This window comes from Actinoallomurus oryzae (assembly GCF_039541955.1).
Taxonomy (GTDB): Bacteria; Actinomycetota; Actinomycetes; order Streptosporangiales; family Streptosporangiaceae; genus Actinoallomurus; species Actinoallomurus oryzae.
Genome location: NZ_BAABHF010000025.1, coordinates 104048 through 160520, shown reverse-complemented (window position 1 = coordinate 160520; position 56473 = coordinate 104048). Strand labels below are relative to the sequence as shown.

At 72.7% G+C, this 56473-nt stretch carries 54 protein-coding genes, 1 pseudogene and 1 riboswitch (1 of these 56 only partly in view); of the genes and pseudogenes, 19 read left to right on the top strand and 36 right to left on the bottom strand.

Annotated elements, in window-relative coordinates; genetic code table 11:
* From ABEA10_RS24390 to ABEA10_RS24375, 4 genes are all read right to left on the bottom strand, one after another.
* A protein-coding gene (locus ABEA10_RS24390) for a (2Fe-2S)-binding protein (protein WP_329258165.1) crosses the window boundary here: on the bottom strand, positions 1-303 show its 5' portion. The gene continues 183 nt to the left of window position 1, outside the view; 303 of the gene's 486 nt are visible here — the first part of the coding sequence; its start codon is at positions 301-303; its stop codon lies beyond the left edge, outside the window.
* A 132-nt stretch (positions 304-435) separates the two neighbouring features.
* Positions 436-1299, bottom strand: a complete 864-nt coding sequence (locus ABEA10_RS24385; protein WP_345467740.1) for an FAD binding domain-containing protein — start codon at positions 1297-1299, stop codon at positions 436-438.
* A 7-nt stretch (positions 1300-1306) separates the two neighbouring features.
* Positions 1307-2707 carry a uracil-xanthine permease family protein gene (locus tag ABEA10_RS24380; RefSeq protein ID WP_345467738.1) on the bottom strand — a complete coding sequence of 467 codons (1401 nt, stop codon included), beginning with the start codon at positions 2705-2707 and terminating at the stop codon, positions 1307-1309.
* Positions 2708-2848: 141 nt separating this feature from the next.
* Complete coding sequence (locus ABEA10_RS24375) at positions 2849-4456, bottom strand: PucR family transcriptional regulator (protein ID WP_345467737.1); 1608 nt, start codon at positions 4454-4456, stop codon at positions 2849-2851.
* 156 nt (positions 4457-4612) lie between these two features.
* On the opposite strand from ABEA10_RS24375, the gene ABEA10_RS24370 reads away from it, so the two are divergent.
* The 5 genes from ABEA10_RS24370 (at position 4613) to ABEA10_RS24350 (ending at position 10693) form a co-directional block, all read left to right on the top strand.
* Positions 4613-5542: an oxamate carbamoyltransferase subunit AllH family protein gene (locus ABEA10_RS24370; RefSeq protein ID WP_345467735.1), complete on the top strand. Its 930-nt coding sequence runs from the start codon at positions 4613-4615 to the stop codon at positions 5540-5542.
* Positions 5543-5661: 119 nt separating this feature from the next.
* Positions 5662-7092, top strand: coding sequence for an AllF/FdrA family protein (locus ABEA10_RS24365; RefSeq protein WP_345467732.1), 1431 nt, complete (start codon positions 5662-5664; stop codon positions 7090-7092).
* 2 nt (positions 7093-7094) lie between these two features.
* Positions 7095-8504, top strand: coding sequence for a YlbE family protein (locus tag ABEA10_RS24360; protein ID WP_345467729.1), 1410 nt, complete (start codon positions 7095-7097; stop codon positions 8502-8504).
* Positions 8501-9406, top strand: a complete 906-nt coding sequence (locus ABEA10_RS24355; protein WP_345467727.1) for an aldose 1-epimerase family protein — start codon at positions 8501-8503, stop codon at positions 9404-9406. Before ABEA10_RS24360 ends, ABEA10_RS24355 begins: the two co-directional genes overlap by 4 nt.
* A gap of 78 nt (positions 9407-9484) precedes the next feature.
* The gene (locus ABEA10_RS24350; protein WP_345467724.1) at positions 9485-10693 is read left to right on the top strand and encodes a DUF6986 family protein; all 1209 of its coding nucleotides are present in this window, start codon (positions 9485-9487) and stop codon (positions 10691-10693) included.
* On the opposite strand, the gene ABEA10_RS24345 is transcribed toward ABEA10_RS24350, so the two are convergent.
* Positions 10677-11003, bottom strand: a complete 327-nt coding sequence (locus ABEA10_RS24345) for a hypothetical protein (RefSeq protein ID WP_345467721.1) — start codon at positions 11001-11003, stop codon at positions 10677-10679. The two genes, ABEA10_RS24350 and ABEA10_RS24345, sit on opposite strands and share 17 nt — an antisense overlap.
* Before the next feature lie 97 nt (positions 11004-11100).
* Entirely contained in the window at positions 11101-11688 is a 588-nt protein-coding gene (locus tag ABEA10_RS24340) for a nucleotidyltransferase family protein (protein WP_345467719.1), read from the bottom strand.
* Positions 11689-11847: 159 nt separating this feature from the next.
* Here ABEA10_RS24340 and ABEA10_RS24335 point away from each other — a divergent pair, with 159 nt between their 5' ends.
* Positions 11848-12081 carry a hypothetical protein gene (locus tag ABEA10_RS24335; RefSeq protein WP_329258133.1) on the top strand — a complete coding sequence of 78 codons (234 nt, stop codon included), beginning with the start codon at positions 11848-11850 and terminating at the stop codon, positions 12079-12081.
* 83 nt (positions 12082-12164) lie between these two features.
* Here ABEA10_RS24335 and ABEA10_RS24330 read toward each other — a convergent pair whose 3' ends face one another.
* From ABEA10_RS24330 to ABEA10_RS24305, 6 genes are all read right to left on the bottom strand, one after another.
* Entirely contained in the window at positions 12165-13268 is a 1104-nt protein-coding gene (locus tag ABEA10_RS24330) for an XdhC family protein (RefSeq protein WP_345467717.1), read from the bottom strand.
* On the bottom strand, positions 13261-14358 hold the full coding sequence (locus tag ABEA10_RS24325) for a vWA domain-containing protein (protein WP_345467715.1): 1098 nt from the start codon (positions 14356-14358) through the stop codon (positions 13261-13263). The genes ABEA10_RS24330 and ABEA10_RS24325 overlap by 8 nt, the downstream gene beginning before the upstream one ends.
* Positions 14359-14360: 2 nt before the next feature.
* Entirely contained in the window at positions 14361-15275 is a 915-nt protein-coding gene (locus ABEA10_RS24320) for an AAA family ATPase (RefSeq protein WP_345467713.1), read from the bottom strand.
* 35 nt (positions 15276-15310) lie between these two features.
* Positions 15311-15823: an NUDIX domain-containing protein gene (locus tag ABEA10_RS24315; RefSeq protein WP_345467711.1), complete on the bottom strand. Its 513-nt coding sequence runs from the start codon at positions 15821-15823 to the stop codon at positions 15311-15313.
* 49 nt (positions 15824-15872) lie between these two features.
* Positions 15873-16166, bottom strand: a complete 294-nt coding sequence (locus ABEA10_RS24310; RefSeq protein WP_345467709.1) for a hypothetical protein — start codon at positions 16164-16166, stop codon at positions 15873-15875.
* Between the two features lie 61 nt (positions 16167-16227).
* Positions 16228-17187, bottom strand: a complete 960-nt coding sequence (locus tag ABEA10_RS24305; RefSeq protein ID WP_345467706.1) for a sigma-70 family RNA polymerase sigma factor — start codon at positions 17185-17187, stop codon at positions 16228-16230.
* 192 nt (positions 17188-17379) lie between these two features.
* Here ABEA10_RS24305 and ABEA10_RS24300 point away from each other — a divergent pair, with 192 nt between their 5' ends.
* From ABEA10_RS24300 to ABEA10_RS24275, 6 genes are read left to right on the top strand one after another with little or no spacing between them, the layout of a single operon-like run.
* A complete protein-coding gene (locus ABEA10_RS24300; RefSeq protein WP_329258109.1) occupies positions 17380-17871 on the top strand; it encodes a hypothetical protein in 492 nt (163 codons plus the stop codon).
* Entirely contained in the window at positions 17871-19373 is a 1503-nt protein-coding gene (locus ABEA10_RS24295; RefSeq protein WP_345468197.1) for a hypothetical protein, read from the top strand. The genes ABEA10_RS24300 and ABEA10_RS24295 overlap by 1 nt, the downstream gene beginning before the upstream one ends.
* The gene (locus ABEA10_RS24290; RefSeq protein WP_345467701.1) at positions 19370-20659 is read left to right on the top strand and encodes a vWA domain-containing protein; all 1290 of its coding nucleotides are present in this window, start codon (positions 19370-19372) and stop codon (positions 20657-20659) included. The genes ABEA10_RS24295 and ABEA10_RS24290 overlap by 4 nt, the downstream gene beginning before the upstream one ends.
* Before the next feature lie 14 nt (positions 20660-20673).
* Positions 20674-21792 carry an ATP-binding protein gene (locus ABEA10_RS24285; RefSeq protein ID WP_345467699.1) on the top strand — a complete coding sequence of 373 codons (1119 nt, stop codon included), beginning with the start codon at positions 20674-20676 and terminating at the stop codon, positions 21790-21792.
* The gene (locus ABEA10_RS24280; RefSeq protein WP_345467697.1) at positions 21789-24614 is read left to right on the top strand and encodes a DUF5682 family protein; all 2826 of its coding nucleotides are present in this window, start codon (positions 21789-21791) and stop codon (positions 24612-24614) included. The genes ABEA10_RS24285 and ABEA10_RS24280 overlap by 4 nt, the downstream gene beginning before the upstream one ends.
* Before the next feature lie 51 nt (positions 24615-24665).
* Positions 24666-24869, top strand: coding sequence for a MerR family DNA-binding transcriptional regulator (locus tag ABEA10_RS24275; RefSeq protein WP_345467695.1), 204 nt, complete (start codon positions 24666-24668; stop codon positions 24867-24869).
* A gap of 395 nt (positions 24870-25264) precedes the next feature.
* Here the strand turns inward: ABEA10_RS24275 and secY are convergent, their stop codons facing one another.
* The 6 genes from secY to ABEA10_RS24245 form a co-directional block, all read right to left on the bottom strand.
* Positions 25265-26563: a preprotein translocase subunit SecY gene (secY, locus tag ABEA10_RS24270; RefSeq protein WP_345467692.1), complete on the bottom strand. Its 1299-nt coding sequence runs from the start codon at positions 26561-26563 to the stop codon at positions 25265-25267.
* Positions 26564-26724: 161 nt separating this feature from the next.
* Complete coding sequence (locus ABEA10_RS24265) at positions 26725-27252, bottom strand: hypothetical protein (RefSeq protein ID WP_345467689.1); 528 nt, start codon at positions 27250-27252, stop codon at positions 26725-26727.
* 211 nt (positions 27253-27463) lie between these two features.
* Positions 27464-28207: an amino acid ABC transporter ATP-binding protein gene (locus ABEA10_RS24260; RefSeq protein WP_345468195.1), complete on the bottom strand. Its 744-nt coding sequence runs from the start codon at positions 28205-28207 to the stop codon at positions 27464-27466.
* A gap of 29 nt (positions 28208-28236) precedes the next feature.
* Entirely contained in the window at positions 28237-29145 is a 909-nt protein-coding gene (locus ABEA10_RS24255) for an amino acid ABC transporter permease (protein WP_345467687.1), read from the bottom strand.
* Positions 29146-29147: 2 nt separating this feature from the next.
* The gene (locus ABEA10_RS24250; protein ID WP_345467685.1) at positions 29148-30098 is read right to left on the bottom strand and encodes an ABC transporter substrate-binding protein; all 951 of its coding nucleotides are present in this window, start codon (positions 30096-30098) and stop codon (positions 29148-29150) included.
* A 13-nt stretch (positions 30099-30111) separates the two neighbouring features.
* Positions 30112-31680, bottom strand: a complete 1569-nt coding sequence (locus ABEA10_RS24245) for an amidohydrolase (protein WP_345467683.1) — start codon at positions 31678-31680, stop codon at positions 30112-30114.
* Between the two features lie 111 nt (positions 31681-31791).
* Here ABEA10_RS24245 and ABEA10_RS24240 point away from each other — a divergent pair, with 111 nt between their 5' ends.
* The 3 genes and pseudogenes from ABEA10_RS24240 (at position 31792) to ABEA10_RS24235 (ending at position 33317) form a co-directional block, all read left to right on the top strand.
* A complete protein-coding gene (locus ABEA10_RS24240; RefSeq protein ID WP_345467680.1) occupies positions 31792-32667 on the top strand; it encodes a LysR family transcriptional regulator in 876 nt (291 codons plus the stop codon).
* Between the two features lie 85 nt (positions 32668-32752).
* Positions 32753-32863, top strand: a pseudogene (locus ABEA10_RS51245) (hypothetical protein); the annotation flags it as partial.
* Positions 32850-33317, top strand: coding sequence for an amidase family protein (locus ABEA10_RS24235; RefSeq protein WP_345467678.1), 468 nt, complete (start codon positions 32850-32852; stop codon positions 33315-33317). The pseudogene ABEA10_RS51245 and the gene ABEA10_RS24235, both read left to right, overlap by 14 nt.
* 3 nt (positions 33318-33320) lie before the next feature.
* Here ABEA10_RS24235 and ABEA10_RS24230 read toward each other — a convergent pair whose 3' ends face one another.
* A complete protein-coding gene (locus ABEA10_RS24230) occupies positions 33321-33935 on the bottom strand; it encodes an Lrp/AsnC ligand binding domain-containing protein (RefSeq protein ID WP_345467676.1) in 615 nt (204 codons plus the stop codon).
* 59 nt (positions 33936-33994) lie between these two features.
* Between ABEA10_RS24230 and ABEA10_RS24225 the strand changes: the two genes are divergently transcribed.
* A complete protein-coding gene (locus ABEA10_RS24225) occupies positions 33995-34399 on the top strand; it encodes an aspartate/glutamate racemase family protein (RefSeq protein ID WP_345467674.1) in 405 nt (134 codons plus the stop codon).
* 113 nt (positions 34400-34512) lie between these two features.
* Here the strand turns inward: ABEA10_RS24225 and ABEA10_RS24220 are convergent, their stop codons facing one another.
* The 8 genes from ABEA10_RS24220 to ABEA10_RS24185 all read right to left on the bottom strand — a co-directional run bounded on the left by ABEA10_RS24220 (position 34513) and on the right by ABEA10_RS24185 (position 41125).
* Positions 34513-34941: a PH domain-containing protein gene (locus ABEA10_RS24220; protein ID WP_345467672.1), complete on the bottom strand. Its 429-nt coding sequence runs from the start codon at positions 34939-34941 to the stop codon at positions 34513-34515.
* Position 34942: 1 nt separating this feature from the next.
* Entirely contained in the window at positions 34943-35818 is an 876-nt protein-coding gene (hisG, locus tag ABEA10_RS24215) for an ATP phosphoribosyltransferase (RefSeq protein WP_329258057.1), read from the bottom strand.
* A 51-nt stretch (positions 35819-35869) separates the two neighbouring features.
* Complete coding sequence (gene ribH / locus ABEA10_RS24210; RefSeq protein ID WP_345467669.1) at positions 35870-36382, bottom strand: 6,7-dimethyl-8-ribityllumazine synthase; 513 nt, start codon at positions 36380-36382, stop codon at positions 35870-35872.
* Positions 36379-37587 (bottom strand): bifunctional 3,4-dihydroxy-2-butanone-4-phosphate synthase/GTP cyclohydrolase II, encoded by a 1209-nt coding sequence (locus ABEA10_RS24205; protein WP_345467666.1) that lies wholly within the window; start codon positions 37585-37587, stop codon positions 36379-36381. Before ABEA10_RS24205 ends, ribH begins: the two co-directional genes overlap by 4 nt.
* Positions 37584-38231, bottom strand: a complete 648-nt coding sequence (locus ABEA10_RS24200) for a nicotinamide mononucleotide transporter family protein (protein ID WP_345467664.1) — start codon at positions 38229-38231, stop codon at positions 37584-37586. The genes ABEA10_RS24205 and ABEA10_RS24200 overlap by 4 nt, the downstream gene beginning before the upstream one ends.
* Positions 38232-38352: 121 nt before the next feature.
* Positions 38353-38952, bottom strand: a complete 600-nt coding sequence (locus ABEA10_RS24195; protein ID WP_345467661.1) for a riboflavin synthase — start codon at positions 38950-38952, stop codon at positions 38353-38355.
* Position 38953: 1 nt separating this feature from the next.
* Complete coding sequence (ribD, locus tag ABEA10_RS24190; protein WP_345467658.1) at positions 38954-40087, bottom strand: bifunctional diaminohydroxyphosphoribosylaminopyrimidine deaminase/5-amino-6-(5-phosphoribosylamino)uracil reductase RibD; 1134 nt, start codon at positions 40085-40087, stop codon at positions 38954-38956.
* An 80-nt stretch (positions 40088-40167) separates the two neighbouring features.
* Positions 40168-40298, bottom strand: a riboswitch (FMN riboswitch).
* A gap of 104 nt (positions 40299-40402) precedes the next feature.
* The gene (locus ABEA10_RS24185; protein WP_345467656.1) at positions 40403-41125 is read right to left on the bottom strand and encodes a TSUP family transporter; all 723 of its coding nucleotides are present in this window, start codon (positions 41123-41125) and stop codon (positions 40403-40405) included.
* Positions 41126-41373: 248 nt separating this feature from the next.
* Between ABEA10_RS24185 and ABEA10_RS24180 the strand changes: the two genes are divergently transcribed.
* Positions 41374-42393: an MBL fold metallo-hydrolase gene (locus ABEA10_RS24180; RefSeq protein ID WP_345467654.1), complete on the top strand. Its 1020-nt coding sequence runs from the start codon at positions 41374-41376 to the stop codon at positions 42391-42393.
* A 40-nt stretch (positions 42394-42433) separates the two neighbouring features.
* Here the strand turns inward: ABEA10_RS24180 and ABEA10_RS24175 are convergent, their stop codons facing one another.
* The 4 genes from ABEA10_RS24175 to ABEA10_RS24160 all read right to left on the bottom strand — a co-directional run bounded on the left by ABEA10_RS24175 (position 42434) and on the right by ABEA10_RS24160 (position 47073).
* Entirely contained in the window at positions 42434-44470 is a 2037-nt protein-coding gene (locus ABEA10_RS24175; RefSeq protein ID WP_345467652.1) for a tetratricopeptide repeat protein, read from the bottom strand.
* A 107-nt stretch (positions 44471-44577) separates the two neighbouring features.
* Complete coding sequence (gene rpe, locus ABEA10_RS24170; RefSeq protein WP_345467650.1) at positions 44578-45240, bottom strand: ribulose-phosphate 3-epimerase; 663 nt, start codon at positions 45238-45240, stop codon at positions 44578-44580.
* Between the two features lie 132 nt (positions 45241-45372).
* Positions 45373-46041: a class I SAM-dependent methyltransferase gene (locus tag ABEA10_RS24165; protein WP_345467647.1), complete on the bottom strand. Its 669-nt coding sequence runs from the start codon at positions 46039-46041 to the stop codon at positions 45373-45375.
* Positions 46042-46125: 84 nt separating this feature from the next.
* Entirely contained in the window at positions 46126-47073 is a 948-nt protein-coding gene (locus tag ABEA10_RS24160) for a LysR family transcriptional regulator (RefSeq protein WP_345467645.1), read from the bottom strand.
* Between the two features lie 123 nt (positions 47074-47196).
* On the opposite strand from ABEA10_RS24160, the gene ABEA10_RS24155 reads away from it, so the two are divergent.
* The gene (locus ABEA10_RS24155) at positions 47197-48465 is read left to right on the top strand and encodes a pyridoxal phosphate-dependent aminotransferase (protein ID WP_345467643.1); all 1269 of its coding nucleotides are present in this window, start codon (positions 47197-47199) and stop codon (positions 48463-48465) included.
* Positions 48466-48518: 53 nt separating this feature from the next.
* The gene (locus ABEA10_RS24150; RefSeq protein ID WP_345467641.1) at positions 48519-49337 is read left to right on the top strand and encodes a class I SAM-dependent methyltransferase; all 819 of its coding nucleotides are present in this window, start codon (positions 48519-48521) and stop codon (positions 49335-49337) included.
* Positions 49338-49460: 123 nt separating this feature from the next.
* On the opposite strand, the gene ABEA10_RS24145 is transcribed toward ABEA10_RS24150, so the two are convergent.
* The 5 genes from ABEA10_RS24145 to ABEA10_RS24125 all read right to left on the bottom strand — a co-directional run bounded on the left by ABEA10_RS24145 (position 49461) and on the right by ABEA10_RS24125 (position 56431).
* Positions 49461-50870 carry an RsmB/NOP family class I SAM-dependent RNA methyltransferase gene (locus ABEA10_RS24145; protein ID WP_345467639.1) on the bottom strand — a complete coding sequence of 470 codons (1410 nt, stop codon included), beginning with the start codon at positions 50868-50870 and terminating at the stop codon, positions 49461-49463.
* Positions 50870-51796: a methionyl-tRNA formyltransferase gene (gene fmt, locus ABEA10_RS24140; RefSeq protein ID WP_329258015.1), complete on the bottom strand. Its 927-nt coding sequence runs from the start codon at positions 51794-51796 to the stop codon at positions 50870-50872. Before fmt ends, ABEA10_RS24145 begins: the two co-directional genes overlap by 1 nt.
* On the bottom strand, positions 51796-52341 hold the full coding sequence (def, locus tag ABEA10_RS24135; RefSeq protein WP_345467637.1) for a peptide deformylase: 546 nt from the start codon (positions 52339-52341) through the stop codon (positions 51796-51798). Before def ends, fmt begins: the two co-directional genes overlap by 1 nt.
* Before the next feature lie 47 nt (positions 52342-52388).
* On the bottom strand, positions 52389-55325 hold the full coding sequence (locus ABEA10_RS24130; RefSeq protein ID WP_345467635.1) for a primosomal protein N' family DNA-binding protein: 2937 nt from the start codon (positions 55323-55325) through the stop codon (positions 52389-52391).
* A 734-nt stretch (positions 55326-56059) separates the two neighbouring features.
* Positions 56060-56431 (bottom strand): MmcQ/YjbR family DNA-binding protein, encoded by a 372-nt coding sequence (locus tag ABEA10_RS24125; RefSeq protein ID WP_345467632.1) that lies wholly within the window; start codon positions 56429-56431, stop codon positions 56060-56062.
* Positions 56432-56473 lie beyond the last annotated feature (42 nt).

The window sequence follows — 56473 nt, the reverse complement described above, 5'->3', positions numbered from 1 at the left end:
GCCGCACTGCAGGCCGTGGCATTCGGTGAAGGCCCGCTGCACCGGCGACATGCCGCCGCCCGCGCCGAGGCCCTCCACCGTGGTGATCTCGTGCCCGGCCGCGGTGACGGCGAACATCAGGCACGAGCGGACCGGCTCACCGTCGAACAGCACCGTGCAGCAGCCGCAGACGCCGTGCTCGCAGCCCACGTGGGTGCCGGTCAGGCCGAGGTCGTGGCGGAGGAAGTCCGACAGCAGCCGCCGCGGCTCCGCCGACGCCGTCCGCGGCACCCCGTTCACGTTAAGGCTGATCTCCCTGGTCATGAGTCCTCCTGCGTCGGGGAGGGTGACCACAGGGGCGCGCCTTCGGTTCCCTCGCTCCGCTCGGTCATGGGCCCTCCTGCGTCGGAGAGGGTGACCACAGGGGCGCGTCCCTGATTCCCTCGCTTCGCTCGGTCATAGGGCCTCCTGGGCGGCGGCGCGCAGGGTGCGCTCGGTGAGGACGCCCGCGAGGTGGCGGCGGTAGTCCGCGCTCGCGTGGATGTCCTCGTCGGTGTCGAGGTGCTCCCGCGCGTACGCGGCGGCGGTGGCCCAGTCGCAGGTGACCGGCGGCCGGTGGCCGAGCGGTTCGGTCAGGTCCAGGAAGAGCGGGGTGGCCGCCACGCTGAGGTAGGCCACTCTGGCCGCGGTCACTCGCTGGTCCTCGTCCAGCGTGACCAGCGCGGCGGCGCCGGCCACGGCGTAGTCGCCGTGCCGCCGCGCCACCTCCGCGAACGCGGTGCCGCTCCGGACGGGCGGCGCCGGGAAGAACGCCGCCGTGGCCAGTTCGCCCGGCCGCAGCGACGACTCGAGCGGCCCGGCGAAGAACTCCGCGGCCGGGATCGTCCGCCGTCCACCGGCCGACAGCGCTTCGACGGTGCCTCCCAGCAGCACGAGGACGGCGGGCAGTTCGGCGGCCGGGTCGGCGTGCGCGAGGCTGCCGACGACGGTGCCGCGGTTGCGGATGACGGGATGGGCGACGTGCCGCAGCGCCGCGCGCAGCAGCGGGAGTACGCCGGCCGCCTCCTCCGACCGTTCGACGCGCGCGTGCCGGGCGAGCGCCCCGGCCCGTACCCCCTCCGCGGTGACCTCCAGGGTGTCCAGCGCGGTGACGCGGTTGATGTCGACGAGGTGGGCCGGGGCGGCCAGCCGCATGTTGAGCAGCGGGATCAGGCTCTGCCCGCCGGCCAGGACCTTCGCGTCCTCCCCCGTACGGGCGAGGACGTCCAGGGCCTCCTCCAGCGTCTCCGGAGCGTGGTGGTCGAACGGGGGCGGCTTCACGGGAGGCTCACTCCGCTCCCTCCGCGGCCGGCCGGGCGGGCGTGTCCGTGACGCCGTCGCGCTCGCCCGGCGCGATGACGCCGCCGCCCGCGTCGCGCGGCGAGCGCGGAGCGGCGGACAGGAGGTGGTAGCCGACCAGGACCGCGATGGTGCCGAGCGCGATGCCCTGGAGCGGGAAGTCCTTGGTGATCTTGAGCGTGACGTCGCCCACGGCGAGAATGATGCCCGCCGCGACGGGCACGAGGTTGACCGGATCGCCGAAGTCCACCCGGTTCTCGATCCAGATTTTGGCTCCGAGCAGACCGATCATGCCGTACAGCACGACGGTGATGCCGCCGAGGACACCGCCCGGGGTCGCCGCCACGAGCGCGCCGAACTTCGGGCACAGGCCGAACAGGATGGCCACGATCGCGGCCACGTAGTAGGCGGCGGTCGAGTAGATCCGCGTGGCGGCCATGACGCCGATGTTCTCGGCGTACGTGGTCGTCGGCGAGCCGCCGACGGCGCTCGCCAGGAACGTCCCCACGCCGTCGGCGGCCAGCGCGCGGCCAAGGTAGGGGTCCAGGTTGGTCTCGGTCATCGCGGCGACCGCCTTGACGTGCCCGGTGTTCTCGGCGATCAGCGCGATGACCGCGGGCAGCGCGACCAGGATGGCCGAGGTCTTGAAGCCGGGCCCGTGCAGGTGCGGGAGGCCGAACCAGTCGGCCGCCCGCACGCCGTCGAAGTTCACCCTGTAATGAGTGCCCATCTTTCCGGCGCCGTCCACCGCGGTGATCTGGCCGGCGAGCCGGTCGAGGACCCACGACAGCACGTACCCGAAGATCAGGCCGAGCAGGATGGCGATGCGGGACCAGAAGCCGCGCAGCACCACCGCGCAGAACACCACGAACGCGAGCGTCGCGAGCGCGACCCACTGGTCCTGCGGCCAGTAGACGTTCGCGACGACCGGCGCGAGGTTGAAGCCGATCAGCATGACGACCGCGCCGGTGACGACCGGCGGGAAGATCCGGTGGATGACCTCGGCACCCAGGAAGTGGATGATGACGCCGACCGCGGCGAGCACGAGGCCGGCGACCAGGATCGCGCCGGTGACGTCGGCGGTCGAGCCGCCCGCCCCGCGAATGGAGGCGACCGCGCCGACGAACGACGCGCTGGTGCCCAGGTAGCTCGGCACCTTCCCGTTCACGATCAGCAGGAACAGGATCGTCATGATGCCCGACATCATGATCGCCAGGTTGGGGTCCAGGCCCATCACGACCGGGAAGACGAACGTCGCGCCGAACATCGCCACGACGTGCTGGGCGCCGATGCCGATGGTGCGGTCCCACGAGAGCCGCTCGCCGGGCGCGACCACCTCGCCCGGCCCGAGCCCGCGGCCGTCACCGTGCAGTTTCCATCCGATCGCCATGGCGGCCCTCCAGGATGCAGTTGCGGGCACGCTAGAACCGTGTCTCCTCGCGGACATCGTCGAGAACTGCCAAACCGGGACATCGGGGGTTGTGACCAGGGCGGGTTTCATGATCCCCGGTCGCGGGGTAGACCGCCGGCCTCAGATACCCCGCATGCGCAGTACGTGGAGCGCGAGGGTCAGGTTGAGGCGGAGGTGTGCGTCCTCGGTGAACGGCCCGAGGAGCCGTTCGAGCTTGCCGATCCGGTAGCGCAACGTGTTGTAGTGGAAGTGCAGCCGCCGCGCGGTCTCGGCCACGTTGAGGTTCGTCTCCAGCAGCACCTGAAGCGTGCGCCGCAGGTCGACGGCCTCCGGGTCGCCGTCGCCGGCGAGCTCGCCGAGGGTCTCCTCGACGAAGGCGTGCAGCTCGGCGGTGTCGCCCACCAGGCTCAGCAGCCGGAAGACGCCGAGCTGGTCGAAGTGCGCGACCGCGCCGTCGCCGTGGAGCTGGCGGCCCACGCGCACGGCCTTCACCGCCTGATCGTAGGCGGCCGGCAGCTCGCCCGGCACCGCGGCCGTACGGCTGACGCCGACCGAGAACGTCCGGCCTGCGTCACCGAACACGGCGGCGGCGTCCCGGGCGAGCGTCGTGACGTCGCAGGCGTCCACGCCGAGGACGGCGACGACCTCGTGGCTGAAACCGGCCACGGCGCCCTTGCGGTCGCGGCGGCGCACGGCCGAGGTCAGCGCCGAGGTCAGCCGGTCCTGGAGCATCCGCTCGTCCGTCACGCCCGCCGGACCGCGGTCCAGCTCGGCCACGACCACCATGACCGGGCGGCCGAGGTCCCAGCCGAAGCTCGCGCTGTGCGCGACGACGTGCTCGTCACCGCCGCCCGGCCGGCCGGTGAGCACGTCGCGCAGGAAGTCGGCGCGGTACTTGCTCTCCACCGCGGAGACGGCCTGCTGTTTGGTGATGACCAGCGCGGCGACCGTGGCGGCGCGTTCCAGCATGCCGACCTCGGGCGCCGTCTCACCGACCGCCGTCATCCGGCCGTAGGTGTAGCCGCCGGCCACGACCGGCACCACCGTACGGTCGCCGTGCGCTCCGTACTCCCCGGACCCGGGGCCGCCCTCGCGCAGCGCCGCCAGGTAACGCTCGTCACCGGAGGCGACCAGCTCGTGTCCGTCGCCGTCGATGACCGCGACGGCCGCGCCGAGCAGCGTGGCGACCTCGTCGGTGATCTCCTGCAGCCCGCCGCCGCACAGCACGATCTGCACCAGCGCGCGGTGCACCTCCTCGGTGCGCGCGAGGATCGCGGCCTGCCGGTTGAGGATGTCGGTCAGCACCTGGTTGAGCACGTCGTCGAAGCCGACGTCATTCGCGAGCAGGATCAGCGGGAAGCCCAGCCGGTCGGCCTGCTCCAGCATCTCGTCCGGAAGGCCGTCGAGGTAGCGGCCGAGCTTGATCGCGATCGCCGCGAGGCCGCGCTCGTCGAGGTCGGCGACCAGGTGGCCGAGCGACTGCGGCGTGTTGCGCAGCGGGTATCCCGTCGTGAGGAGCAGCTCGTGCGGCTTCACCCAGCCGAGGATGTCCGGCACCTCCATCACGTTGAGGCGCTGCACCACCCGGCCGAGCCCGCTCTCACCGGCGATCACGCGTGCCCCGGAGAGCGCGGGAACGCCGAGCACCTCGCCGACGGACAGCCCGTACGTGAGGGTTCCGGTGCTCGCGAGACGCAGTGTGGGAGGGAGGGGCTCGGTGAAGGACATGGGTGCCCGATCTGCCGCAGTTGACCACCTATGCGCGAACAACCATGACAACAGACACGAACGATGGCAACCATCCTTGGCAGAATTCTCCATACGGCCGGGACCGGGCCCGGTCTACGTTCGCCACGAGCGAGCCCATCACGGGGAGGCGATCTGGTGACGGTGTCCACCGCCCGGCGCAGGTCCGGCACGCGCGGCTCCCCCACGGCGACGGTGCCCACGCTCGCCGGCGCCGCCAGCCTGGGCGTCCGCTCCGCGCTCGGCGGACCCCGTCGCCACGGCCGGGTCATCGCGGTCTTCCCCTCCGCCGTCTACCTGCGGGTCGACCGGTCCCCCGAGCCCGCGGTGATCGCGCTGACCGCCTCCGACGCCGTACGCCCGCCGAACGCGGTCGTCCTGGCCGTCCCCACCCGGCACGAGCCGTTCCGCGCGGTGCGCGAGGGCGACGAGGCGTGCGCCGGCGACGGCTGCGTGCTGGTCGGCGGGCGGCTGCGCGCACGGGTGCGCCGCTGGTGGGACCCCACACCCGTGCTCGGACCGCTGTCGCTGGCCCGCCTCTCACACGGCGAGCGCGCGCTCGGCACGGTCACCGGACCGTGGGGCCTGTCCGGCCACGAGACGCCGAAGAGCCTCGCGGAGGCGTGCCTCGCCGGCGACCTCGCCCACGCCGTCGACGCCGCCGAGCGCATCGTCGGCCTCGGCCCGGGCCTGACCCCCAGCGGCGACGACGCCCTCGCCGGCCTGCTGCTGTCGCTGCGCCTGCTCGGCGGCGCGGTGCCCGGCGGCGGGCGCGCGGTGTGGCTCGCCGACTGGCTCGGCGCCGCCGTCACCGCCCACGCCGGCGAGCGTACGACGTCGCTCGCCGCGACCCTGCTGCACTGCGCCGCCCGCGGCCAGGCGAGTTTCGAGGCGGCGGCCGTCCTGCGCGGCATCGCCGGCCAGGACCCGCTCGTCCCCGCCGCGCGGCGGCTCATCGCCACCGGTCACACGTCCGGCGCCGACCTGGCGTGGGGACTGCTGCTCGGCTGCCGCGCCGCGCTGGCGCTGAGCGCCGCCGCCCGGCCCGCGCCCGGCGAGGGCCCGTGACCGAGCGGAGCGAGGGAACGAAAAGACACGGCGCCCTGGCCGCGGAGCCGACGTGACCGGCCGGAGCGAGGGAATGAGAGAGAACAACACCTGGTCACGGGGTCGGTGAAGGAGGCGCCGTGACCGGGTCGACACGACGGAGCGAGAGGCGGGGAACCCTGGGCACCAACGAAGTGGTGGAGGTACGGCCCGGCGCGTACCACGACTCGGTGACGCTCATGCGGGCCGGCCGCCGCCTGGCCGAGCGCCCGGGAGTGAGCGCCGCGCTGACGGCCATGGCCACCACGCTCAACGTCGACCTGCTCGCCGAGATGGGCTTCACGCCCCCGCCCGGAGCACGGCCCGACGACCTGCTCGTGGCGATCCGCGCGGACGACGAGGCCGCGCTGGAGTCCGCCCGAGCCACGGTCGACGAACTGCTCGCCACCCGCACCGCGCCCCGTGCGTTCGGCGCTCCTCCCCCGCCCCGCACGACCGGGTCGGCGGCCCGGCGGATCGACGCCACCGTCGCGCTGATCTCGGTGCCCGGGCCGTACGTCTTCGCCGAGGCGATGGACGCGCTGGAGGCCGGGCTGAACCCCATGATCTTCAGCGACAACGTGCCGGTCGAGCACGAGCTGGCGCTCAAGGAGACGGCCGCCCGGCGCGGCCTGCTCGTGATGGGTCCCGACTGCGGCACCGCCGTGATCGGCGGGGTCGGGCTCGGCTTCGCCAACGTCGTGCGCCCGGGCCGGATCGGCCTGGTCGCCGCCTCCGGCACCGGCGCCCAGCAGGTCATGAGCCTGCTCGACGAGGCGGGCGCCGGGATCAGCCACGTGCTGGGCGTCGGCGGGCGCGACCTGTCCGCCGAGATCAGCGGCCGGTCGACCCTCCAGGCCCTGCGGGCGCTGGACGCGGACCCGGCCACCGACCTGATCGTCGTGGTGTCCAAGCCGCCCGCGCCGGAGGTCGGCGACCTCATCCGGTCGGCGGCGCGGCGGCTGGCCACCCCGGTGCGCCTGGGGTTGCTCGGCGAGGGCGGCGGCGACCTGACCGCCGTGGCCGAGGACGCCCTGAACACCGTCGGCGCGCCCTTGCCCGAGTGGCCGTCCTGGACGCCCGCCGCGCGTGCGCACCCGCCGCGGCGCGGCCGGATCCGCGGGCTGTTCGCCGGGGGCACGCTGTGCGAGGAGGCCTCGATCGTCGCGGGTTCGACGCCGCACGAGATGACCGACCTCGGCGATGACCGCTACACCCGTGGCCGCGCCCATCCGATGATCGACCCGACGCTGCGGCTCGAACGCCTCGCCGCCGAGACGGCGAGGGACGCGAACGCGGTCGTGCTGATCGACGTCGTCCTCGGTCACGGCGCCGACCCCGATCCCGCCGCCGCCCTCGTCCCGCTGATCCGCGACGCCCGGGTGCCGGTGGTCGTGTCGCTGTGCGGCACCTCCGGCGACCCGCAGGGCCGCGACCGGCAGGCCTGGGCGCTCGCGGGCGCCGGCGCGGCGGTCTTCGCCTCCAACGCGGCGGCCGCGCGTCACGCCGCCGCCCTCGCGGAAGGATCGTGACCATGCGCGGGAGAGACGACGACGGCGCCGGGCTCGGTGGGCTGCTCACCCGCGAGGTCAGGGTCGTCGCGGCCGGCGCGTCCGTGCTGACCGACGCGCTCGCCGAGCAGGCCGTACCCGTGGAGTCGGTCGAGTGGCGGCCTCCGGACGGCGACCTCGCCGCCGATCTGGCCGTCGTCACGGGCGACCGGCGCCTGCCGGAGGCCAACGCGGAGGCGGTCCGCCGCATGCTCGGCGCCCGGCCCCACCTGGTCGACGTCCGGCCCGCGGGCGAGGTCCTCGGCATCGAGCGCGGCGCGTTCCTCCACGCCGGGCCGCCCCTGGCCTGGGACCGCGCCTCGGGCCCGATGCGCGGCGCGCTCATCGGCGCGGCACTCTTCGAAGGCCTGGCCGACACGCCCGAGGACGCCGAGCGGCTACTCCGCGCCGCTCCTCTCGAACCCTGCCACCACCACCGCGCGGTCGGCCCGATGGCGGGTGTGGTCAGCCCGTCGATGTGGATGTTCGTGGTCGAGGACGCCGAGAGCGGCGGCACCGCGTACTGCTCGCTCAACGAGGGTCTCGGCAAGGTGCTGCGCTACGGGGCGTACGGGCCGGAGGTGATCGAGCGGCTGCGCTGGATGGCCGGCGACCTCGGCCCGAGGCTGCGCGACGCCGTACGGGCGCACGGGCCCGTCGACCTGCGGGCGATCATGGCCCAGGCGCTGCACATGGGCGACGAGCTGCACAACCGCAACCGCGCGGCGACCTCCCTGTTCGTGCGCGAGCTGGCGGGCGATCTGGCCGAGGCGGGCGGCGCGCGTGCCCTGCGGTTCGCGGCCGGCAACGACCACTTCTTCCTCAACCTGGCCATGGCCGCGGGCAAGGTGAGCGCGGACGCCGCCCGCGGCGTGCCCGGCTCGTCGATGGTCGTGGCGATGGCGCGCAACGGCACCGACTTCGGCGTCCAGGTCTCCGGCACGGGCGACCGCTGGTTCACCGGGCCGGCCGGCGTTCCCGACGGGCTCTACCTGGGCTCGTACGGCCCGGCCGACGCCAACCCCGACATCGGCGACTCGACCATCACCGAGACCACCGGGGTGGGCGGGTTCGCCATGGCGGCGGCGCCGGCGATCGTGCGGTTCATCGGCGGCGAGGTGCCCGACGCGCTGGCCGCGACCCAGCGCATGTACGAGATCACCTTGGCCGAGCACCCGGCCTTCCAGGTGCCCATCCTCGACTTTCGCGGTACACCGGCGGGCATCGACGTCACCAAGGTCGTCCGCACCGGCCTGCTGCCGGTCGTCAACACCGGCATCGCCGGACGCGTCGCCGGCACCGGGCAGGTGGGCGCCGGCCTGGTGTCCCCGCCGGCCGAGGTGTTCGCCCAGGCTGTGCACGCCCTGGCCGAGCAGGCGACAATCACACCATGACGCTCACGGGTGACCAGTACGAGATCTCCGCCGGGCCCTACGCGGCGATCGTGACCGAGCAGGGGGCGAGCCTGCGCGCGCTCGCCCACGACGGCAGGCCGCTGATCCTCTCCCACGGTCCCGACGAACCACCGCCGGCCGCCGCGGGGCAGCTGCTCGCCCCCTGGCCCAACCGCATCGACCACGGCCGCTACTCCTTCGACGGCGAGGCCTACGCCCTGCCGATCAACGAGGGCCCGCTGGACAACGCGATCCACGGGCTCGTCCGGTTCGCGCCCTGGCGCGTCGCCGGGCACGAGAGCCACCGTGTGACCCTCACCCACCGGCTGCTCGGGTACTCGGGCTATCCGTTCCGCCTCGACCTCACCGTGGAGTACGCCCTCGACGCGGGCGGCGGCCTGACGGTGCGCCAGTCGGCGCGCAACGCCGGCTCGCGCGTGGCGCCGTACGGGCACGGGGCGCACCCCTACCTCACGCTCGGGCGGCCACTGGACGAGTGCGACCTGCTCGTCACCGCCGAGCGCTACCTGGAGACCGACTCGCGCTCCATCCCCGTCGGCGACGCGCGGGACGTCGCGGGCACGCCGTACGACTTCCGCACGCCGCGGCGTCTGGGCGCCACCGCGATCAACCACCCCTACACCGCGCTGGTCCGCGACGGCGACGGCCGGGCGTGGATACGGCTCAGCGACGGCGAGCGCGCCGTGGCGCTGTGGGCCGGCGAGGGCCATCCCTGGCTGGAGGTCTACACCCGCGACGAGGTGACCGACGAGACGCGGCGCACCGGCCTCGGCGCCGAGCCGATGACCTGCCCGCCGAACTCCTTCGTCACCGGCGTCGACCTCATCGCGCTGAGGCCCGGTGAGGAGACCTCCGGAGTGTGGGGCATCACCGCGAGCTGACGGCCCCACGTGATCACCCGTCTCGGGGCGGTTTCGGTCGGTAACGTGTGCCGCAGCATCTTTGGGAGGGAAACCGCGGTGAAGTTGACTCTGTCCTCGCTCGACGATCTGAACGCTCGCGTCGAGGAGGCGCGCGCCGAGCACGCGCGCCGCCACCCCGGCGAGCCGGCGGACCGCCAGCCGGTGCACACGGTGTACGTGCCCGCGGACCGTTTCACCGCGGACACCGCCGGCGAGATGGGCGCGGAGGCGCTGAGGCTGCTGGACGCCCACGTCGCGGACCCGTCCACGATGACCGCGGCGTTCGGCGTCGAGCCGTCGCTGACCGAGACGGTACGCGACCGGGTCGCCGCCAAGCTCTCCCGCGACCCGGTCGAGGACCTGCGGATCGACTTCGAGGACGGCTACGGCGTACGCGACGACGAAGAGGAGGACGCGCACGTCGCGAGCGCCGTCGAGGAGGTCGCGCGGGCGTACGAGTCGCGACGGCTGCCCTACTACTGGGGGCTGCGGGTCCGGTCGTTCGCGGACGGCGGGCACGCGCGGTCGATGCGCACCCTGGACGGGTTCCTCACCGGGCTCGCCGAACGCCTCGGCAAGCTGCCGGGCGGCTTCGTGGTGACGTTCCCGAAGGTCATCACCGCGGAGCACGTGAAGATCTTCACCGAGTTCCTGTCCCGGTTCGAGGACGAGATCGGCCTGCCGGCGAACATGCTGCGCTTCGAGATCCAGGTCGAGACGCCCGAGTCGGTCACCGGCCTGCCCGCGGTCGTCAAGGCCGCCGGCGGCCGGCTGAGCGCCGCCCACTTCGGCGTCTACGACTACACGGCCGCGCTGGGGCTGCCGCCGTCGGAGCAGCGGCTGGACCACCCGTCCTGCGAGTACGCCCGGCACGTCATGCAGGTCACGCTGGCCGGCACGGGCGTGCGCCTGTCGGACGGCTCGACCAACATCGTGCCGGCGGGCGACGAGACGGCCGACGTCCACAAGGCGTGGCGCCGGCACTCCGCCCTGGTGCGCTACTCCCTGCTGCACGGCTACAACCAGGGCTGGGACATGCACGCGGCGCACCTGGCGAGCCGGTTCGCCACCGTCTACGCCTTCCACCTGAACGGGCTGGACGACGTCATCGACCGGGTCCGCGCGTGGACCGAGGCGGGAGACGCCGACCGCCGGGCGGACGGTGTGCTCGACGAGCCGGCGACGATCAAGGCACTGACGGCGCGGCTGCGGCGCGCGGTCGACTGCGGTGCGGTCGACGCCGACGCCGTCACGCTTCCCGGCTGAGATCCGCCTCGCGGCCGAAGATCAGCGAGTCGGCGTTCCGTGCGTCGTCCTCGGCTCCGTCGAGCCCGGCGATCGTCCGGCGGAGGTTCTCCACCGCGACCGTCTGCTCGTACATGCGGCCCATGATGTCGCGCAGCGTGTGCACCACGACCATCGTGGCCTCCGCCTGCGCCATCGTGGCGTGAACCTGGGCCTTCGCGACATCCGGCACGGGAGCGGCCATGGCCTCGGCCGCCTTGGCGAGGTGGCTCGCCGTGCTGTCGTTGTGCGTGACCCAGTGGTAGCCGGGCTCCTCCGGCCAGTTGCTCATCGCGCGCCTTCCCACGGTGCCCGTGACACCGTTGTCGTCACTTACGCCACTAGAGCCCCCCGGCGTGTGCAAGACGCGCGAGCGCCGCGATCGGTTGTCAGCGGGAGCCGCCGTACCGTTGAAGATCCTCGGGCGTGTCGATGTCACCGGGGTCCGCGACGTCGTCACAGGCGACCGGAACGACGATGTCGGACCGGGCGCGCAGGAACTCACGCGCCCCCACATCGCCCCGCGCGTACGCGGAGGCCTCGTCGAAGTACTCGTGGGCGATGAGCACCGGGTTGCGCGGACGGCCGCCGTAGGTCGCCACCGCGACCCGCGCCCCGGCCTCGTACGCCGCCCGCAGCCGCCGCACGGCCGCCGCGGTGACGTCGGGCTGGTCCACCAGGGCGATCACGACGGCCGGGCACGCCGGCGCGAGCGCGGACAGCCCGGTGCGCAGCGAGGAGCCCATCCCGCTGCGCCACTCGGGGTTGTGCACCACGACGGCGCCCGCGACGTCCACGCGCGCCGCGCCGGTGATCACGACGATCGGCGTGCAGCCGGCCTCGTGCAGCATCCGCACGCCCCGGTCCACCAGGCGCGTCCCGCCGATCTCGACGAGCGCCTTGGGCGTACCGAGCCTGCGCCCCTCTCCCGCGGCGAGCAACAGCCCCGCGGGTGCTCCCGCATGCCTGGTCTCCATGCTCGGAGAGCGTATCCAGGTCCCGCCCGGCCGACCGGCCGAATCGCTGATCATCGGCGCGCGGAGCCGCGATCACGTGCCAAGCCGGACATATCGGGGAAGGGCCTACAGAGGGGCACGAACGCCCCGGTCATGGCACGCAGATGGAGGTGCACGGACATGGCAGTCACCGCAGACCTGGACAAGCTACTTGACAAGGCCTATGAGAACACCGATCTCCAAGGGCTCTGCGACGCGCCCGTCGCAGCCATCGCCGGGGTCAGCGACGCCGACGCGGAGGCGCTGAACAAGGCGTTCGGCATCAAGACCATCGGCGACATGGGACACAACAAGTACTTCCGGGCCGCCGAGGCGATCGTCAACCTCGCCGAGGCGGGCACCACCCGCAGGTGACGCCCCGGCCGTCTCCGCGGTGAGACCGCCCGTGCGCGACGCTCCGGGCGGTCTCCGGGAGACCGCCCGGAACCACCGCACCGTCAGGCGCCGTGGATGCGGCCCTCCGTCTCGGTGAGGGCCTGGCCGGTGCCGCCCCAGCGGAGCTGGATCAGCTCGGCCGCGATCGAGACCGCGGTCTCCTCCGGAGTGCGCGCGCCCAGGTCGAGGCCGATCGGCGAGCGGAGGCGAGCGATCTCCGCCTCCGTGACACCCGCCTCGCGGAGGCGTTCGAGGCGGTCGTCGTGGGTGCGGCGGGAGCCCATCGCGCCCACGTAGCCCGCGCGGGTGCGCAGCGCGACCTCCAGCAGCGGCACGTCGAACTTCGGGTCGTGGGTCAGCACGCAGATCACCGTGCGCTCGTCCACGTCCGTCTCGGTCTCGGTGAGGAACTTGTGCGGCCACTTCACCACGACCTCGTCGGCCTCGGGGAACCGTTTGGCGGTCGCGAAGACCGGGCGGGCGTCGCAGACGGTCACGTGGTAGCCGAGGAACTTGCCGATCCGGGCGACCGCGGCGGCGAAGTCGATCGCGCCGAACACCAGCATGCGCGGCGGCGGGGCGAACGAGTGGACGAACACGCCCAGCTCGTCGAGCCGGCGTTCGCCGTGCCGGCCGTACCGGCGGATGCCGGTGGTGCCCTGGGCGAGCATGCCGCGCACGTCGTCGTCGACGGCCTCGTCCAGCCGCTCGACGCCGAGTGAGCCCTCCGCGCGGTCCGTCCACACGAGCCGCCGGGCGCCGATCTCGCCGGGGCCCTCGATGACGGTGGCGATCGCGACCGGCTCGTGGCGTTCGATGGCGGCGACCACCTCGCCGAACAGCGGGAACGTCTCCGGGCTGATCGGCTCGACGAGGATGTCGAGGATGCCGCCGCAGGTCAGCCCGACCGCGAAGGCGTCGTCGTCGCTGACGCCGTAGCGCTGCACGACCGGCCGGCCCGACTCCACGACCTCCTGCGCCAGCTCGTACACCGCGCCCTCGACGCAGCCGCCGGACACGCTGCCCACCACCTCACCGCCGCCGGAGACGGCCATCGCCGCCCCGGCCGGGCGTGGGGCGCTGCGGAAGGTGTTCACGACGGTCGCCAGCCCGAACGTCTCCCCCTCGTGGTACCACTTGGCGATATCACCGAGGACGTCACGCATTTCCGATCACCCCTGCCAGTTCTTCGAGCGCGGCCAGACTGTGACCGGCCACGAAGTGGTCAACGTACGGAAGCGCCGCGAGCATCCCTCCCGTGAGCGGTTCGTAGCCCGGCTGGGCCTTGTGGGGGTTGGACCACACCACCCGGTACGCGAGCCGGCGAAGCCGTGCCATCTGCTCGCCGAGCAGCGACGGGTCGCCGCGCTCCCAGCCGTCGGAGGCGACGACGACGATCGCGCCGCGGGCCATGCCGCGCTGCCCGAAGCGGTCGAGGAACTCCTTCAGCTCCTCCCCCAGCCGCGTGCCGCCGCTCCAGTCCGGGATCGCCGCCGACACCGCGCGCATCGCGGCGTCCGGCTCGCGGTGGCGCAGCTCGCGCGTGACCCGGGTCAGCCGGGTGCCCGCGCTGAACACCTCCGTGGTCCGCGGCGCGGAGCGCACGGCGGCGTGCGCGAAGCGCAGCAGCACGTCGGCGTACGGGCTCATCGAGCCGCTCACGTCCACGATCAGCACCACGCGCCGGGGCCGGGTGCGGTGGGCGCGGTAGCGCAGACCGGAGATCTCCCCGCCGCGCCGCAGGATGGAGCGGACCGTACGGTGCTGGTCGAGGCGCCCGCGGTGGCGTGCGGTGAAGCGCCGCGACCGGCGCCGGGCGGAGACGTCGTCGAGCAGGGCGAGCAGCCGGTGGACCTCGGCGCGCTCGGCGGCGCTGAGCCGGGCCACGTCACGCGACCGCAGCACCTCGATCTCGCTGGCGGTCGCCAGGGAGACGTCGTCGGACTCGTCGCCGCCCTCGGCCGCGCCCGGGGTGGCGGCCGGGCGGATGACGGTGACCGGGGGCGGCACCGTGCGGGTCACCGGGGGCGTACGGCCGGTGAAGTACGCGGCGAAGCACCGGTCGTAGCGCGGCAGGTCCGCCGGGTCGGCGCACATGGTCAGCCGCCCGGCCCAGTACACGTCGACCGGATCGAGCACGTCGAGGTGGCTCACCGCGCCGATCATCGCCTGGACCCGTTCGGGGTCGGCGCCGACGCCCGCGGCCCGGAGCGTGCGGGCGAAGCCGGTGAGCGTCTCGACCACGTCCCGGGACACGGTCAGCCCCCGTTGAACAGCGCTTCGATGCCGCCCTGGACGACGCGCTCGGTGTCCTCGCGGTACTTCAGCACGGTGCCGAGCGTCACCGCGGCCGTCTCCGGGTCCAGGTCGCGCGCGCCGAGGGCGACGAGCGCCTCGGTCCAGTCGAGGCTTTCGGCGATGCCCGGCGCCTTCAGCAGGTCCAGTCGCCGCAGCCGGCCCGCGGCGCCCGCCACCTGCCGTACGAGCGTCTCGGTGGCCTCCGGGAGCCGGCGGCGGATGATCGCCACCTCGCGTTCGAAGGCGGGGTGGTCGAGCCAGTGGTACAGGCAGCGGCGCTTGAGCGCGTCGTGCACCTCGCGGGTGCGGTTGGACGTGACGACGACCACGGGGGGCCGCCGGGCGCTGATCGTGCCGAGCTCGGGGATGGAGATCGTGAAGTCGCTCAGCACTTCGAGCAGGAACGCCTCGAACTCGTCGTCGGCCCGGTCGATCTCGTCGACGAGCAGGACGCTCGGCCGCTCCTCCGTCGAGGTCTCCAGCGCCTGGAGCAGGGGACGCGAGACGAGGAAGCGCCGGTCGTACAGCTCCGACTCCAGACGCTGGACGTCCGTGACCCCGGCCGCCTCGGCGGCGCGCAGGTGCAGCAGCTGGCGGGGGAAGTCCCAGTCGTACAGGGCCTGCGCGGCGTCCAGGCCCTCGTAGCACTGCAGGCGGATCAGCGGGACGTCCAGGACGGCGGCGAGCGTCTTGGCCAGCTCGGTCTTGCCGACGCCCGCCTCTCCCTCCAGGAACAGCGGCCTGCGCATGCGCAGGCCGAGGAAGCAGGCCGTGGCGAGACCCTCGTCGGACAGGTACGCGTGTGCTTCGAGGGCCTCACTGAGAGCCTTCGGCGACGCGAAGTCCGGCGCCGGGTTTGACGTGGAATGCGGCACGCATCAAGGCTACTTCCCGCGCCGGAGCAGGACGCTCACGCCTCGGACAGGTAGTGCGGGATCTTCGTCTCGCGGGCGCGCAGCGCGGGCGCAAGGCGGTGCCCGACGGGGCCGAGCCTGCGACAGGCCTCGTCCGGCGGGAGGAAGGCGTGGTCGTCCACCTCGTCCTCCTGCAACCGGATCCGCTCGGGGCGGTCGAGGTCGCCACCGTCGAAGATGAAGGTCAGCATGGGCCGGGGCCGCGGAGCGCGCGCGGGCCCCCAGCCGACGAACAGCAGCGGTCCGACCGGCAGGTCGAGGCCGATCTCCTCCTTCACCTCACGGGCGCAGGTGGCCTCGGGCGGCTCGCCCTCGTCGGCCGTGCCGCCGGGCAGGAGCCAGTGGTCGAGATAGTTGGGCTTGACCAGCAGGACCCGCCCGGCGGAATCGGTGATCAGGGCTCCGGCCACGACGTACACGGTGGCGAGCCCCGCGTAGTAGATCTCCGGCTCGACGAAGCCGGCCGGTCGCGTCACCGGCGGACGGTCCCCCTGCACGTCATCGGTCACGCGCAGAAGGCTACCGATCCCGGCCGGGGATGCGCGGTCTCCCGCCGGTTCAGCCGAAGAGGCGGTAGGACCCCAGGAGCGTGACCTCGCCGGCCTCCGGCGGGGCGACGACCCGGTCGCCGATGTCCTTCCGGAACGCCGCGAAGGCGGCCGATGCGCCGAGCGCGTCGTCGTCGCCCTCATTGTCGACGAGGTGGACGAAGCTCACCCCGTCGGCCAGGCGGAACGTGGCGTAGCGCAGCCCGTCCGGCCTCTCGGCGCGCAGCTCGGCGAACACCTGCTCCACGAGCCGCCGGTTCTCCTCGGCCGCCTCGGGCCGGGTGCGGTAATGGATGATCCTCATGACGCGTCCTTTCGTGATCGGGTCTGCCGTAGATGGAGACCCGGGCCGGGCGCCGGATTCATCACGCGGTGGCGGGCAGCCCGAAGGCGGCCGGCAGCCCGGGGTCGAGGAAGGTGTCGAGCCGGCTGATCGCCCCGCCCCGTACGGTCAGCACCTGCACTCCGTGGGCCCGGTAGGCGCCGTCCGGTTCCCGCTCGTACACGGCCACCGCCGGCTGCCCGTTGGCCGACACGGGGACCATGCGGAATCCCCCAGGGGTCCTCAGGCAGTTGCGCTCGAGGAAGCCGATGACGGCCGCGCGCCCGGCGAACCAGGTCAGGTACGGCGGCATCTCCATCACCGCGTCCTCGTGCAGCAGGGTCACCAGCCCGGCGACGTCGGCGTTCTCGAAGGCCGTGACGTAGCGTCCGAGCAGGGCGCGGCGGCCGGCCTCGGCGGGCTCGGTGAGCTCCTCCTCCACGGCAGCGGCGCGGCCCAGGCGCGCCCGCGCGTGCTGGAGGGCGCTGTTGACCGCCGTCGGCGTCATGCCGAGGACCTCCGCCGCCTCGGCGGCGCGCCAGGCCAGCACCTCCCGGAGGATCAGCACGGCGCGCTGGCGGGCCGACAGGTGCTGCATGGCCGCCACGAGCGCCAGCCGTACGCCGGCGCGCCGCTCGACGACCGCCGCCGGGTCGCCCGGCATCCCCTCGGGCAGCGGCTGGAGCCACACGACCCGGGGATCGGTGGTCAGCGGCGTTTCCGGGTCCTCCGCCGGACCGCCGAGCCCGGACGGCATCGGCCGGCGCTCCCGGCGTTCGAGGGCGGTCAGGCACCGGTTCGTGGCGATGCGATAGAGCCAGGTGCGCGGCGAGGACCGGCCTTCGAAGCCGCCGAACGAACGCCACGCCCGGAGGTAGGTCTCCTGCACCAGGTCCTCGGCGTCCTCCGCCGAGCCGAGCATCGAGTAGCAGAAGACCAGGAGTTCTCTCCGGTACCGGCCGGTGAGCCTGACGAACTCCCCCTCGTCCACCTCCACCGTCATGCGGTCCCCTTTCACCGTGGTCCGGACCCGTCACAGGTACGGACCCGGCGGCCGGCCGGAACTCATCGCGTCCTCGGTTCCTTTTCCTCCGGGGCGAGCGGCCTGTCGGCCGTCGGGCGTGTGTACGAGGGCGGCCGGGTGGACGAACGGCGATCACCCTGAACTGTCGGGGGCTCCCGATAGCTTCGGTTCATGATCGAAACAGCCGCTCGGGAGCAGCGCAGCGCCGAGCCGGTCGTACGGCCCGTGCGCCCCCGCAAGCTGGTCAAGGTCCCCTTCGTCGAACTGGCGGACGGACGGCTGCAGGGCGTCGTGTCGAGCGGTTCGGACCTCGCCCGCGTCTACGTCTCCTCGATCAGCGCCGCCACCCACGGGTTCAGCTGCAGCACCAACAACAACCGCCCGTGCGGCGGGCTGTCGGGCGCCTCGCCGTGCAAGCACCTGCGGGCGCTCGCCGACGAGGCCGTGCTGCAGTACGGCCTCGACCGCGTCGCCCGCTACCTCCGCGTCGAGACCGGCGACGACGACCTGATGAGCCGCCTCGACGGCACGCGCGAGGCCGCGCCGGCGGCCGGGGTGTTCAGCCGCTTCCTGCGGCATCTGACCTACCTCGAGCTTCCCGGCACGACGGCGCCGCTCGCCGAGATGCACTGGTTCCCGGCCGTTTCCGCGGAGGTCCGGTGATGCTCGGTGTCCAGCTCGCCGAGCTGCTCGGCGCGGCGCCGGACGGCGCCGAGGAGGCGCTCGACCTGGTGGCCGGGTTCGACGACGCTCTCGCACACGGCCTCGGCCGCCTCGGCGGTGATCAGGCGGCGGCGCTGACCGCGCTGGCCGGCGCCCTGGGCGCGACACCACTCGGCCAGCCCGTGCGGGAGGCCGCCGAGAAGATCGCCGCCGGTTCCGTCACCGACGAGCACCTCGCGGCCCTGGCCGGAGGACGCACCGCGCTGTTCGGCGCCGTCCACGACGCCCTGCTCGGCCGGCTCGACGCCGCGCTCGGCCGTGAGCGGGCGGTCCCGCCGGTCGTGGAGGCGGCCGAGCCCGCGATCGAGGCGGAGCCGGCGGACCCCCGGTTCGGCGCCTGCCGCTCCTGGCTCCAGGAACTGGCCATCACCGGATGGCGAGGTGTCGACCACGACCTGGTCTCCGCCGCCGACCAGGCGGTCGAGGCACTGCTCGCCGATCCGGGCGCGCGGCGGCTCGCGGTGCTGCTCGACGGCCTCGCCGCCGAGCTGCGGGCCTCCTCCCCCGTGGCGACGATGGAACGGCTGCCGGCCCGGCGCTGGGCCGACCTGTGGGCGCGGGCCCTGCTGCTCTGCCGGTCGGGGTCGGGGTCGGTTGGTCGGGAAGAACCGGGAGGTCGGGCGGGGCTGGTTGATCGGGGAGAACCGGGAGGTCGGTCGGGGTCGGTTGGTCGGGACGAACAGAGCGTCCCGGCCGGATCTCCCGAGCCGGTGTCGGGGCGGCTGCTGGTCCTCGGCGTCGACCTGCACGAGCACGCCACCGCGGTCCAGGCGCAGGTCCACGCGATCCTCGAGCCTGCCGGAGGGGCTCCGCCGCGCGCCGTGCGCGTGAGCGTGGGCGCCGCGAAGGTGGACACGATCGTCGGCCCGGCGGTGTGGCGGCTGCTGCACGCGCATCCGACGCTGCTCGGCGCCCTCGCCGAGCACCGCGGCCTGGACCTCACCGACATGCCGCTGCTGGCGAGCGGCGACCTCGTCTGGCACGACGACCGCGCCGCCCTGGCCGAGCCCGCCGACCCCTTCGTCACCGCCCGGGTGCTGCTGCCGGAGGCCGCCTTCCCTGCCGTGCCGCCGCTGGAACGCCACCCGGTGCGCATCGCCGAGTCCGTGCTGGTGGAGGGCTACCGGGCGGTCGACGGCGGGTTCGAGCTCGACGGCCACACGCTCCCGGTCGACCTCGACCGGCTGCCGGACGGCGGGCCGCTGACGCCGGCGATGGTGGCCGCCTCCGAGGCCTGCGTCGGCCTGGTCCGCTGGGACGGCGGCCGGTGGACGCTCCAGCCGCTCGCCGTACGCGGCACGCTGAAGCGCAAGCCGTTCGAGGCGCACGGCGGCGACTGGGCGATGGGGCCCACCGACCCGAAGGTCGTGAAGGCCGAGGCCAGAGCCGGCGACGCGGTCGCCGTGCTCCGCGAGCGAGCGGGACGGCTGCTGCGACGATGACCGAGACCCCCATGACGGCGCCGAGCGACGAGACAAGGCGTCAGGTGCTCTACTGGCGGCTGCTGGCCCGGGTGTTCGACGTCGACGAGCAGCCCGCGCTGGAGACCGCGAGCATGGCCGTCGTCGACGACCTCGGCCTGCCGCCCGCGCTGCTCGACCCGTCCATCTCGGTGGACAACCTCATCCAGCGCTTCCCCGAGCTGGGCGGTGAGCTTCGCGGCCTGATGGAGCACGGCGACGCCGGCGGCGACCCGGTACGCCGGGCGGCGCTGATGTCGAAGCTGCTGCTCAACGTGTTCTCCACCGGATCGGGCAGTGTGACGGCCACGCGGCTCGCGGGCTGGCAGAAGGACGCGGGCTGGCTCCGCGAGGCGCTCGGCGATGAGGCCGCCGGCGGGCTGTCCGGCACCCTGTCCGAGCTGGAGGGCGACCTCGTACGCCGCATGCGGCTCCGTGAGGTGCTCGCCGATCCGGCGCTGGCGAGCCGCCTCACGCCCAGCATGTCGCTGATCGAGCAGCTCCTGCGCGACAAGTCCAACCTGTCGGGCGTCGCCCTCGCCAACGCCAAGTCGCTGATCCGCCGCTACGTCGACGAGGTCGCTCAGGTGCTGCGCACCCAGGTACAGCAGACGAGCGCGGGTACCCTCGACCGTTCGGTGCCGCCGAAGCGCGTGTTCCGCAACCTCGACCTCGAACGCACGATCTGGAAGAACCTCACCAACTACAGCCCCGAGGACGAACGCCTCTACGTCGACCGGCTGTTCTACCGCCACACCGCCAAGCGCACCACGCCGGCCCGGCTGATCGTGGTGGTCGACCAGTCGGGCTCGATGGTCGACTCGATGGTCAACTGCACGATCCTGGCGTCGATCTTCGCGGGCCTGCCCAAGGTCGACGTGCACCTGATCGCGTACGACACGCGGGCGCTCGACCTGACGCCGTGGGTGCACGACCCGTTCGAGGTGCTGCTGCGAACCAACCTCGGCGGCGGCAACGACGGGCCGGTCGCGATGGCGATGGCCCGGCCGAAGATCTCCGATCCGCGTAACACCGTGATGGTGTGGATCTCCGACTTCTACGAGTTCGACCGGTCCCAGCCGCTGTTCGACGGCATCGAGGCGGTGCATCGCTCGGGAGTGAGGTTCATCCCCGTCGGCTCGGTGAACAGCTCGGGGCAGCAGAGCGTCAACCCCTGGTTCCGCCAGCGCTTCAAGGACCTCGGCACGCCCGTGATCTCAGGACACATCCGCAAGCTCGTGTTCGAGCTCAAGAACTTCCTCGCCTAGGAGAGAGAACGCTCATGACCGACGACATGCTCCGCGCCCCCGCCGAGGTGAAGTACGCCGAGGAGCTCGACTGGCTGGAGTCCGTCGACGACGGGCCCAAACCGTTCTCCTGGCGGCTCAGCCCCCGGATGGTGCGCACGTTCGTGCTCGGGTCGACGCGGTCCGACGGCCTCGACCGCGAGATCCCGCAGAAGTGGTTCGGCGACCGGAGCTTCGTCGAGCGCGGCATCGTGACGCTGGCGTCCGACCGGGGCCTGCTGCTGATCGGCGACCCGGGCACCGGCAAGAGCTGGCTGGCCGAGCTGCTGTCCGCCGCCATCTGCCGCAACTCCACCCTGGTCGTGCAGGGGACGGCGGGTACCACCGAGGACCACATCAAGTACTCCTGGAACGTCTCGATGGTGATCGCCAAGGGGCAGTCGCGCGAGTCCATGATCCCCTCACCGATCATGACCGCGATGGAGCAGGGCGTGATCGGCCGGTTCGAGGAGCTGACCCGCTCGACCAGCGACGTACAGGACGCACTGATCTCGATCCTGTCCGAGAAGTACGTCTCCATTCCCGAGCTGGACCACGACAACATCGTCTTCGCCCAGCCCGGCTTCTCGATCATCGCCACGGCGAACAGCCGTGACCGCGGCGTCAACGACCTGTCCTCGGCGCTGAAGCGACGGTTCAACTTCGTCCGCATCCCGGTCGTGACCAACAGGCGCAGCGAGGCCGAGATCATCCGGTTCCGCACCACCGAGCTCATGCGCCGGCACCGGATCGAGCTGGAGGTTCCGCCCACACTGCTGGACGTGCTGCTGGAGAGCTTCGCCGACCTGCGCGCGGCCTCGGCCTCGGCCGGCAGCGACGACGAACGCCTGGAGTCCGCCCTGTCCACCGCCGAGCAGATCGGCGTGCTGGAGGACGCCATCCTGCACAGCCGCTTCTTCGGCGACAGCACGCTGCGGGCCGAGACGCTCGCGAGCTCGCTCATCGGGTCGCTGGCCCGCCGGAGCCCCGAGGACCTCGCCATCTTGAACAAGTTCTGGCACGGCGTGGTCGAGCCGCGCGGCAAGCAGGACGAGGGCGGCCCGTGGCAGGCCTTCCTCGAAGGCGGCCGCCAGGCGATCGCCACCTTGTCATGAGCGAGCGCGTGCCTGACGGGCTCGGCACCTTCGGCGCGCTGCGCGAGCAGCTGACGACCGCCGCCGAGGCGTTCGCCGACGGTCCGGGCGCCGTGCCGGAGATTCTCTCGGGCATGGTCGACGACGTCGACCGTGCGCTGTCCGAGCGGCTGGAGATCTTCCCGGTCTGCCACCACTCACCGGCGTCGGCGCTCGCGATGGCGCGGCGGCTGCGCGACAAGCAGCCCAAGGTCATCTACCTGGAGCTGTGCGAGGACCTGCGGCCGCTGCTGGACGAGCTGCGCAACTGCCGCCTGCCGGTCGCGCTCCAGGCGTTCGCGTCGGAGATCGACGGGTTCCCGCCGGAGTCGGCGCCGCTCAGCGTGGTGGCCCCCATCACCGAGGCGTCCGCGGAGTACCAGGCCATCGCGTACGCCCTCGACACTCCGGGCGTCGAGCTGGTGCTGGTCGACCGCTCGACCGATCACGTGTTCCAGTGGGAACCGGACGAGCCGCCCGCCGAGGCAGAGCCCGGGTCGGAGTCCGAGTCCGAGGACGACGCGGCGCTGCACGGTGACGCCGTCGGCCTGGAGATCGGCGACCTGCGGCCGGGCTTCGCCGAGCTGGAGGAGCACCTGCTCCACCACGGCCGGGTCCGGCACTGGTCCGAGTGGTGGGACCAGTACGTCGAACAGCCCCTGATCGGCGCGGACTACGCGACGTACCGCCAGGTCATGGTGCTGATCGGCAGCCTGTTCCGCCGGCTGCGGCCGGGGCGGCGCGGCGTTGAGGCCGACGAGAACCGCGAGCGGTACATGTGGACCCGCATGCGCGAGCACCTCGCCTCCTCCGGTGCCGACCCCGCGGACTGCCTGTACGTCTGCGGCGCCTTCCACGCGGCCAGCACGGTCGAGCAGTTCGGCGTCGACGCCGACGCCGAGCCGTTCGAGATCGCCCCGCGGACGGCCACCCGCTGGCTCTACGGGCTGATCCCCTCCAGCCACGCGGCCATCGAGGCGCAGTTCGGCCTGGCCTCCGGCTCGGTGTCGATCGCCGCGGCGACCTGGGCCAAGGCGCTCAGGCACGCACGCGTCGCGCCGTACCGGCTCAAGGGGCAGAAGGGCACCCGCGAAACCGCCAAGAAGCGCGCCCCGGCGCCGCCGGAGCCCGTCACCGACCGGCTGTCCGGCTTCCTGGCCGCGCCACCGGCCCTCGACGGCATCGACGAGGACGAGTTGCTCGGCTGGTGCGCCGGCATCGTCCGGCTGGCGCGGCGTAACGGCTACCTCGCCAGCACGGCCGACGCGATCGCGGTGTTCGAGACGTCCGTCCTGCTCGCCGGGCTGCGGGGCCGCCGCCGGCCCACGCCGTACGACTTCCAGGACGCCGCGATCACCTGCATCGAGAAGGACGCCGTACCGGGCCGGCGCGACGTCCGCCGCCTCTGCGAGATCCTCCTCGGCGGCGACCGGGTCGGTCAGGTCGGGTACGACGCGCTGCCGCCGCTGGCGCGCGACGTCCTCGACCGCCTCGCGCCCCTGGGGCTCGACCTGGAGAAGCGCACGATCCAGCGGGCCCTGCTCGATCTCGACGCACGGCCGGAGCTGGCACCCTGCTCCCAGCTGCTGTGGATCCTGCGTCACCTGCTGCCGGACGACGCCGTACGCCCGATCATGGGCTCGCGCCGGCTCGGCGAGCGCTCGATACAGGAGAGCTGGGACCTGGCGATCGGCCGCAACCAGCGCTCGCTCATCGAGCTCGGGTACGAGGGCGTCACCGTCGAGCAGGTGCTCGAACAGCGCCTCCGCCGGGCCGTGCAGGGCGAGCGCGCCACCGCCTCCGTCGCGCTCGACGCGGTCGAGCAGTCCCTCCTCTACCTCGGCGGCGGCCGGCTCACCGACGAGCTCGGCGCGCGGGCCGTGGAGCTGCTGTCCGCCGAACGTACGGTCGACGACGCGCCCGAGGTGCTGCGGCGCATGCGCCGGCTGCTCGGTCACTACCGCGCGACCCGGCCCGCGCTGCCGCGGTGGTGCGAGGCGTTCGTGACCACCGGGTACGCCCACTACTGCACGTTGCTGCCGACCGCCTTCACCGACGATGACAGCGGCGTGCGCCAGGTGGCGGCCATGCTCGGGTTCCTGTTCGGCATGGAGAGCCTGGCCCTGTCCTTCGGCTGCGACCACGCCCAGCTCGAACTCGCCGTACGCCAGTCGCACCCGGAGGCGCCGGCGAAGGTCGCGCTGCTGTGGGCGGCGAGCTGCCAGCTCGGCCTGCTGTCCCAGGACGACCTGCGCTCCCGCTGCGACGACCTGCTGGCCAACCCGCTCGTCGTGCCGGCGTTCCCGCAGTACCTCAGCGGGTTCGTCCAGGCCCTGGAGCCGGTTCCGGCGCTGACGCCCCTGGTGGTCGAGGTGATCTCCAAGTCGTTCGCCCGGCTGCCCGACACCGTCCTGCTCCCGTGGCTGCCCAGGCTGATCACGACCCTGCGCGACAACGCGCGGGAACTCGTGCCGGTGCTCGTACGCGAGGCGGGCCGTACGTTCCCCGGAAGCCTGGCTGCCATCGACGCGTGGGTGCCGCCGTGGTCGCGGCGGCCCGCCGAGGCACCGGTGGCCCCCACGCCGTCCGGCCCCGTGGCGGACCTGCTGACCGCCCATCCGGCGACGTACGAGGCGGTGGCGGACCTGCTCGGCTACGACCGCACGGCCGGCGCCGCGCCCCGGCCTTCCGCGGCGGCGGCACTGCTGGCCCGCCACCCCGAGACCGCCGGCGCCGTCGCCACACTGCTCGGCCCCGCGCCCGAACCCGTACGCGCGGGAGATCCGCCACGTGGAGGGAGCTGAGCGGGGGCCTGCCCTTGCGTCTCCCGTTACGGGAACCCCGATAGTGGACGCATGAGCGGCGAGACGAGGCTTTGCTCGATCGGCGAGGCGGCGCGCCGTACGGGCCTGACGACCAAGACGGTCCGGCTGTACTCCAACATGGGACTGGTGCCGCCGACCGACCGCCGAACGCCGAACGCCGCCGCATCATCGACGCGTTCTGGGACGAGGTCTGCGCGGGCCTGGACATCGCCCCGGACGCCGAACGGCGGATGACCGAATATCACGCGACGCGGCGAGCGGCCGGCGACCCGATGCGGGTCCACACCGAAGAGCAGGGACGAGCCGTCCAGGCCGCCATCGGCCGACGCCCGCACCGAACGCTACTGGCGGCTGCTGTCGGTCATCGACGGCCGACGGCCGCCGAAGTCCCCCGCGGCGGCCATCGACTGGATCGTGTCCGCGCTGCGCGGCCCGGCCGGCATGCCCGCCCCGGCCGGTCGGCACCCGTGATGCGCTCAGGAGCGCACGATCGGGCCGGCAGAGGGCGCGGCGCCGGCGCAGGCCCGGTCACTGAACGAGGTCTGCTTCCCCCCTGCTCGGTAGCGGTGATCGTGCGCCGCTGATCCCTCGGCCGTACGGGACGGTCGGGAGATCAGCGGCACGGCGGGTCAGCGGAGGAAGCCCTCGTAGTTGCGTTGCTGGAGCTGACTCTCGATCTGCTTCACGGTGTCCAGCCCCACACCGACGACGATCAGGAGGCTGGTGCCGCCGAAGGCGAACTCCTGGGCCGTGCCCATCGCCGTGAACTCGATCGTCGGTATGAGCGCGATCAGAGCCAGGTAGAGCGCGCCCGGAGCGGTGATCCGCGTGAGCACGTGGTCGAGATATCCGGCGGTCGGGCGGCCGGGACGGATACCGGGGATGAACCCTCCGTACCTTTTCATGTTGTCAGCGATCTCCACCGGGTTGAAGGTGATCGCCACGTAGAAGTACGTGAAAAAGACGATCAGCAGGAAGAACGCCCCCGTGTTCCACGCGCTGCCCGGGCTCAGGTAAGGGGCGAGTGTCCGGTTGAGGAACTTGTTGCCGGGCCAGAGTCGGGCGGTCGTGGACGGCAGGTAGATCAGCGACGAGGCGAAGATGATCGGGATGACGCCCGCCTGGTTCACCTTCAGCGGGATGTAGGTGCCGGTGACGCCGTACGTCCGCCGGCCCACCATCCGCTTGGCGTACTGCACCGGAATGCGCCGTTGGGCCTGCTCGACGAAGACGACGCCGGCCACGACCGCGACGCTGAGCAGGACGACCACGACGAACGTGAAGCCGCCCTTGGACTTGGCGATGTTCCAGAACTGGGTCGGGAGCATCGCGGCGATCTGCGTGAACATCAGAAGCGACATGCCGTTGCCGATGCCCCGCTCCGTGATCAGCTCCCCCAGCCACATGATCACCGCGGTGCCGGCCACCATACAGATCACCATCGTGGCGATGGTGAGGATCCGGTGGTCGCGCAGCAGCGAGGACGAGCAGCCCCGGAACAGGGTGCCGGTCGAGACGACGGCGGCGACGCTGGCCCCCTGCAGCACGGCCAGCCCGACGGTGAGGTAGCGCGTGTACTGGGTGATCTTGGCGGTGCCGGACTGGCCGTCCTTCTTGAGGGCCTGCAGCCTCGGGATCACCACCGTCAGAAGCTGCAGGATGATGCTGGCCGTGATGTAGGGGAAGATGCCGAGCGCGAAAACGGACAGCTTCAGCAGCGCGCCGCCGCTGAGGACGTTGACCGTGTCGAGGACGCCGGCCTGGCCGCTCCTGCCCATGCCGGCGACGCAGACCTTCGCGGCCCTGACGTCCACTCCGGGCGCCGGAAGATTCTGCCCCAGCCGGAATATGACGATGATCGCGATCGTGAAGAGCAGTTTCCTGCGCACGTCGGGTGTTCGGAACGCCTGGATGAAAGTGGTCAGCATTTCCCCTCCGGCATGAGTTCGGCCACAGGGCCGGGGCTGGGAAATGCGAGGTTCGCGGACAGCGGTGATCGGGCGGGCACCGAATGTGCTCGCGCCACGGTGATACGAGAGATGACTGGCCTCCATACGGGAACGCCGCAGCGTCCCGGTGGACGCCGCGGTCAACGGCTGAGCGCGTGAGAACCCGTGCTGGAGGGTGGGCCCCGGACCTGAACGTCGGAGGCGGGTACGGCCGCCCGAACGATGGCGGTTTCGCCCGCGACGCCGGCCGGGCGCGGGTCGGCGCCGGTCAGGGAGCCGCGAGACGGGAGAGTGCCGACGGTCTGCGACTGGATGTGATCGGTCGCGTGCTGCGCCGAGGCGGCGTTCCGCTGCGCAGCGCTGCGGGCGGCCTCGATCGAACGCCGGGCCGCGGGCAGCGCTCCGGTGGACACCGCGCCGGGCGAGCGGGCGATGGTCAGGGAGATGGTGACGGGCCGTTCCGAAGAACGGTGACCACGGCCAAGAGCGGTGCCCGGCGCCGTGGAGCCCCGGAAGCCCGGAGAGTCCGCGGCGGCCGCAGTGCTCGTACTGAGGCCCTGAACGATCGCGGTTCCGGGAAGCGCCGCGACGGACGCGGACGTGACGAAGCCGAAGAAACCAGCCAGGAGCACGAAAAGCCGTCGACGACGGGTGATGTGACCGTTCATCCCGACTCCCGGCGGCAAAGGCGTTATCCGCGCAGTTTAGCTTCCACCGGTTACCAGGCACCGTTTCTTCGCGCGGCACTCAGCCCGCATCCGAAGCTCGCCGGCAAAGAGGCGAAGCTTCACCTCGACGTCCCTTGTGACCCGATCAGCCTCAATGTTCCGTGAGGCCCACATCGCCCCCGGACGGAAGGGGCCTGGCCGACCGGCGGGGTCATTCGGTCCTGGAACTGAGCACGCTGGACAGGAACGCCCTGGTCCGGTCGTGGCGGGGGCCGGCCAGGAGCGCGCCGGGACGGTCGTGCTCGACGACCACGCCGTCGGCGAAGAAGGACAGCCGGTCGCCGACCTCTCTCGCGAAGGCGATCTCGTGGGTCACCACGATCATCGTCATCCCATCGGCGGCCAGCCTCTTCATGACCTCCAGGACCTCGTCGACGAGTTCGGGGTCCAGCGCGGAGGTCGGCTCGTCGAACAGCATCAGCGCCGGGTTCATCGCCAGCGCCCTGGCGATCGCCACCCGCTGCTGCTGGCCACCGGACAGCTGGCGGGGTCGCTTGTGCGCGTGGTCGGCGAGGCCGACCCGGTCCAGGTGTTCCATCGCCAGCTTCCGCGCCCGGTCCGGCGGTGTGCCCAGCACGTGGATGGGGCCGCAGGCGACGTTGTCCAGCGCGCTCTGGTGGGCGAACAGGTTGAAGCGCTGGAACACCATGCCGATGTTCCTGCGGAAGGCGGCGAACTCCTTGGGCGTCCACGGGTGGTACCGGCCGTCGCGCAGGCTGTGGCCGACCTCCTCGCCGAGCACTCGCAGGCTGCCGCCGAGCACCGGCTCCAGGCCGTTGACGCACCGCAGGAACGTGGACTTCCCCGAGCCCGACGGGCCGATGATGCAGCTCACCTCGCCGGAGGCCACGGTGAAGTCCACGCCGCCCAGGACCTGCACGTCGCCGTAGCTCATCCGGACGCCCGAGGCCTGCACGACGGCGTTCACGCGGCCACCTTCGGCAGGACCCGGGCCGCCAGCCCGCCACCGCGCACCAGCCGTACGGCGTCGGACCCGAACCGGCGCTCCAGCCTGCCCTGCAGGAACGTCGCCACGGCGGTCATGAGCATGTACCACAGGCTCGCCACGATCAGCAGCTCCATGATCAGATTGTTCGCCTTGTAGATCTGGCTGGCATTCGTCATCAGGTCGTGCCCGGCGACCACGTAGACCAGCGAGGTGGTCTTCAGCATGGAGATGAACTCGTTGCCGGTCGGCGGGATGATGATGCGCAGCGCCTGCGGCAGCACGATGACCCGCATGCGCTTGGCCGGGGTCATGCCGAGCGCGTACGCCGCCTCGGTCTGGCCGTGGTCGACGGCCTGGATGCCGGCGCGTACGGTCTCGGCGAAGTAGGCCGCCAGGTTCAGCCCGAGGCCGAGCATGGCCGCGGTGAAGCCGGTCATCACCTGGTTGGTGTCCCACATCACGCCGATCATGGTGAAGGGGATCTTGAGGACCAGCCTCGGGAAGAGGAACGCCAGGTTGTACCAGAAGATGAGCTGCACGAGCACGGGTGTGCCGCGGAAGAACCAGATGTAGAACGTGGCCATCCAGCTGAGCACCGGGTTGTGCGACAGCCGCGCGATCGCGATCACCACGCCCAGCACCAGCCCGAGGACCGTCGCCAGCAGGGAGATCTCGATGGTGACCCAGACCCCGGCCAGGATCCGGTCGTTGAACAGGTACCCGGCGACCTTGCCCCAGTGCAGGCGCGGGTTGACCACGACCAGGTAGACGAGCCAGCCCGCGAGCGCGAGCGCGACCGCCCCGGCCAGCCAGCGGCCCCAGTGCCAGGTCCGCGCGACGGGGACGAGCGTGCCGGACGGGTCGGCGATCGGTTCCGTGCGCATGGTCACTTACCGCCGTTGACCACGACGGACGGGACGGCCAGCTTCCCCAGGTTCCACGCCTGGAGCAGCTTGGCGTACTCACCGCTGCGGATGAGTGCGCCCAGCGCGCCCTTGACGGATTCGATGAGCTGCTTGTTGTCCGGCCTGATCCCGATGCCCCACGGGCTCTCCGTGCCGTCGAGCGCGACCGCGTCGACCGCGAGCTTGGGATCGGCGGCCTTGCTGGCGGCCACCACGTAGTCGGTGATGCTCGCCTGCGCGCGCCCGCCGCTGACCTGGAGCAGGGCCTCCTGGTCGCCGGGGAACTTCAGGATGTTCACGGCGGCGGAGCCGGCCTTCTTGCAGTCGGCGGCGTACCGCTCGGCCAGGTTCATCGAGGAGCCGTTGTCCACCACGGACACCGTCTTGCCGCACAGGTCCTTCGGCCCGGTGATGCCGGCCGGGTCGCCCTTCTTGACCAGCAACCCGGCGCCCGCACGTACGTAGTCGACGAAGGTGATCTGGCCCTCCCGCTCCGGTGTGTCGGACATCGAGGAGATGACGAAGTCGTAGCGGCCGGAGAGCACGCCGGGGATCTGGGAGTTGAACTCCTCGTCGGTGATGGTCACCTTGACGCCGAGTTTCCTGGCGATGGCCCTGGCGAGGGCGGGGTCGAAGCCGATCGGCGTCCTACCGTCGGTGGCGAACAGCTCCATCGGCGGGTAACCGATGGACGAGACGACCTTCAGCCCGCCGGACTTGACGCTCGACGGCACCTTGGCCGCCAGGTCCTGGTCGGGGGTGACGGCGTCGATGACGCCGGCCGCCTTCTCCTCGGTGGGGGCCTTGTCGAGGACGACGGACTTTCGGTCGGACGCGCCGGCGTCCAGAGATTTGGCGCCGCACGCCGCGGTGGCCGCCAGCAGGGCTCCGGTGGCGAGCGCGGTCAGCGTGGTGAGGATCCGGGTGTTCAACGGGGGCGCTCCTTCAGATTCGCCGCCAGCGGACGTCGCCGCCGACGACGGTGGTCAGGACCTGGGTGCGCAGCACCGCGTCCGCCGACTCCCGGTAGGGGTCGGTGTCCACCGCGATGAAGTCGGCGAGTTTGCCCGGCGCGAGGACGCCCTTGTGGTCCTCCTCGCCCGCGGCGTAGGCCGCGCCCAGGGTGTGGGCGGTGATGGCCTCGGCCATGCTCAGCCGCTGCTCGGGCTGCCAGCCGCCGGCGGGGGTGCCGTCGGGGCGGGTACGGGTCACCGCGGCGTACAGCGCGGCGAACGGGTCGGGGTGCTCGACGGGAGCGTCGGAGCCGAAGGCGAGCGCGACGCCGGCGTTCAGCATCCCGCGCCAGGCGTACGAGGCCAGTTCGTGCCCGGCCAGCAGGGAGTCGACCAGGTCGATGTCGCTGGTGCAGTGCACCGGCTGCATCGAGGCGACGATGCCCAGCCTGGCCATCCTGGCCAGGTCGCCGGGCCGCAGGTGCTGGGCGTGCTCGATGCGGTGCCGCAGCCCCGACGTGGGGCCGATCGCCTCATAGGCGTCGATGACCAGATGGTTGGCCTGGTCGCCGATGGCGTGCGTGGCCACCGCGATGCCGGCGCCCGCGGCCCTGGCGAACAGCTTCACCAGGTCCTCGTACGGCGTGACGGCGATGCCGACGTTGCCCTGTTCGCCGGCGAAGGACTCGCTCATGTGGCAGGTGTGCGAGCCCAGCGCCCCGTCGCTGAAGATCTTCACGGGGCCGGTGCGGAACCAGTCGTCGCCCTGCCCGGTACGCCGCCCCTCGGCGATGGCCGCGTCCAGGTGGATCATCGGGATCGCCTTGTGCACGCGCAGCTTCAGCTCGCCGTCCGCGTGCAGTTGCCGGTAGGCGGCCCGGCAGTCCTCGCCGTCGATGTCGTGCACGCTGGTCAGGCCGAGCGCGAGAAGCTCCTCCTGCGCGGCGCGAAGCTGGTCGCGCAGGTCGGCGGAGACCATGAGGTCGCGCAGCGGGTAGGACGCCGACTCGCGCAGGATGCCGGTCGGCTCCCCGCTCGCGTCCCGGACGATCTCGCCGCCGACCGGGTCGGGGGTGCCGGCGTCGATACCGGCCAGCCGCAGGGCCGCGGAGTTGGCCCACACGGTGTGGCCGTCGATGCTGGGCAGCGCGACCGGCAGTTCGGGGCAGACCGAGTCCAGCGCGTAACGGTCCGGCTGGGCCGGCGGATCCCAGGTGTTGCTGTTCCACCGGCCGCCGAACAGCCAGGCGCCCGGTCGCAGCCGCGCCGCGTGCGCGGCCACCCTCGCCAGCGCGTCGTCGAGCGAGCGCACGTCGCGCAGGTCGACCGCGTCCAGGCTCTGGGCGTACTGCGCGGTGTGGATGTGGGCGTCGTAGAGCCCGGGGAGCACCGCGGCGCCCTCCAGGTCGATCAGCTCCGCGCCCGGCCCCGCCGCCTCGCGCACCTCCGCCTCCGTGCCGACGGCCAGCAGGCGTTCGCCGTCCACTGCCATGGCCTGGGCCGACGGGTTGCCGCTGTCTCCGGTACGGATGGCGGCGTTGCGGTACACGCGGATGCTCATGTGCGACCCTCACGGGCTGAAGTGACAGTGGCCATCACTGTAGGAGTGGCGAAAAGAAGGCGAAAGCGCTAGAAAGACGACATTTAGCGACCGTGAGAACAAGGAACTCTTATGCTGAAACCGGAGCACTTGCGCACGCTCCGTGAGGTCGTTCAGCTGGGCTCCTTCGCCGCCGCGGCCAACCGGCTCGGGTACACCTCGTCCGCCGTCTCCCAGCAGATGGCCGCGCTGGAGCGGAAGATGGGCGTGAAGCTGTTCGAACGCTCCGCCCACAGCGTGCTGCCGACCAACGCCGCCCTGGTGCTGGCCAGGCAGGCCGAGATCGTGCTCATCGACATCGAGCGCATGGTCGCGACCGTCCAGGCCGCGCACCGCAACAGCGAGCGGCAGGTGCATCTGGGCGTCTTCCCCAGCCTCACCGACGTGCTGACCGGCGTCCTGCGGCGGATGGACCCCGCCGAACGCGCCGGCATCAGGATCTCGGTCGCCGAGTCCTCCCAGCTCATCCCGCATCTCGGCGCCGGCGGCGAGATGGACGCGGCGATCGTCTACCAGGTGGGCAACATCGGCCTGTCGTGGCCGTCGGCGCTGGACCGGCGCTGGAACGCCGAGGACCGCTACAAGCTCGTCCTCCCGCGCTGCTGGCCCGACCTGGCGCCCTACCGGGTCGAGCAGCTCGCCGACCTGCCGTGGATCATGCATCACCCGGGCACCGGCGACGCCACCTTCTTCGACGGCGTGTTCGCCCGCTGGAATCTGCACCCCAGGGTGGCCGGCTACTCCGACGACTTCAAGATCACGATGGCCATGATCGGGGCGGGGCTGGGCGCGGCGTTCGTCCCCGACCTCGCCCTGCGCGGGCACGGCCCGGACGTCGTGGTCGCCGACGTGCCGTGGCTGAACACCAGCCGCAGCATCTTCACCCTCGTACGCCCCGAACGCGAGAACGCCCGCCTGCGTTTCCTGCTGGACGCGCTGGCGATGTGACCGCGGGCCGGCGCGGACTTCGCCGAACGCACCGGCCCCTTTGACGCCGCCCGAACTGTGGGCCTGGACGTTCGTGGTCAAGGACATGATCGACGTCGCCGGCCTGCGCACGACCCGCGGGTCCGTCCTGTACGGAGCCGAGGAGGCGCTGACCACCGCACCGTGCGTCGAACCGCTCGAGCGTGCCGGGGCGCTCCTGGTGGGCACGGCGAACCAGCACGAGTTCGCCTGGGGCGTCACCAGCGAGAACCCGCACTGTCCGGCGCACCCACGAGGGCACGTACCCGGCGAACGCCGCGAGCTACAGCGCCGGCGTACGGCGAAAGCCCGACGACGCCGCCGGGATCGGCCACCGGGACTACCGCCGGGCCGTCGAGGAGCTCTCCGCCGTCCGGGCCGCCTTCTTCGCGAAGATGGCCGGCATCGACGTCCTGATCACGCCGACGCTCGGCGGCCCCGCGCCGCGAGCCGGGTGCGACGAGGCCGCCGTCCGCGGCGAGGTCGGCCGGATCACCGCCGTCGTGTCCGCGCTCGGCCTGCCCGCACTGGCCATCGGCGATTTGCAGCTGGTCGGGCGCAGCGAGTCCGCGGTGCTGCGGGCCGGCCTGTGCCGGGAGGCCCGTGGCGGCACGGTCCCCGCGCCACGCTGAACCTCACGTACGCGACGACAGGCTCCACGGGTCCACCGGGACGACGCCGGCGCAGCGGCCGGCGGGGTCGAGGAGCCGCCCGTACAGCTTCGACTGCCGCAGGACGAGCTGCCGGTCATCGATGCGCACGTACGGGAACCGCTCCTCCAGGCGCACCACCAGCGGGTGCCGGTCGGAGACCGTGTGCAGGCCGACCGTGAGGAGCATGTTCCGGGTCCCCGCGAGCGCGGCGCAGGTCCGGGTCTCCGGCCAGTCGAGCAGCGCCCGCCCCGTCTCCTCCAGCAGCCCGTCCGGCATTCGCAGCCACAGCACCGCCGAGAAGTGCCGGCCCGCGTGCGCGCGGACCGGGGGCAGTACGCGCAGCCGCCAGCGGCGCGACGCCTCGAAGACGCGCGTGGCCACATGGGTGCGCACCTTCGCCACGCCGGGCACCCGCGGCAGGTCCGTGAGCAGATGGTCCGCCAGCGCCGGCATCGACGCGGCGACCGCGATCACGAACAGGTCGTGACCGGCCGCGACGTGCTGCACGGTGATGAGGTGTTCCGCCGTCGCGAGCGTGGAGGCGACCTCGACCGCCGCTCCGGCCTCGCAGTCGATCTCCAGGAACGCCATGCTCATCGTGCAACACCGCGCACGCGTTCGTCCCGCGCCTGGCGGACGAGGCCGGGCTGGAGCTGGTGAGCATGATCGGGGTCACCGCCGACGCCCTCACGGCCGGCGGGATCCGCGCCGCCGGCGTGCTGGCCACCTCGGGCACGCTGCGCGCGGGCCTGTACGGGGACGCGCTGCGGCGCCGCGGAGTGGCGGTGATCGAACCGGACGAGCCCGGCCAGCGACAGGTCATGGCCGCCATCCGCGCCGTCAAGGGCGGTCTCGCCGGCCCGGCCCACCGGCGGGCACTGGCGGAGGTCTCCCGCTCCCTCACCGACCGTGGCGCGGAGCGGATCGTCACCGCGTGCACCGAACTCGTCCTGATCCTGGACGACTCCGGCGTCTCCGTCCCGGTGATCGACTCCGCCCGCCTGCTGGCCCGCCGGGTCGCCGACGTCGCACTCGGCCGGGAAGTGAGATCGTCCAGGTGAACGCCCGCCCGTACGGGAACCGCCCCGGCCGTCCGGCGGTGACCCGGATGCGCGCGAGGACGTGCGGGATCCCCCGCCACGATCAACCCGCGCCGGATCCGAAGCGGCCGCGGTCAGGCCTCGCGGGCCTCGCCGCGTTCGTGGACCAGCGCGGTGAGCTCGGCGACCGCGTACCGGGCGCGGTCGCCGTCGGAGGACTGGATGCCCATCGCCGGCGCGGTCGAGCCGTCGGCCAGGTCCAGCGTCGGCCACGGCGCGCCCTCCGGCATCGACACGCCCAGGATCTCGGCCCACTCGTACTCATGCGTCCGCAGGCCGTTGACCACCGTCACGCCGCGGTCGTCGGCGGTGACCCGGCTGCGCGCCAGGATGTGCAGGATCCCCGCCACGATCAAACCGACCACGACGAAGCCGATCCGATCGCCGAGCCCCCAGTTGGACGGCATGCCCACGGCGAGGGCGACCATTCCGGCCACGACCACCACCGCAAGAACGTAGGGGATGAATCGGGCACGGCGCGGCCGCCACGTCGCCGCGGTCACCTCAGTCGACGATCTTGCTGATCGGGATCTCGAGGATGTCGCAGCCGCCGGCCGCCTTGATCGCCGGGATGAGGGTGTTGACGCCGTGCTTGGCCACGACGCTCTCCACCGCGTGCATCTCACCGCCGGCCAGCCGGGTGACCGTCGGGGACGACATCGACGGCATGATGCTCAGGACGTCCTGCAGCTGCGCGTCGGAGACGTTGAGCTTGAGCAGGACGTTGCCGCGGGCCCGGATCGCGCCCTGCAGCAGCAGCGCGATGTCCTCCATGGCGGCCCGCTTGTTCGGGTCCTCGTACGCCTCGCGGTTGGCCACCAGCTCGGTGTAGCTCACCAGCAGCGTGTCGAGGATGCGCAGGCCGTTCTTGCGGAGGGAGGACCCGGTCTCGGTCAGGTCGACGATCGCGTCGACGATGTCGGGCACCTTCGCCTCGGTCGCGCCGTACGAGGGCACCACCCGGGCCTTGACGCCGTGCTCGGTCAGGAACCGCTCGGTCAGCGCCGGGAACTCCGTGGAGATCCGCACCCCCTCGGGCAGGTCCTCCACCGACTGCCAGGGGGCGTCGTTCGGCACGGCCATGATGACGCGCACCGGGTTGGAGGTCGCCTTGGAGTACTTCAGCTCGCCGAGCGAGACGACGTCGGACTGCGTCTCGGTGATCCAGTCACGGCCGGTGATGCCGAGGTCGAAGAGCCCCTGTTCGAGGTAGGTGGGGATCTCCTGCGGGCGCAGCACGCGGACGCGGTCGATGCGCGGGTCGTCGACCGACGCGCGGTAGTCACGATCGGAGCCACGGCGGACCGTCAGGTCGGCGGCGTCGAACAGCTCGAACGTCGCCTTCTCCAGCGAGCCCTTGGGAAGCACGAGTGACAGCACGGTGAAAAGACCTTCCTTGAGGATGAGAGATCGGTATCGCGGCGTGGAGACTCAGGAGCCTTGATGCTCCGCGTGATGCCGCGCGTGACCGTGATGCCGCAGGCCCCTCAAGGTCAGTGCCGTATCGAGTGCGGCCACGGTCGCCTCCCATCCTTTGTCTTCGCTGCTGTCCGGCCGACCGCAGCGGTCCAGTGCCTGGTCAAGCGTCTCACAGGTTAGTACGCCATTGCCGATGGGTGCGCCCTCATCGAGGGCAACCCTCGTCAAACCCGCTGTTACCGAATCGCATACATAGTCAAAATGGGGCGTACCTCCCCTGATCACGGCGCCAAGACAGACGACCGCGTCGTGATCACGGGCGAGCTGCTGGGCGACGACGGGCAGCTCGAGCGCGCCCGCGACGCGGACGACGACGGGCTCGGGCAGGCCGCACTCCTTGGCGGCGGCCAGCGCGCGTTCGAGCAGCCGGTCGGTGATCTGACCGTTCCAGCGGGCGGCGACCACGCCCAGGCTCAGCCCGGACGCGTCGACGGCCGCGGCTTCGGGACGTCCCATACCGCTCATGACAGCTCTCCGATGTGGTGGCCGAGGCGGTCGCGCTTGGCCGTGAGGTAACGACGGTTGTACTCGGTGACGACGACGGGCAGGGGCGTACGGCCGCGCACCTCGACGCCGAAGCCCTCCAGGCCCGCGAGCTTGAGCGGGTTGTTGGTCAGCACGCGCACCGACCGGACGCCGAGGTCGGCCAGCATTTGCGCGGCGTTGACGTACTCTCGCGAGTCGACCGGCAGGCCGAGCTCGATGTTGGCGTCCACGGTGTCGGAACCGTCGTCCTGCCGCGCGTAGGCCTGGAGCTTGGCGAGCAGGCCGATCCCCCGGCCCTCGTGCCCGCGCAGGTAGAGGATGACGCCCCGGCCCTCTTCGGCGACCGCCGCCATCGCCGCGTCGAGCTGGGTGCCGCAGTCGCAGCGCTGGGAGCCGAGCACGTCGCCGGTGAGGCACTCGGAATGCACCCGGATCAGCACGTCCTCGCCGTCGCCGAGGTCGCCGAGGACGAGCGCGAGGTGCTCGCCGCCGTCGACGGAGCTGGAGTATCCGACCGCACGCCACATGCCGTGCCGGTTGGGGATGCGCGTCTCGGCGACCCGCTCGACCACCCGCTCGGTGCGCTTGCGGTACGCCGTGAGCTGCTCGATGGAGATCAGCTTCAGGTCGTGCTCCTTGGCGAACACCTCCAGCTGCGGCAGCCGCGCCATCGTGCCGTCGTCGTTGACGACCTCGGCGAGGACGCCGGCCGGGTGCAGCCCGGCGAGCCGGGCCAGGTCGACCGCGGCCTCGGTGTGCCCGCGCCGCCGGAGGACGCCGCCCTCGTGGTAGCGCAGCGGGAAGACGTGGCCGGGCCGCACCAGCTCGTACGGCTCGGTCGCCGAGTCACACAGCCGCCGGATCGTGGTGGCGCGGTCGGCCGCGGAGATGCCGGTGCTCACGCCGTCGCGCGCGTCCACGCTGATGGTGTACGCCGTGCGCATCCGCTCGTTGTTCTGCGCGGTCATCAGGGGGATGTTGAGGCGGTCGAGATCGGCGCCCTCCATCGGCACGCAGATCACGCCGCTGCTGTAACGGATCGTGAAGGTGAGCAGCTCCGGGGTCGCCTTGGCGGCCGCGAAGATGATGTCGCCCTCGTTCTCCCGGTCGGCGTCGTCGACCACCACCACGGCCTTGCCCGCCGCGATATCCGCGATCGCTTCTTCCACCGTGTCGAAACTCATGCCGCCACCGCCTCCAGTTCGGCATACCGCCGCTGCCGGCGGTATTGGTTGATCCAGTTACGGAACCCGGCGATGACCATCACGAAGAAGATCACGTACGCCGCCCCGGAGACGTACAGGCCGGACTTGATCGCCAGGGGCACACCCACGAGGTCCACCAGCACCCAGATGACCCAGAAGTCAACGAGGGCGCGGCTCTGCGCGAACGTCGCGACCGCGCTGCCCGCGAAGATGTACGCGTTCGCCGTCGGAGACCAGGTGATCTGCAGCCAGGAGATGTTCGCGAACAGCAGCGCCAGGGCCGCCGTTCCGGCGGCCAGCGCCACCACGAGCACGACGCGCTCACGTGCGGTGGCCGGGCGGACCGGCAGGCCGTCGCTCTCGTGGATGCCGCGCAGCCACTTCACCCAGCCGTAGGAGACCAGCGCGACGAACAGCACCTGCTTGAGGGCGTTGCCGGGGGCGTGCGCGCTCACCGAGGCGGTGAACAGCAGCACCGCGCCGGCGAGCTGGACCGGCCACGTCCAGATGGTGCGCCTGATCGCCAGCCAGACCGTCGCGAGGGAGAACACGTTGCCCAGCAGGTCGGTCCACAGCACCTTCTCGCCGAGGACCGTGACACCCGCCTGCGCCCAGGAGCTCATGAGCCCTTCACCTTCGCCCCACGCCACGGAAACGCTCCGCGAGCTCCGCGTTTCCGTGGGAACCCCGGGATCGGAGGAGTGATCCTCCGGCGCGTGTTCGCGATCCGCTCACGTCGTTCGCTCATGGCCTGCTCCCGGCGGCGACGAGCCGCTCGACGTACTTGGCCACGACGTCGACCTCGAGGTTGACCGGGTCGCCGGGGCGCTTGCGGCCGAGCGTGGTCAGCTCCAGCGTCGTGGGGATCAGGGCGACCGTGAACGCGTCGTCGCGGGCCTCGACCACGGTGAGGCTGATGCCGTCGACGGTGATCGAACCCTTCTCCACCACGTAGCGGGCCAGGTCCGCCGGCAGGCCGATCGTCACGACGTCCCAGCGGTCGCCGGGCTCGCGGGAGACGATCTCGCCGACGCCGTCGACGTGGCCCTGGACGATGTGGCCGCCGAGCCGGTCCGCCGGGCGTACGGGCCGTTCGAGGTTGACCGGTGATCCGGGGGCCAGCGCGGCGAGGGAGGAGCGGTCGAGGGTCTCCTTCATCACGTCGACCGTGAAGGCGTCGTCCTTGACGTCGGTGACGGTGAGGCAGACCCCGTTGACCGCGATGGACGCGCCGTGGACGGCGTCGGAGACGACCAGCGGGCCGCGTACGGTGAGCCGGGCGGAGTCGCCCTCGCGCTCGAGCGCGACGATCTCCCCCAGCTCCTCGACGATTCCGGTGAACACTTCAGTTCTCCCTTCGAGACGGTGCCGGCCGGTCGCGTACCGTCGCGGTGATCCGCAGGTCCGGCCCGATCGTGGTGACGTCGTCGATGTCGAGGTGGTGCGCCTGCGCGAGCGTCGCGACCCCGGCGTCGCCGAGGGCGGCGGCCCCGGCGCCGAGCAGCGTGGGCGCCAGGTAGGCGACGACGCGGTCGACCAGCCCCTCGGCCAGGAACCCTCCGGCCAGGGACGGACCGCCTTCGAGGAACACCGAGACGATCTCGCGCTCGGTCAGCTCCGCGAGCAGGGCGGACAGGTCCAGGCCGCGTCCGCTCCGGGCGCGCGGCAGCCGTACGACGGCGGTGGTGGACTCCAGCGCGGACGCTTCGGCGTCTTCGGCGACCGCGACCAGCGTCGGCGCCTCGTCGTTCAGGACGCGGCTGGCCAGGGGCGTACGGGCACGGGTGTCGGCGACGACGCGCAGTGGGCGGCGGTGGGTGCGCAGGTGGTCGTGCGGTTCGAAGCCGCGCACGGTGAGACGGGGGTCGTCGGCCAGCACGGTGCCGGACCCGGCGATGATCGCGTCGGCGCGGGCGCGCAGGCGGTGGACGTCCTCCCGCGCGGCGGCACCGGTGATCCACTGGCTGGTGCCGTCGGCCGCGGCCGAACGGCCGTCGAGGGTAGCGGCGAACTTCCAGGTCACGTGGGGGCGGCGCAGGCGGGCGTAGGTGAGCCATTCGGCGTTGATCCGCTCGGCCTCCGCGGCGAGCAGCCCGGACTCGACGGACAGGCCGGCCTCGGCAAGCCGCCGCCCGCCGCCCTGGGCCCGGTCGCTGGGGTCGCCGACCGCGTACACGACCCGGCGCAGGCCGGCGGTCAGGATGGCCTGGCTGCAGGGCCCGGTGCGGCCCTGGTGATCGCAGGGTTCGAGGGTGACGACGAGCGTGCCGCCCCGCGCGCGGACGCCGGCCTGCCGCAGTGCGACGACCTCGGCGTGGGGACCGCCGGCGTACGCGTGGAAGCCTTCGCCGACAGGGGTCTCGTCCGCGTCGAGCACGACGCATCCGACGACGGGGTTGGGGCTGGTCTCGCCGAGCGCGCGCGCCGCCAAGGCGATCGCGTCGCGCATCGCCGTCTCCTCGGCGGAAGATGCGGTCACCCCGGGCCTCCTGATCCAGGCTCCGGGATGTGACGGCGCGATGGTGCCGACGCCACTACCGTGCCCCGAACAGGGCACGGCCGCGCGCTGCCTCCCATCCGGACTTTGACCGTCGGTCCCGGAATTCCACCGGGTCAACCGGCCGATGGTTTCGGCCGGGTCGCGGACTGTAACCGCCGGTTCGGAATTTCACCGACCCCGGAGCACGCTGACGAACACTCCTAACCAGTGTGCCACGCGAGACATTCCCCGCGTTGTGTGAGGAAGAGCACTTTGCCCCACCGGCCTCCCGCGCGTAGATACGCCCGGTCCGTGTCAGAGGGCCGCCAGGCCCTTGACCACCGTCAGCAGGGCGCCCGCCATGGCCAAGGCGATCACCGCGGCCCGGCCCCGCGCCGGTGCGACGCGCCCGGACAGGCGGTTGCCGGCGAGGATGCCGGCGGCCAGTCCGGCCGCGACCGTCGCCCAGCCGGCCGCGGCCATCGACGGCCGGCCGCCCTTGGCGACGAGCGAGGCGACGCCCAGGACGCCGAAGACCAGCTGGGCGGTTGCCGCGAACCGGTGCTGGGCCCAGCCGGAGGACACCGCGTACAGCGCGACCGCCGGTCCGCCCGCGCCGACGGTCGCGTTCAGGAAGCCCGACCCGAGCCCGGCGGCCACCGCGCCCGGCGTGCCGCGCAGCACCCGCGCCCTCTCGCTGGCCACCACGGCCACCAGGGCGCACAGGATGAGCAGGCCGACGACGACCGCCAGCGGCGGCCCCGGCAGGGTCCGCGCCATCCAGGCCCCGGCCACCACGGCCGGCAGCGCGGGGCCGATGAGCAACGCGGCCCGGCGCGGATCGACGTCCCGCCAGACCTGCGTCAGCACGATGAACGCGGTGAGGACCGCGCAGGTGTTGACCACCAGGACGCCGTCGAACGGGCCCAGCAGCAGCACCAGGTACGGGGAGGTCACGAGCGAGAAGCCGAGCCCGGTGACCCGCTGAGCCGTGGCGCCGACGAACACGACCAGCCCGAGCCCGATCGCCTGGATCATCCCCGCCTCCCCTCGACGCCGCGCGTACGATCCGCCGCCACGGGGCCGGATCGCCCGGCAGGTCCCGATCGCGTTCGGGCCCGTAGAGCCCGCCCAACCGTACGACCCGCCCCGCACGACCGGACCGCCCCCCACGAGAAGAGTGTTGAGATTCACCGGGTCCAGCCGTGGTGCCCGGAGTGGGAAGTCCGGTATTAATCGAATGACGTTCTAAAACCCCGCACGCCGGAAAGCCGAGGACCGAGCCGATGTCGCAGCGATCGGAGTGGATCGAATCTGGAGCGTTCCAGGTCGCCCCTGGAGTCCACCGGATACCGCTGCCGCTGCCCACGGACGGGCTTCGGGCGGTCAACGTCTACGCGATCGAGGACGACGACGGCCTCGTCCTGATCGACGGCGGCTGGTCGCTGGAGGAGTCGCGGCGGCAGCTGGAGACCTCCCTCAAGGAGATCGGGTTCGGACTCGCCGACATCAGCCGCTTCCTGGTCACGCACGTACACCGGGACCACTACACGCAGGCGGTCGCGGTACGCCGGGAGTTCGGCACGCGGGTGAGCCTCGGCATCGGGGAGCGTCCCACCCTCGAGCTGCTCACCTCGCCCGGCCCGACCGACCGCTCCCCCCAGCTCGAACAGCTGAACGCCTGCGGCGCGGCGCCTCTCATCGAACGGCTGCGGGCGGTGTGGAGGGAAGGCGGCCACAACCCGTCCGAGTGGGCCATGCCGGACGACTGGATCGAGGGGCGGGTGCCGGTGCCGCTGGCCGGCCGCGAGCTGCTGGCCGTGCCGACGCCCGGCCACACGCGGGGCCACCTGGTCTTCGCCGACCTGACCGAAGGGCTGCTGTTCGCCGGCGACCACGTGCTGCCGCACATCACCCCGTCGATCGGCTTCGAGAGCGCGCCGGAGTCCTCGCCGCTCGGCTCCTACCTGGCCTCCCTCAAGGTCGTCCGTGAGATGCCCGACCTGCGGCTGCTGCCGGCGCACGGGCCGGTCACCGACAGCGTGCACGCCCGCGTCGACGCGTTGCTGGACCACCACGCCGAGCGCCTGGACGCGTGCGCCGCGGCGGTCGCCGCCGGCTCGGGCACGGCGTACGAGACGGCCCGCGCGCTGACCTGGACCCGGAGAGGACGCCACTTCGACGAACTGGACATGTTCAACCAGATGCTGGCGACCACCGAGACGCGCGCCCACCTGGAGGTCCTGGTCGCCCAGGGCCGCCTGAGCAGCCACGTCGAGGGCGAGGCCTCGGTCTACACCGCTTAGCCAGGGCCGCGTCGCCGCCGACGGACCGAAGACGCTGCCGCTACCTCCCCCGCACCGCCCGCAGGTGCTGCTCGGCGAGAGCGCGGTTCTTCGGGTCGGTGGCGTGGTGGTCCCGTGCGTACTCGAACATCTTCGCGGCCTCGGCGAACCGCCCGCGCTCTTCCAGCACGCCGCCGATGTTGAGGGCCGCGAGCGGGATCAGCCGGGGAAACAGGGTGAACTCTCTCTCGCGTAACGCGTAGACGTCCTGGTACCTCCGCAGCGCCGCCTCGACCTCACGCCGGCCGTGGGCGATGGTGCCCAGCCAGAACATCGCCTGGGCGCGGATGTCCAGGACGTGCGACGTGGTCGCGGCGGTGAGCGCGGTCTCGGCGCCGGCCGGGTCCTTCTCGTCGAACAACAGGATCCGGCCCAGGGAGAAGCCGCACAGCGCGGCGAAGTCGCTGCCCGGCACGATCTCCAGGCATCGGCGGTACGCGGCGATCGCGCCCTGCCGGTCGCCGAGCCGTTCGCGGCACTCCCCCAGGAGCGGGTACAGGGGGGGCGACTCGGTCGTCTCTCCGGAGTCGAGTATCCGCGTGTAGATCTTCTCCGCCTCGGCGTACTCCTGCTTCCGGTAATGCGCCTCCGCCCTGTCCTTCTGCGCTTCGAAGTGGCGCCGGAGCTCGGCCTCGTCGAGCTTCAGCACCTGCCCCTCCACGTTCCGCAACGCCTCTTGCAACCTGATGCGGGTGGCATCGTCGTCGTCGATGTGGGTGATGGTGTCGCGCCAGGAACCCGGCCCGCGCTTCGCCCGGCTCCGCGGCTGGAGGCGGCGTGTCAGCCTCTTCCTCGGGACCGCCCCGGTCTTGTCGATGAGATCGTCGAGGTCGTCCTTGATCTCGTCGAGCAGCATCTCGAACGCCTCCACCCAGGTGTGGGTGGTGAAGTTGCCGTGCTCTGACAGGTGGGCGTAAAGCGCCTGGAACCTGTCCTGGTTGGAAGGATGGGTCGACTGCCCGGCCGCCGTCTTCTCCGCCGTCCGAGCGCGACGCCGGGTGAACGCGTCCTGCCCGGCGACGTCGACGCCGCGGCGGACCAGCCCTTCCTCGATCACGTCGAGAAACTCGAAGTACAGCAGCGCCGCGCACGGAGCGACATGGGAGATGTCCTGCTTGACCACGAACGCGTCGCTGGAGAACAGGTCGTCCAGCATGGCCAGGCTCGGCTCGAGGTTCTTCCCGCCGGTGAACGCGCCGATCACCGCGTCCTGGCCCCAGGTGTCGGCCTCGAACTCCATCGCCCGAGAGCGTTCCAGCACGGAGAACTTCGCGTCGCGGCCGGCGGAGCGGAGCTCGTCGGCGTGGTTCAGCACCGCGTGTCCGTACTCGTGACACAGCACGAAAGCCGACATGGTCCTGGTCAGCGGCATCTCCAGGAGCCTCGCGATCATGGGGATCTCCACGAGGACCTTGGACCTCGGCCTGCCGACGCCGAGGAACTCGAGCGCGGTGTCCACCGCCTGGACCCGCAGCGCCGACCTGGTCTTCTCGTCTTCGACGAAACGCCTGATCGCGCCCCCGCCCAGCGAGCCCATGCGCAGCAGCGGGAAGATGCTCCGGTTCATCTTGAACAGATAACCGGCGAGCCCCTGGTGGAACACGATCGCCGGCATCGCGGAGTCCGCGAACCTGATGCATTCCGCGTTGGGCTCGTAGGTTCGCAGAATACCGACGGGGATGTTCGCCAATGTGTCGCGCCATTGCGGCGGGGCCAACCCGAGCGCCGACTTCTTGAGGTCGGCGGCGAGGCCGCCGACCTCCGCGCCCAGTCCCGCTAACCGCTGCCGGGTCTTCTCGACATCGGCGTTCGAGGTCTTTTTCAGTTTGTTCTCGGCGTTGCGCGGCGCGGGTGACTCGTCGAACGTCGACAACGGCTTCTCGATCGCCACGAAGTCGACCTTGCGCACGATCTCGCCACACGTCGGACAGGAACGGCCGCGCAGTTCGTCGGCGACGTTCAACGTCGCCGCCGTATTGACCAGCGGTCCCGCCCAGACGATGTGCTTGCATTCCAGGCGTCGGGCAAAGAATTGCATCGGTCACGCTCCGCCGAGAGAGAAGTGACGTGCACCGGGCCGCCGGCCGCGGTGCGCCATGCACCGCACGCTATCCCGGCGGCCTGGGACCGGTCCCCGGCGCGACGCTAGCCGGACGCCCGGGCCGCGCGGGCGCGCAGGGAGCGGACCGCCTCGGCCGGGTCGTCGGCGGAGTACACGGCCGAGCCGGCCACGAACACGTCCGCGCCCGCCTCCGCGCAGCGCTCGATGGTCTCGGTGTTCACTCCCCCGTCGACCTGGAGCCACACGTCGAGGTCCCGGCCCTTGATCAGGTCGCGGGCGCGGCGGATCTTCGGCAGGACGACGTCGAGGAACGGCTGACCGCCGAAGCCCGGCTCGACCGTCATCACGAGCAGCATGTCGATCTCGGTGAGCAGGTCGGCGTACGGCTCCACGGCCGTGCCCGGGTTGAGCGCCAGGCCGGCGCGGGCGCCGGCGGCACGGATCTCCCGCAGCGTACGGATCGGGGCGCTCGCCGCCTCGACGTGGATGGTGACGCTGGCCGCCCCCGCCTCGGCGTATCCGGGTGCCCACCGGTCGGGATCCTCGATCATGAGGTGGCAGTCCACCGGAACGGGCGTCGCCTTGAGCAGTGCCTCGACCACCGGCAGTCCGAGGGTGAGGTTGGGCACGAAGTGGTTGTCCATCACGTCGACGTGGATCCAGTCCGCGTCGGCGACCGCGGCGACCTCGTCGGCGAGCCGGGCGAAGTCGGCGGACAGGATGCTGGGAGCGATTTGCACGGCCATGATGCGCTCAAGTGTAGGGACGCCCGCACGCCCCGCACGAGCCGGTCGGCGACGCGGAGGCCGCCCGGAGCCCTCGCCCGTCGCGAGCGCCTGGGTGCCGCGCAGCAGGGCATGGGGGTGCCGGGCGGCCTCTCAGCCGGGCTTGACTGCCGAGAAGCACGCCAGCGCGCCGGTGGCCGTCACCTCCGCGGACTCCAGCCCGGCGCCGTCCAGCCAGCCTCGCAGGTCGGCGAGGCTCCCGGGCCGGCCGAAGTCGCCCCGTGCCCGCAGGAGCGCGATGAAGGCGTCCTGGCGGCGGCCGGCCCCGGTCACCATCGCGCTGCCCCTCAGCACGCCGCCGGGCCGCAGTACCCGGGCCATCTCCGCCAGCGCGCCGGCCGGGTCCGGCAGGCAGTGCAGCCCGTTGTAGGTGTGGCAGCGGTCGAACGACCCGTCGGCGAACGGCAGCCGGTCCGCGCTCACGCCCGCGAACGCGGCGTCCAGTCCGCGGCGGCGCGCCTCCGCGCGGGCCCGGCCGAGCATGAGCCGCGACAGGTCCGCCGCGACGTAGCGCAGGCCGGCATCGCGCGGCACGCCGCGGAACGCCACCCCGCCCCCGCACGGCACGTCGAGCACGGCGGTGCCCGGCGGCAGCCGGGCCGCCTCGGCGAAGGTGTCGTAGAAGACGCGCATGTCGGCGCCCCACAGCAGCCGGCCGCCCAGCCGGGCGATCGGCTCGCGCTCGACCGCGAAGTCGTAGACGACCGGGACCAGGCGGCCCCTCCTCCAGTGCCGGTCGAGCCGGTCCGCCACGCCGCTCACACCACGACCTCCTCCGGATCGCACCCGGCCCCGAAGCCGCGGACGACCGCGACCGAGCGGCCGGCGCCGGTCGAGCCGCTCGCCTCACGCCCCGCTCTTCTGCGCGGGTTCTCCCCTGCGGCCCACCGACATGACGTCGATCTCGGCCACGGCGTCCCGTAGCGCCTCGAGCGTAACCGCGACCGACGGCCGGCGCACGCTCGCCGTGCGGGCGACGGCGTACACGTAGCGGGTCAGCGATCCGGGCAGTTCGCGGGCCGCGATGCCCGGCACCGCCGCGGTCAGCGCCAGGCTGGGCACGGCGGCGATCCCGACCCCCCGCGCGACCAGGCCGAGGATCGTGCCGAGCCCCTCGAACTCCCACGGCATCGGTGGCGCGCCGCCGACGTCGGCGAGCAGGCGGTCGAAGGCCTGGCGTGACGGCTCACCCGCCGGAGCCGCCAGCCACGGCTCGTCGCGCAGCCGCCACAGGTCGATCTCGCGGTCGGGGTCGGCGGCCCAGTGGCCGGAGGGCACGACGAGCACGAGCGGGTCGTGCAGCAGCAGCGAGAAGCGCAGGCTGCCGCCCCCGCGCGTCGGAAGCCGCCCGGTCCAGTCGTCGACCAGCGCAAGGTCGACCTCGCCGGAGCGCACCTGCCGCAGGCCGTCGCCCGGCCGCGTCTGGCGGAGCTGGAAGGTGAGACCTTCGTGGTGGCGCAGGCTGTGCGCCAGGGCGGGCGCGAACGCCACCGCGGCCGTCGGGAACGCCGTGAGCACGATCTGCCCCGTCGGCTCGGCCTCGGACAGGTCGGCCTCGGCGAACTCGATCATCCGCAGGATGCGGTCGGCGTGGTCGGACAGCCGCCGGCCGGCGTCGGTGAGTTCGGCGCTGCGCGCCGTGCGGTCGAGCAGTGTGGTGCCGACCTCGCGTTCGAGGACGGCGAGTTGCTGTGAGACGGCGGAGGGCGTGTAGCCGAGGGCCTTGGCGGTCGCCGCGATGCTGCCGCGGTCGGCGAACTCACGCAGGAGCCGCAGCCGTCGAACGTCGAGCATAAGCTCAGCTTACGCCCGGCAGCGGAAAGCTTCGCTTGTACTGATGCACCGTTCCACTACAGCATGGAGACATACGGCCGCGCGCAGGTCAACCAGCCAGAAGAGCTCCTTGGGAGTGAACTCATGTCAGTCGCCATCTCCGCGACTCTCGCCGCCAACGAGGCCCTCGATCACAGACGCCGCATGGGGCTGCCGGTGCTGCCCCTCGCCTTCGGAGAGGCGGGCCTGCCCGTCCTCCCCTCACTCGAGCGGCAGCTCGGCACCGCCGCCGGGCGTGGTGCGTACGGGCCCGTCGCCGGCAGTACCGACCTCCGCACCGCCGCCGCGGGGTACTGGCACCGGCGCGGCCTTCCGGCCGACCCCGGACTGATCGTCGCGGGCCCGGGAAGCAAACCGCTCCTGTACGGTCTGCTGCTCGCCATCGGCGGAGGCGTCGTCGTGCCCCGCCCGAGCTGGGTGAGCTACGCCGCCCAGACCCGGCTCATGGGCGCCGAACCCATCTTCGTGGCGACGCCTCCCGGCGAGGGCGGCGTGCCCGACCCGGACGCGCTGCGCGCGGCCGTCACGCTGGAGCGCGCGGCCGGGCGCGCGGTGAGCTGCCTGGTCGTCACGCTCCCGGACAACCCCACCGGCACACTGGCCCGCCCGGAGACGGTGCGCCGCATGTGCGAGGCCGCCCGCGAGCTGGACCTGATCATCATCGCCGACCAGATCTACCGCGACCTGGTCTTCGACCAGAACACCGACTTCCCGTGCCCGGCGCGGTACGCCCCCGAGCGCACCGTGATCACGACCGCGCTGAGCAAGAATCTCGCCCTCGGCGGCTGGCGCATCGGTGTGGCCCTCCTGCCCGAGGCGCTCAGCGGGCTGCGCGACCGGCTCGTCGGTGTGGCCAGCGAGATCTGGTCCAGCACGTCGGGCCCGACGCAGCAGGCCGCGGCGTACGCCTTCGCCGAGCCCCCGGAGGTCGTCGAGCGCGTCGCGGCCAGCCGGCGGCTGCACGAGACCATCGCCCGCGCCATGGCCGAGCGCTTCACCGCCGTCGGCGCGCGGGTGCCGCGTCCTCAGGGCGGCTTCTATCTGTACCCGGACTTCGAAGATCTCCGCGAGCGGCTCGGCGTGGACACGTCGGCCGAGCTCTCGGCGCTCCTTCTCGACCGGTACGGCGTCGGTGTGCTGCCGGGCAGCGCCTTCGGTGACGCGCCGGGGGCCCTGCGTCTCCGGGTGGCGATCAGCCTGCTCTACGGCGAGACCGACGAGCAGCGGCTCACCGCCCTCACGTCCCCGGACCCGGTCGGCCTGCCGTGGATCGCCGCCGCTCTGGACCGCGCGACCGAGGTGCTCACCGACCTGACCTCCTCCTGCGAGGAGCGGATCGCCGTCACCGCCTGACCGGCGATCTCGCCAGGCCCCCGCCAGCGGCGGGGGCCTGGCATTCTGGGGCGATGACCGACAAGCTCAAGGTCGAGCTCACCGGTGTGCCCGAGACACTGCTCTGGAACCTCTACCATCGCGCCGCCGAGGCCCGCCGGCCGGACGCCGTGCTGGACGACCCCAGGGCCGTCGAGCTGGTCGAGGCGATCGACTTTCCCTTCGAGCGGTTCGGCGAGCCGAAGATGGCGCAGTGGCACGCGCTCCGGGTCCTCTGCTTCGACCGCGCGGTCCGCCGGTTCATGACGGCGCGTCCCGGTGGCACCGTGGTGGCGCTCGGCGAGGGGCTGGAGACGCAGTTCTGGCGCGTCGACGACGGCCGGGTGCGCTGGCTGACCGTCGACCTGCCGGAGACGGTGGAGGTCCGCCGGCGGCTGCTGCCCGACGATCCGCCGCGCCGCCGCACACTCGCCGGCTCGGCGCTCGACTTCACCTGGATGGACGAGGTGGACGCGGCCGACGGTGTGCTGATCTCCACGCAGGGCCTGCTGATGTACCTCCAGCCGGAGGAGGTCAGGTCGCTGATCGCGGCGTGCGCGGAGCGTTTCCCCGGCGGCGCGCTGATCTTCGACAGCGTCCCCCACTTCCTGGCCGAACGCAGCCGGAGCGACGCCCTGGAGGCGGGCGCCGCCTACCGGGCGCCCGCCTGGCACTGGAGCCTCGACCCCGGCGAGCACCGGAAGATCCTGGAGTACTCCCCGCGGATCGCGGGCGTCCGTGACCTGCGCTACCCGCGAGGCCGCGGCCTGCTGTCCCTCGCCCCGCTGGTCGGCCACGTGCCGCTGATCCGCAAACTCCGCATGCCGATCGTCGAGGTCAGCTTCGCCGCGTGACCGTACGAGAGCCGGCGGCGGGAACGGCCTCGGTGACCGGCACGGCCACCGGGCCGGGCGCGGGCGAGCGGGCTAGTGGCGGTGCGGCCGGACGAGGGCGCGTTCGAGCCCCCGGGGACGTGGCTACGGCCGGCGCCGGAGCAGGGCCAGGAACATCGCGTCGGTGCCGTGCCGGTGTGGCCAGAACTGCGCGTACGGGCCCTTCCCCAGGTCCGGGACGTCTTCCAGGTACGACGGGGAGTCCAGGCGCTCGACGTCGTCGCGGCCGCGCAGCACGTCGTCGACCACCACACGGGTCTCGGCGATGTGCGGTGAGCAGGTGACGTACGCGACCACCCCGCCGGGGCGTACCGCCTCCAGGGCCGAGGCGAGGAGCCGTCGCTGCAGCGGGCCCAGTTCGGCCACCGACTCCGGGCCGCGCCGCCAGCGGGCCTCCGGACGGCGGCGGAGCGCGCCGAGGCCGGTGCAGGGCACGTCGGCGAGGACCCGGTCGAAGGAGCCGGGGCGCCAGGCGGGCCGGGTGCCGTCCACGACGGCGACGGCCGCGGCCGGGTCGGCGGCGCGGCGCACCAAACGGGCCCGGTGCGGCTGAAGGTCGCAGGCCAGCAGGTGCGCGTCGCGCTCGGCGGCGAGCCCCGACAGCAGCGCGGCCTTGCCGCCCGGCCCGGCGCACAGGTCGAGCCAGTGCGCGTCGGGGCCGTCGAGCTCGACGCGGGTGAGGGCGAGGGCGACGAGCTGGCTCGCCTCGTCCTGCACGGCGGCGCGTCCCTCGGCGACGGCGGGTACCGCCGCCGGGTCGCCCTCGGCCAGGTACGCGGCGTACGGGGAGTAGGCGGCGGGGTCGCCGCCCAGCTCGGCGATGGTCGCGCGACCGGGCCGGGCCACCAGGGTGACGCGCGGGCGTTCGTTGTCGGCCGCCAGCAGCGCCTCGATCTCACCGGCTCCGGCCGCGTCGCGCAGGGCGTTGACGATCCAGCGCGGATGGCTGTGCACGACCGACAGCCGGCCGGTCTCGTCGTCGGGCGCGACGATGGCGAGCCACGCGTCCAGGTCACGGGCGGACACCTTGCGCAGCACGGCGTTGGCGAACTTCGCCTGCCCCGGGCCGGCCACCGAACGGGCGAGGTCGACGGCGGTGCCGACGGCGGCGTGCGGCGGGATGCGGGTGCCGAGGAGCTGGTGGGTGCCGAGCCGCAGGACGTTGAGCAGCGGCCGGTCGATCTTGGCCACGGGACGGTCGCTGCACATGCCGAGGACGGCGTCGTACGTGCCGCGCCCGCGCAGCGTGCCGTACGTCAGCTCGGTCGCGAGCGCGGCGTCGCGCCCGGACAGGTGGCGTTCGCGCAGCAGGGAGGGCAGGAGGAGGTTGGCGTAGGCGTCGCGTTCGTCGACGGCCTGCAGGACGTCGAACGCGGTGCGGCGGACCTGGTCGCGAGGTCGCCGGGGGGCCGGCCGGCCCTGTCCCTTGCCTCGCCGGGCGTCTGGTCGGCCCTGTCCCTTGCCCTGTCGGGGGCCGGTGGATCGCTGCGGCATCAGATCAGGGCGTCGCCTTCGGCCGGGCGCACGCCGCGCGCCCAGGCGGTGGCCGGCATGCGCTGCTTGCCCTGCGGCTGGACGTCGCCGAGGACGACCGGGTGGGAGCCGGTGCCGGCGAGGACCTCGGCCTTGGTCGCGCGCAGTTCGCCCGGGGCGAGCGGCGCGGCGTCCGGCGCCGGGCGTACGGGGCCGAGCTTGAGCCGGTCGCCGCGGAACGTGGTCCAGGCACCGGGCGCGGGCGTGCAGGCGCGGACGCGCCGGTCGACGTGCTGGGCGGGCAGCGTCCAGTCGACGTGGGCGTCATCGGGCGTGAGTTTGGGCGCGTACGAGACGCCGTCGGCGGGCTGCGGCCGGGGCTCCAGCTCGCCCTCCTCGACGCCGTCCATGGTCGCGACCAGGAGCTGCGCCCCGGTCTCGGCGAGCCGGGCGAGCAGGTCGCCGCTGGTGTCGGTCGCCAGGATGGGTTCGGTCACCACGCCGTACACCGGACCGGTGTCGAGGTCCTCCTCGATCTGGAAGGTCGCGGCGCCGGTGATGTCGTCACCGTGCAGCACGGCCCGCTGCACGGGAGCGGCACCGCGCCAGGCGGGCAGCAGCGAGAAGTGCAGGTTGATCCACCCGTGCCGGGGAATGTCCAGCGCCACGCGCGGGATCAGCGCGCCGTAGGCCACGACCGGGCAGCAGTCGGGGGCGATGGCGCGCAGCCGGTCGAGGAACTCCGGATCTTTGACCTTGGCGGGCTTGAGCACCTCGACGCCCGCCTCGGCGGCGTGCCGCGCGACCGGGCTCGGCGTCAGCCTGCGCCCGCGCCCGGCGGGGGCGTCGGGCCGCGTGATGACCGCGACGACCTCGTGCCGGGACTTGAGCAGGGCGTCGAGCGCGGGTACGGCGGTCTCCGGCGTGCCGGCGAACACGAGCCGCACTAGAGCGCCTTGCCGAACGTCGGGTGCGGGGAGTCCTTGATCACCGGTGCTTCGTCGCCGAACCACTCGGCCTCGCGGATCGCCTTCATCGCGGCCTTGCGCTGGTCGGGGTCGAGCCGGTCGATGAAGATCACGCCGTCGAGGTGGTCGGTCTCGTGCTGCACGCAGCGGGCCAGCAGGTGGGTGCCCTCGAGGACGACCGGCTCCCCGTACATGTTGAAGCCCTTGGCCACGACGCCGACCGCGCGGTTGGTCGGGAAGACCAGGCCGGGCAGCGAGAGGCAGCCCTCGTCGCCCTCCTCCTGCTCCTCGGTCAGCTGGAGGCTGGGGTTGACGAGGTGGCCGAGCTGCTCGTCGACGTAGTAGGTGAACACCCGCAGGCCCACGCCGAGCTGCGGCGCGGCCAGGCCGACGCCGGGTGCCTCGAGCATGGTGTCCGACAGGTCCTTGACGAGCGTGCGCAGCTCCTTGTCGAAGTCCTTCACCGGCTCGGCCGGTGTACGCAGCACCGGGTCGCCGAAGAGGCGGATGGGCTTGACGGCCACGAACGGCTCCGTTCACGTCTCGTAGTTGGGCAGGACCAGTCTACGGTTCAGATCAGCTCGAGCGGGTCGACCCGGACGCGGACGACGTCGGCGGCCTTGCGCGTGCTGCGGGCGGCCTGCGCGGTCTTGAGGAGCCGGGACAGGACGGCCCCCCGGCCGCGGTCGACCCGCACCAGCGCGCGTTCCCGGCCCTCCCCCAGCTCGACCGGCCCGAGCACCTGGGCGTCGTCCGGCAGCCCGGCGGCCTCGACCATCTCGCGTACGGACTGCGGCGTGCCGGTGAGCGAGGCCATCCGCACGGCGGGCGGAAACCCGAGCTCCCGGCGCTCGTCCAGCTCCCGTTCGGCGTACGTGACGGCGTCCCAGCGGATCAGGGCCTGCACCGGCGTCAGCGACCCGTCCGCGAGCACGATGACGGGGCCGCGCGGGCGTACGAGGGCGGCGGCGTTCATCCAGCGGCGCAGCGCCTCTTCCCCGGCGCGCAGGTCGGCGCGGCCGAGGAGCACCCAGCCGTCGAGCAGCAGCGCGGCGGCGTACCCGCCCTCGGCCACCGGCTCGGCGCCGGGCGTCGCGACCACCAGCGCGGGTTCGCCGGAGACCTCGGCGAGCACGCCGTCGCGGCCGGACGTGCGCACGGGCACGCCGGGGAACGCCCGGCCGAGCTCCTCGGCGGTGCGCCGGGCGCCGACGACCACGGCCCGCACCTGGCGGCCGCCGCACTCGGGGCAGCGCCAGGCCCCGGCGATCCGGCCGCACCAGCGGCAGTACGGGGCGGCGTGCGAGGAGCGCAGCGACAGTGGGCCCTCACACTCGGGACAGCGCGCCGGCCCCCGGCAGCGCGAACAGGCGAGCGCGGGAACGTAGCCGCGCCGCGGCACCTGCACGAGGACGGGCCCGTGTTCGAGGCCCTGCCGCGCGGCGCGGAACGCCATGTGCGGCAGGCGCGCGCTGCGGGCGGCCTCGTCGCGGGCCAGGTCGGCGTCGTCCCCGGCGGGCCGCACGTAGGCCATGGAGGCGCGCAGCCGCTCCCGGTCGGGCACGAGCGGCCGGGCCCAGCCGGCCCGTACGAGCTGCGTGGCGTCGGTCGTGCGGGTGAACCCGCCGATGAGCGCCCCGGCCCCGGCCCGGTGCGCGCGGAGCGCGAGCACCTCACGAGCGTGCGGGTAGGGCGCGTGCGGCTCGGCGTGCACGTCGTCGCCGTCGTCCCAGAGCACGACGAGCCCGAGATCGCGCACGGGCGCGAACATCGCGGCCCGCGTACCGACGACCGCCGCCGCCCTTCCGCGGCGTACGGCGAGCCAGCGACGGTAGCGCTCGGCGGGCCCGAGCTCGGCGGTGAGCGCCACATGACGGCCGTCACCGAGCTCACGGCGCAGCGCGCGATCGACCCGCGCCACGTCCCTCCCGTCGGCGACGATCACAAGCGCCCCCCGCCCGCCCGCGAGCGTGGCCCGCACCGCGAGCGCGACCTCCGCGGTCCAGTCACCACCGGGCAGCGCACTCCAGACGGCCCGCGGCGCCCGCCCCGCCGTGAGCGCCTCGAGAAACGACGCCCCCGCGGGATAAGCCCCCCACGACCCGACCGCCGGAGGCGTGATACCGGGAGCGTCCACCCCAGCGCCCGGGCCCCCTCCACTCCCACCGGTTCCGGCGCCGGCGCCGGAACCGGCCGCCATTTCAGCGCCCGCCGCCGCGCCGGAACCCACCGCCCTGCCGGAACCCGCCGCCGTACTGGGATCCGCCACCGCACCAGAACCCGTTGCCGTACTGGGATCCGCGACCGCACCAGAACCCGCCGCCCTGCCCGAACCCACCGCCGTACTGGGATCCGCCACCGCGTCAGAACCCACCACCCCGCCGGAGCCCACCGCCGTACTGGGATCCGCCACCGCGTCAGAAGCCACCACCCCGCCGGAGCCCACCGCCGTACTGGGATCCGCCACCGCGCCAGAGCCCGCCACCCTGTCGGAGCTCGCCACCGCGCCAGAATCCGCCGCCGTACTGGGATCCGCCGCCCTGCCGGAACCCGCCACCGTGCCAGGGCCCACCGCCGTGCCGGGGACCGTAACCGTGACGGCGTCCGCCGCCGTCACACCGGCTGACCTGTCGCCATCGTCCGAAGCGTCACCCTCATCGGCCGACGTGTCATCGTCCCCGTCGGGGACGCCCCGCGTAGATCCCTCACGGTCTCCTCCGCCTGAGATCTCACCAGGACCGACGCGAACGCCATCATCGCCGGCCGCCTCATCGCCGGCAGAGGACTCATCGGCACCGCCGGCACCATCTGCCGAGGCGTTGTGTCGTTCTGCGGGTGCCGGACCCGGGAAGCCGACGGTGTCCGGTGCCGGGCCGGCCTGGGCCTCGCCCATCGGGGCGGGCTCCGCCGGACCGGTCTCGACCGCTGCTGTGGACTCCGCCGGACCGGCCTCGGCCGCCGGTCCGCGGGTGGGTGCGTTCTCGTTCTCGACGCGAGCGTGGCGGGGCGGGATGGCGAGTCGCAGCACGTCGGCGAGGGTGCCCGCGTAGCGGTCGGCGATCTCCCGGGCGAGCGCGGCGATCTCCGGGGCCAGGACCGGCTCCGGAGAGGTGACGCGCTCCAGGTACGCGAGGCGGCCGTCGTGGTCACTCCTGTCCACGCGTTCGAGCAGGAAACCGTCCATGAGCTGACCCGCGAAGCGGACCCGTACGCGGCATCCGGGGACGGCCGCGTCGTCCAGCGCCGAGGGGACCAGATAGTCGAAGGGGCGATCCAGGTGCGGGAGCGGCACGTCCACCGCCACCCTGGCGACCGGCAGCGTCTCGGCGGGCCTACGCGTGTTCTTCTTGGCGGTGCTGTTCTTCTTGGGGGTGCTGTTCTGCCTAACGGCACGCCTGCCCCGCCCGGGACCACGGTCTCCCGCGCCTTCGCCGGCCGGCGCGGGCGCCGCGGACTCCGGGAGGTCGCCCATCCCGGGAAGCACGCCCATGTCCACGCCGTCGGTCACCTCTCCGTCCTACCAGACCTCCCCGCTCCGAACGCACGACCGCAGCCGAGCCTCGCCGCCCACGACCGCGGACCGGAAGAGAACGACCAGGCCACCGCGACCGCCCCCGGGCCGTCGACACGACCGAACACCGAAGACCGACCGCCGACCGTGAACCGCCAAAGGCCCCGCGCGCTTTCCCGATGCAGTCGATCCTCGCCGTGAGACAAGCGACTCCTCGCCGCCCACACGGGCGTACGAGGCGAGCCACCGCCGGTCAAGGGATCTGCCGCCTGTCGCCGTGATGAGGGCGACCGGCAGATCACGCGGGAACCACAGGGCACCCTGGCCGGTGCCCGTCCATCTCCACGCTGCCGTGGACCACCGCTGCCGCGGCAGCGTGGCCGTGCCACTCCACCGAGCCGTCAGGCGCCCTCGCAAACCGCCCTACGGCGCCCTTCGCAGACCGCCCTCAGGCGCGCCCCATCGCAGACTGTCCTCGGCGTCCTCGCGAACCGCCCTCAAGCGTCCCTCACGGACCGCCCCAGGCACCCCTCTCACAGACCGTCCTCGGCGTCCCTCATGGACCGCCCCCAGGCACCCCTCTCACAGACCGTCCTCGGCGTCCCTCATGGACCGCCCTCAAGCATCCCTCTCAGACCGCCCCCAGGCACCCCCCTCACCGACCGTCCTCGGCGTCCCTCACGGACCGCCCCCAGACGCCAGCCCTCTCACGGACCTTCCCCAGGCACCCCTCACAGACCGTCCTCGGCGTCCTCGCGGGCCGTCCTCAGGGCGTGCTCGGCCGCCACGCGTTTGGGTACGACGCGGCGCCAGGCGTCCAGGACGAGCTCGTGCATCTCCTCCACCGAGATGGCCTCCAGGCGGACCTCGATCCAGTGGAAGCGCTGGTCCGACACCCGGGGCATCAAGAACTTCTCCGGCTCGGCGGCGACCATCGCCTCCCGCTCCTCCTTCGGGAACGCACAGCCCATCGTGGTCTCGTCCCGGGAGAGCGCAACGTAGACGATCTTGCCGACGCGAAACTTCACCCGGTCGCGGATGAGATGCTCCTCCGAACGCGGCAGGGTGGACGTCAGGCCGCGGATGTCGTCGATCGTGACCACAGGCCGCCCTCCTCCGTATGAGCGGCCCTCAGCATGCCACCC

Bases quoted from the DNA above. Each gene is read 5' to 3' on its own strand.
- ABEA10_RS24380 (WP_345467738.1), bottom strand. From the start codon at position 2,707: ATGGCGATCGGATGGAAACTGCACGGTGACGGCCGCGGGCTCGGGCCG.
- ABEA10_RS24375 (WP_345467737.1), bottom strand. From the start codon at position 4,456: ATGTCCTTCACCGAGCCCCTCCCTCCCACACTGCGTCTCGCGAGCACC.
- ABEA10_RS24360 (WP_345467729.1), top strand. From the start codon at position 7,095: ATGCGCGGGAGAGACGACGACGGCGCCGGGCTCGGTGGGCTGCTCACC.
- ABEA10_RS24355 (WP_345467727.1), top strand. From the start codon at position 8,501: ATGACGCTCACGGGTGACCAGTACGAGATCTCCGCCGGGCCCTACGCG.
- ABEA10_RS24345 (WP_345467721.1), bottom strand. From the start codon at position 11,003: ATGAGCAACTGGCCGGAGGAGCCCGGCTACCACTGGGTCACGCACAAC.
- ABEA10_RS24340 (WP_345467719.1), bottom strand. From the start codon at position 11,688: ATGGAGACCAGGCATGCGGGAGCACCCGCGGGGCTGTTGCTCGCCGCG.
- ABEA10_RS24335 (WP_329258133.1), top strand. From the start codon at position 11,848: ATGGCAGTCACCGCAGACCTGGACAAGCTACTTGACAAGGCCTATGAG.
- ABEA10_RS24330 (WP_345467717.1), bottom strand. From the start codon at position 13,268: ATGCGTGACGTCCTCGGTGATATCGCCAAGTGGTACCACGAGGGGGAG.
- ABEA10_RS24310 (WP_345467709.1), bottom strand. From the start codon at position 16,166: ATGAGGATCATCCATTACCGCACCCGGCCCGAGGCGGCCGAGGAGAAC.
- ABEA10_RS24305 (WP_345467706.1), bottom strand. From the start codon at position 17,187: ATGACGGTGGAGGTGGACGAGGGGGAGTTCGTCAGGCTCACCGGCCGG.
- ABEA10_RS24300 (WP_329258109.1), top strand. From the start codon at position 17,380: ATGATCGAAACAGCCGCTCGGGAGCAGCGCAGCGCCGAGCCGGTCGTA.
- ABEA10_RS24295 (WP_345468197.1), top strand. From the start codon at position 17,871: ATGCTCGGTGTCCAGCTCGCCGAGCTGCTCGGCGCGGCGCCGGACGGC.
- ABEA10_RS24290 (WP_345467701.1), top strand. From the start codon at position 19,370: ATGACCGAGACCCCCATGACGGCGCCGAGCGACGAGACAAGGCGTCAG.
- ABEA10_RS24285 (WP_345467699.1), top strand. From the start codon at position 20,674: ATGACCGACGACATGCTCCGCGCCCCCGCCGAGGTGAAGTACGCCGAG.
- ABEA10_RS24280 (WP_345467697.1), top strand. From the start codon at position 21,789: ATGAGCGAGCGCGTGCCTGACGGGCTCGGCACCTTCGGCGCGCTGCGC.
- ABEA10_RS24275 (WP_345467695.1), top strand. From the start codon at position 24,666: ATGAGCGGCGAGACGAGGCTTTGCTCGATCGGCGAGGCGGCGCGCCGT.
- secY (WP_345467692.1), bottom strand. From the start codon at position 26,563: ATGCTGACCACTTTCATCCAGGCGTTCCGAACACCCGACGTGCGCAGG.
- ABEA10_RS24265 (WP_345467689.1), bottom strand. From the start codon at position 27,252: ATGAACGGTCACATCACCCGTCGTCGACGGCTTTTCGTGCTCCTGGCT.
- ABEA10_RS24260 (WP_345468195.1), bottom strand. From the start codon at position 28,207: ATGAGCTACGGCGACGTGCAGGTCCTGGGCGGCGTGGACTTCACCGTG.
- ABEA10_RS24255 (WP_345467687.1), bottom strand. From the start codon at position 29,145: ATGCGCACGGAACCGATCGCCGACCCGTCCGGCACGCTCGTCCCCGTC.
- ABEA10_RS24245 (WP_345467683.1), bottom strand. From the start codon at position 31,680: ATGAGCATCCGCGTGTACCGCAACGCCGCCATCCGTACCGGAGACAGC.
- ABEA10_RS24240 (WP_345467680.1), top strand. From the start codon at position 31,792: ATGCTGAAACCGGAGCACTTGCGCACGCTCCGTGAGGTCGTTCAGCTG.
- ABEA10_RS24230 (WP_345467676.1), bottom strand. From the start codon at position 33,935: ATGAGCATGGCGTTCCTGGAGATCGACTGCGAGGCCGGAGCGGCGGTC.
- ribH (WP_345467669.1), bottom strand. From the start codon at position 36,382: ATGAGCGGTATGGGACGTCCCGAAGCCGCGGCCGTCGACGCGTCCGGG.
- ABEA10_RS24205 (WP_345467666.1), bottom strand. From the start codon at position 37,587: ATGAGTTTCGACACGGTGGAAGAAGCGATCGCGGATATCGCGGCGGGC.
- ABEA10_RS24200 (WP_345467664.1), bottom strand. From the start codon at position 38,231: ATGAGCTCCTGGGCGCAGGCGGGTGTCACGGTCCTCGGCGAGAAGGTG.
- ABEA10_RS24185 (WP_345467656.1), bottom strand. From the start codon at position 41,125: ATGATCCAGGCGATCGGGCTCGGGCTGGTCGTGTTCGTCGGCGCCACG.
- ABEA10_RS24180 (WP_345467654.1), top strand. From the start codon at position 41,374: ATGTCGCAGCGATCGGAGTGGATCGAATCTGGAGCGTTCCAGGTCGCC.
- ABEA10_RS24175 (WP_345467652.1), bottom strand. From the start codon at position 44,470: ATGCAATTCTTTGCCCGACGCCTGGAATGCAAGCACATCGTCTGGGCG.
- rpe (WP_345467650.1), bottom strand. From the start codon at position 45,240: ATGGCCGTGCAAATCGCTCCCAGCATCCTGTCCGCCGACTTCGCCCGG.
- ABEA10_RS24160 (WP_345467645.1), bottom strand. From the start codon at position 47,073: ATGCTCGACGTTCGACGGCTGCGGCTCCTGCGTGAGTTCGCCGACCGC.
- ABEA10_RS24155 (WP_345467643.1), top strand. From the start codon at position 47,197: ATGTCAGTCGCCATCTCCGCGACTCTCGCCGCCAACGAGGCCCTCGAT.
- ABEA10_RS24150 (WP_345467641.1), top strand. From the start codon at position 48,519: ATGACCGACAAGCTCAAGGTCGAGCTCACCGGTGTGCCCGAGACACTG.
- ABEA10_RS24145 (WP_345467639.1), bottom strand. From the start codon at position 50,870: ATGCCGCAGCGATCCACCGGCCCCCGACAGGGCAAGGGACAGGGCCGA.